This window comes from Rosenbergiella gaditana (assembly GCF_018494065.1).
Lineage (GTDB): Bacteria > Pseudomonadota > Gammaproteobacteria > Enterobacterales > Enterobacteriaceae > Rosenbergiella > Rosenbergiella gaditana.
In genome coordinates, this window is record NZ_JABBFR010000016.1 from 1 (window position 1) to 57,671 (window position 57,671).

42 protein-coding genes and 4 pseudogenes (1 of these 46 running past the window's edge) are annotated in these 57,671 nt (G+C 44.2%); 23 read left to right on the forward strand and 23 right to left on the reverse strand.

The genetic code is table 11. The annotated features are described in order from the left end of the window. Positions 1-355: 355 nt before the first annotated feature. The 7 genes and pseudogenes from HH682_RS11565 to HH682_RS11595 form a co-directional block, all read right to left on the reverse strand. Positions 356-2,374, reverse strand: a complete 2,019-nt coding sequence (locus HH682_RS11565) for a hypothetical protein (RefSeq protein WP_214237701.1) — start codon at positions 2,372-2,374, stop codon at positions 356-358. 13 nt (positions 2,375-2,387) lie between these two features. Beyond that, entirely contained in the window at positions 2,388-3,569 is a 1,182-nt protein-coding gene (locus tag HH682_RS11570; RefSeq protein WP_214237702.1) for a rhamnosyltransferase WsaF family glycosyltransferase, read from the reverse strand. A gap of 166 nt (positions 3,570-3,735) precedes the next feature. After that, on the reverse strand, positions 3,736-5,598 hold the full coding sequence (locus tag HH682_RS11575; protein ID WP_214237703.1) for a hypothetical protein: 1,863 nt from the start codon (positions 5,596-5,598) through the stop codon (positions 3,736-3,738). A 4-nt stretch (positions 5,599-5,602) separates the two neighbouring features. Further along, entirely contained in the window at positions 5,603-7,003 is a 1,401-nt protein-coding gene (locus HH682_RS11580; protein ID WP_214237704.1) for an ABC transporter ATP-binding protein, read from the reverse strand. Beyond that, positions 6,993-7,796, reverse strand: a complete 804-nt coding sequence (locus tag HH682_RS11585) for an ABC transporter permease (RefSeq protein ID WP_214237705.1) — start codon at positions 7,794-7,796, stop codon at positions 6,993-6,995. Before HH682_RS11585 ends, HH682_RS11580 begins: the two co-directional genes overlap by 11 nt. After that, positions 7,793-8,935: a glycosyltransferase family 4 protein gene (locus HH682_RS11590; RefSeq protein WP_214237706.1), complete on the reverse strand. Its 1,143-nt coding sequence runs from the start codon at positions 8,933-8,935 to the stop codon at positions 7,793-7,795. The genes HH682_RS11585 and HH682_RS11590 overlap by 4 nt, the downstream gene beginning before the upstream one ends. Positions 8,936-9,823: 888 nt before the next feature. Continuing rightward, positions 9,824-10,451, reverse strand: a pseudogene (locus HH682_RS11595) (hypothetical protein); the annotation flags it as partial. 1,079 nt (positions 10,452-11,530) lie between these two features. On the opposite strand from HH682_RS11595, the gene HH682_RS16040 reads away from it, so the two are divergent. Further along, positions 11,531-11,956: a GFA family protein gene (locus tag HH682_RS16040; RefSeq protein ID WP_214237707.1), complete on the forward strand. Its 426-nt coding sequence runs from the start codon at positions 11,531-11,533 to the stop codon at positions 11,954-11,956. Between the two features lie 8 nt (positions 11,957-11,964). Here HH682_RS16040 and HH682_RS11605 read toward each other — a convergent pair whose 3' ends face one another. Both HH682_RS11605 and HH682_RS11610 read right to left on the reverse strand, forming a co-directional pair. Beyond that, positions 11,965-12,234: a hypothetical protein gene (locus HH682_RS11605; protein ID WP_214237708.1), complete on the reverse strand. Its 270-nt coding sequence runs from the start codon at positions 12,232-12,234 to the stop codon at positions 11,965-11,967. Continuing rightward, a complete protein-coding gene (locus tag HH682_RS11610; RefSeq protein ID WP_214237709.1) occupies positions 12,176-12,409 on the reverse strand; it encodes a hypothetical protein in 234 nt (77 codons plus the stop codon). Before HH682_RS11610 ends, HH682_RS11605 begins: the two co-directional genes overlap by 59 nt. A gap of 569 nt (positions 12,410-12,978) precedes the next feature. Between HH682_RS11610 and HH682_RS11615 the strand changes: the two genes are divergently transcribed. Beyond that, positions 12,979-15,354, forward strand: coding sequence for a glucose/quinate/shikimate family membrane-bound PQQ-dependent dehydrogenase (locus HH682_RS11615; RefSeq protein ID WP_214237710.1), 2,376 nt, complete (start codon positions 12,979-12,981; stop codon positions 15,352-15,354). Positions 15,355-15,552: 198 nt separating this feature from the next. Here HH682_RS11615 and HH682_RS11620 read toward each other — a convergent pair whose 3' ends face one another. Both HH682_RS11620 and soxS read right to left on the reverse strand, forming a co-directional pair. Beyond that, positions 15,553-15,840: a YjcB family protein gene (locus HH682_RS11620; protein WP_214237711.1), complete on the reverse strand. Its 288-nt coding sequence runs from the start codon at positions 15,838-15,840 to the stop codon at positions 15,553-15,555. A gap of 199 nt (positions 15,841-16,039) precedes the next feature. After that, a complete protein-coding gene (gene soxS, locus HH682_RS11625) occupies positions 16,040-16,405 on the reverse strand; it encodes a superoxide response transcriptional regulator SoxS (RefSeq protein WP_214237712.1) in 366 nt (121 codons plus the stop codon). A gap of 95 nt (positions 16,406-16,500) precedes the next feature. Between soxS and soxR the strand changes: the two genes are divergently transcribed. The 4 genes from soxR (at position 16,501) to HH682_RS11645 (ending at position 20,065) form a co-directional block, all read left to right on the forward strand. After that, positions 16,501-17,028, forward strand: coding sequence for a redox-sensitive transcriptional activator SoxR (soxR, locus tag HH682_RS11630; protein ID WP_214237713.1), 528 nt, complete (start codon positions 16,501-16,503; stop codon positions 17,026-17,028). 147 nt (positions 17,029-17,175) lie between these two features. After that, the gene (locus tag HH682_RS11635) at positions 17,176-18,825 is read left to right on the forward strand and encodes a Na+/H+ antiporter (RefSeq protein ID WP_214237714.1); all 1,650 of its coding nucleotides are present in this window, start codon (positions 17,176-17,178) and stop codon (positions 18,823-18,825) included. A gap of 126 nt (positions 18,826-18,951) precedes the next feature. Further along, positions 18,952-19,386: a CidA/LrgA family protein gene (locus tag HH682_RS11640; RefSeq protein WP_214237715.1), complete on the forward strand. Its 435-nt coding sequence runs from the start codon at positions 18,952-18,954 to the stop codon at positions 19,384-19,386. Next, the gene (locus HH682_RS11645) at positions 19,379-20,065 is read left to right on the forward strand and encodes an LrgB family protein (RefSeq protein WP_214237752.1); all 687 of its coding nucleotides are present in this window, start codon (positions 19,379-19,381) and stop codon (positions 20,063-20,065) included. Before HH682_RS11640 ends, HH682_RS11645 begins: the two co-directional genes overlap by 8 nt. A gap of 35 nt (positions 20,066-20,100) precedes the next feature. On the opposite strand, the gene acs is transcribed toward HH682_RS11645, so the two are convergent. Next, positions 20,101-22,056 (reverse strand): acetate--CoA ligase, encoded by a 1,956-nt coding sequence (acs, locus tag HH682_RS11650; protein WP_214237716.1) that lies wholly within the window; start codon positions 22,054-22,056, stop codon positions 20,101-20,103. Between the two features lie 492 nt (positions 22,057-22,548). Between acs and gltP the strand changes: the two genes are divergently transcribed. The 3 genes from gltP (at position 22,549) to yncE (ending at position 26,010) form a co-directional block, all read left to right on the forward strand. Further along, on the forward strand, positions 22,549-23,853 hold the full coding sequence (gene gltP / locus HH682_RS11655; RefSeq protein WP_214237717.1) for a glutamate/aspartate:proton symporter GltP: 1,305 nt from the start codon (positions 22,549-22,551) through the stop codon (positions 23,851-23,853). A 92-nt stretch (positions 23,854-23,945) separates the two neighbouring features. Further along, positions 23,946-24,857 carry an N-acetylmuramic acid 6-phosphate etherase gene (gene murQ, locus HH682_RS11660; protein ID WP_214237718.1) on the forward strand — a complete coding sequence of 304 codons (912 nt, stop codon included), beginning with the start codon at positions 23,946-23,948 and terminating at the stop codon, positions 24,855-24,857. Positions 24,858-24,972: 115 nt separating this feature from the next. Next, on the forward strand, positions 24,973-26,010 hold the full coding sequence (gene yncE / locus HH682_RS11665; protein WP_420826211.1) for a 7-bladed beta-propeller protein YncE: 1,038 nt from the start codon (positions 24,973-24,975) through the stop codon (positions 26,008-26,010). A gap of 39 nt (positions 26,011-26,049) precedes the next feature. Here the strand turns inward: yncE and HH682_RS11670 are convergent, their stop codons facing one another. Beyond that, positions 26,050-26,949 (reverse strand): ParB/Srx family N-terminal domain-containing protein, encoded by a 900-nt coding sequence (locus HH682_RS11670; RefSeq protein WP_214237720.1) that lies wholly within the window; start codon positions 26,947-26,949, stop codon positions 26,050-26,052. Positions 26,950-27,008: 59 nt separating this feature from the next. Beyond that, on the reverse strand, positions 27,009-28,247 hold the full coding sequence (gene sbmA, locus HH682_RS11675; protein ID WP_214237721.1) for a peptide antibiotic transporter SbmA: 1,239 nt from the start codon (positions 28,245-28,247) through the stop codon (positions 27,009-27,011). A 276-nt stretch (positions 28,248-28,523) separates the two neighbouring features. Between sbmA and HH682_RS11680 the strand changes: the two genes are divergently transcribed. Genes HH682_RS11680 through HH682_RS11690 form a run of 3 tightly spaced genes read left to right on the forward strand, consistent with a single transcriptional unit; the run spans position 28,524 to position 32,372 of the window. After that, the gene (locus HH682_RS11680; protein ID WP_214237722.1) at positions 28,524-29,258 is read left to right on the forward strand and encodes a gluconate 2-dehydrogenase subunit 3 family protein; all 735 of its coding nucleotides are present in this window, start codon (positions 28,524-28,526) and stop codon (positions 29,256-29,258) included. A gap of 2 nt (positions 29,259-29,260) precedes the next feature. Continuing rightward, positions 29,261-31,045 carry a GMC family oxidoreductase gene (locus HH682_RS11685; protein WP_214237723.1) on the forward strand — a complete coding sequence of 595 codons (1,785 nt, stop codon included), beginning with the start codon at positions 29,261-29,263 and terminating at the stop codon, positions 31,043-31,045. A 10-nt stretch (positions 31,046-31,055) separates the two neighbouring features. Then, positions 31,056-32,372, forward strand: coding sequence for a c-type cytochrome (locus tag HH682_RS11690; protein ID WP_214237724.1), 1,317 nt, complete (start codon positions 31,056-31,058; stop codon positions 32,370-32,372). A gap of 51 nt (positions 32,373-32,423) precedes the next feature. Here HH682_RS11690 and HH682_RS15860 read toward each other — a convergent pair. Beyond that, positions 32,424-32,738 (reverse strand): annotated as a pseudogene (locus HH682_RS15860) (MFS transporter); the annotation flags it as partial. Between the two features lie 154 nt (positions 32,739-32,892). Further along, positions 32,893-33,747 (reverse strand): nucleoside-specific channel-forming protein Tsx, encoded by an 855-nt coding sequence (locus tag HH682_RS11695; protein ID WP_214237725.1) that lies wholly within the window; start codon positions 33,745-33,747, stop codon positions 32,893-32,895. Positions 33,748-34,126: 379 nt separating this feature from the next. Here HH682_RS11695 and HH682_RS11700 point away from each other — a divergent pair, with 379 nt between their 5' ends. The 5 genes from HH682_RS11700 to HH682_RS11720 all read left to right on the forward strand — a co-directional run bounded on the left by HH682_RS11700 (position 34,127) and on the right by HH682_RS11720 (position 39,902). Continuing rightward, positions 34,127-34,840, forward strand: coding sequence for a PilZ domain-containing protein (locus HH682_RS11700; protein ID WP_214237726.1), 714 nt, complete (start codon positions 34,127-34,129; stop codon positions 34,838-34,840). Between the two features lie 97 nt (positions 34,841-34,937). After that, a complete protein-coding gene (locus HH682_RS11705; protein WP_214237727.1) occupies positions 34,938-35,480 on the forward strand; it encodes a GNAT family N-acetyltransferase in 543 nt (180 codons plus the stop codon). 118 nt (positions 35,481-35,598) lie between these two features. Beyond that, a complete protein-coding gene (gene licT, locus HH682_RS11710) occupies positions 35,599-36,441 on the forward strand; it encodes a BglG family transcription antiterminator LicT (protein WP_214237728.1) in 843 nt (280 codons plus the stop codon). A gap of 122 nt (positions 36,442-36,563) precedes the next feature. Further along, positions 36,564-38,492 (forward strand): PTS beta-glucoside transporter subunit IIABC, encoded by a 1,929-nt coding sequence (bglF, locus tag HH682_RS11715; protein ID WP_214237729.1) that lies wholly within the window; start codon positions 36,564-36,566, stop codon positions 38,490-38,492. A gap of 15 nt (positions 38,493-38,507) precedes the next feature. After that, positions 38,508-39,902, forward strand: coding sequence for a glycoside hydrolase family 1 protein (locus tag HH682_RS11720; RefSeq protein ID WP_214237730.1), 1,395 nt, complete (start codon positions 38,508-38,510; stop codon positions 39,900-39,902). Positions 39,903-39,973: 71 nt separating this feature from the next. On the opposite strand, the gene HH682_RS11725 is transcribed toward HH682_RS11720, so the two are convergent. Further along, complete coding sequence (locus HH682_RS11725) at positions 39,974-41,482, reverse strand: anion permease (RefSeq protein WP_214237731.1); 1,509 nt, start codon at positions 41,480-41,482, stop codon at positions 39,974-39,976. A gap of 374 nt (positions 41,483-41,856) precedes the next feature. Between HH682_RS11725 and HH682_RS11730 the strand changes: the two genes are divergently transcribed. From HH682_RS11730 to xylB, 3 genes are read left to right on the forward strand one after another with little or no spacing between them, the layout of a single operon-like run. After that, positions 41,857-44,643: a flavocytochrome c gene (locus HH682_RS11730; RefSeq protein ID WP_214237732.1), complete on the forward strand. Its 2,787-nt coding sequence runs from the start codon at positions 41,857-41,859 to the stop codon at positions 44,641-44,643. Positions 44,644-44,664: 21 nt separating this feature from the next. After that, entirely contained in the window at positions 44,665-45,594 is a 930-nt protein-coding gene (locus HH682_RS11735; RefSeq protein ID WP_214237733.1) for an FAD:protein FMN transferase, read from the forward strand. 55 nt (positions 45,595-45,649) lie between these two features. Then, positions 45,650-47,104, forward strand: a complete 1,455-nt coding sequence (xylB, locus tag HH682_RS11740) for a xylulokinase (RefSeq protein WP_214237734.1) — start codon at positions 45,650-45,652, stop codon at positions 47,102-47,104. A gap of 8 nt (positions 47,105-47,112) precedes the next feature. Here xylB and HH682_RS11745 read toward each other — a convergent pair whose 3' ends face one another. From HH682_RS11745 to HH682_RS11765, 5 genes and pseudogenes are all read right to left on the reverse strand, one after another. Next, entirely contained in the window at positions 47,113-48,012 is a 900-nt protein-coding gene (locus HH682_RS11745; protein WP_214237735.1) for a LysR family transcriptional regulator, read from the reverse strand. A 550-nt stretch (positions 48,013-48,562) separates the two neighbouring features. Then, a pseudogene (locus HH682_RS15865) lies at positions 48,563-48,735 on the reverse strand (Bcr/CflA family drug resistance efflux transporter); the annotation flags it as partial. Positions 48,736-48,889: 154 nt separating this feature from the next. After that, entirely contained in the window at positions 48,890-49,447 is a 558-nt protein-coding gene (gene ssuE, locus HH682_RS11755; RefSeq protein ID WP_214237736.1) for an NADPH-dependent FMN reductase, read from the reverse strand. 161 nt (positions 49,448-49,608) lie between these two features. Beyond that, complete coding sequence (locus HH682_RS11760) at positions 49,609-50,511, reverse strand: glucosamine inositolphosphorylceramide transferase family protein (RefSeq protein WP_214237737.1); 903 nt, start codon at positions 50,509-50,511, stop codon at positions 49,609-49,611. 10 nt (positions 50,512-50,521) lie between these two features. Continuing rightward, positions 50,522-51,607 carry a glycosyltransferase family 4 protein gene (locus tag HH682_RS11765; RefSeq protein WP_214237738.1) on the reverse strand — a complete coding sequence of 362 codons (1,086 nt, stop codon included), beginning with the start codon at positions 51,605-51,607 and terminating at the stop codon, positions 50,522-50,524. Positions 51,608-52,152: 545 nt separating this feature from the next. Here HH682_RS11765 and HH682_RS11770 point away from each other — a divergent pair. Continuing rightward, on the forward strand, positions 52,153-55,878 hold the full coding sequence (locus HH682_RS11770; protein WP_214237739.1) for a S6 family peptidase: 3,726 nt from the start codon (positions 52,153-52,155) through the stop codon (positions 55,876-55,878). Positions 55,879-56,003: 125 nt separating this feature from the next. Here HH682_RS11770 and HH682_RS11775 read toward each other — a convergent pair. Continuing rightward, positions 56,004-56,448: pseudogene (locus tag HH682_RS11775) on the reverse strand (MFS transporter); the annotation flags it as partial. A gap of 250 nt (positions 56,449-56,698) precedes the next feature. Between HH682_RS11775 and pxpA the strand changes: the two are divergent. Together pxpA and HH682_RS11785 are read left to right on the forward strand one after the other, a co-directional pair. Next, positions 56,699-57,436 carry a 5-oxoprolinase subunit PxpA gene (gene pxpA / locus HH682_RS11780; RefSeq protein ID WP_214237740.1) on the forward strand — a complete coding sequence of 246 codons (738 nt, stop codon included), beginning with the start codon at positions 56,699-56,701 and terminating at the stop codon, positions 57,434-57,436. A gap of 32 nt (positions 57,437-57,468) precedes the next feature. Further along, on the forward strand, positions 57,469-57,671 hold the beginning of the coding sequence (locus tag HH682_RS11785; protein ID WP_214237741.1) for a DUF969 domain-containing protein. It continues 520 nt past the right edge of the window; the window shows 203 of its 723 coding nt (coding positions 1-203); its start codon is at positions 57,469-57,471; the stop codon falls past the right edge of the window.

Below are 57,671 nucleotides of genomic sequence, written 5' to 3' on the forward strand. Positions count from 1 at the left end.
CGCACAATAGAGCTACATGAAAAAGTCATCGGGGCCTTCATTGAAAAATATATGTTCTACTAATTGGAGTCATTACCGGGAAATGCATGCATGATGCAGGAGCTATTCTAATCGGATTTCTGTTGTTAAATTTTATTAGACGATCTTAGCTTTACAGATAAATATGAATCTAGCCTAGGAAAGGCTAGTGCTAAATATTTATTTTGGTGAGCAAAATATACTCATTGGTTTTTATATCAATAAGAGGTGCAACTTTTTGGGTAAAAGCTGCACCTCTACCGATAAATGCAATCAACCTAAGCTACGACAATTTAGAGGGTATTGTAAGTGCAAATTGCCTCGGCGAAAGATAGACTTAACGCCTATAAAAATTTCTCTTATAATAATGAGCAAATTTTGCCGCAACTACCAGAATTTTTTTGTTTAACCAAGTGATGTCTTTTTTAGAGTCTAGACTTGCCCCCCACTGATTTTGCTTTATGAAATCAATGAGTGTTAATCTCTTATTTCTGTTAAAAAATGAAAGAAAAATATCCATGGTACTAGGCACTGAATCTTTTTTCAGGAAGCTACCAACACCGAAAACTTCATTGTGATTTAGGTTGTTAAAAGCATTGATTAATGATGTATTACTACCATCTAGTAACACCCCCCAGATATTCAATGAATAATCTCGTAGCTTATCGCTTGTTAATCCATAATTTAATACTGATTTAGTAAAATGATTTATACAGGAGAGCAAACCCTCTTGGAATTTATTGGTAAAATTATACCAGGTCTTATTTTCTTCTAAATCAATATTCCGTTGAGCAACAATTTTCTCTCCTTCACGAACATACCCAGTGACACTGCCTGTGGGTGAGTTAGTTATCATTTCAATAGGCGCGACAGAGTCTAGATAGTGAGAATACTCCTCTTTTATGTTCAGATCAGGACCGAAGGAAAATTTAGCAGTATTTTCTGGTTGTTTGTTTAGAAATTTTTGTAGGCCTAGATAAACACCAATAAATTTTGTGTTAGGGAATAACAAAGCTATATTATCATGGATAGTCCCTCTCCAACCAACATCAACGAAACAAAAACTATCTTTAGAATTGTTAGTTATTCCTTTTTGGTTGAAATATTCAATTATTAGCTTCTTTTTCTCACTAATAATATTCCATACAATAGCTTTAAATTCGGAATCTGAAAATAAACTTACAACTCTAGCATCCAACCATGGGTATTGAATGACTTCATTATCTTTTAGATTGTATTTGTCAATAAAAGAATGTACGATCGTTATGTCGATATCTAAAGTCTTAAATAATGCAGAAATAGATTGGGTACTGTATAAAGACCAGACTCTCATCATCTCATCAATACTTATTTCACTTAATGATGGAGAAAACGTTGATATCCTACTCACTTCTAATATTTCAAATTCGGGTAATTTTAAATCATTCATTTGACTTTCGATTTCAGAAATAAATTTTTCGAAAGCTTTGATAAAAAATTCACCCTCTCTAGTAAAGAAAAATATTTTTTTGCAATTATTCCTTAATGCCTCCTCTAATATCTTTGTACAAAAACCAACGATAAATGGGGTCGTTTTCATACCCGTTAATGTAGATTCATCGATATCATTACTTTTTTGATTTTTGGTTAAGTCATTAGTTAGAGTACTAATGAGTTTAAGGTCATTACCCCATAATGATTCTCTTTCAACTCTAAGGTTATTTTCACTATCAGGGCAATACAACTTAGAGGTGATTCCTAGTTCAGTAGGTATTTTGACATCGGACCAAGCATTATCTCCGATATGTAGCCATTCATCACTCTGAATATTATGCTCATTTCTTAAGAAATCGAATAGCTTTCCACTTCTTTTGTTTAGTCTAATGTCGGCAGATGTTATACCTTTGTTAATTGGGAAATTAACATCGGAGTTTTTTATTATATCAATAATAGAGGGAGATGAAATATAAAAGTCAGATAAAAATAAAGTTTCATCCGATGAGTTTTCGTTTAAAAAATCTATTATATATGGGTCTATGTATGTTAGTGACTTTTCTTTATTTATTTCCCATGAATATAAGTCTTCAACAATATCCTCTATATTGACACTTTTAGATATGTTATTTTTAATCCATTGAAAAAAAACATCTTTTATATGATATTCATCATCAAAACCCTCATCACGTGATAATTTAGCAATCGCTAACTCACAGTCAACTCTACTTTTAAAAAGGGCGGTGACATCATAATTATTATGAAGGTGATGATATTTAAGATAAAAATAATATGCGGTTGATCTTTTGATAAAATCAGGGTGGCACTTTCGTCTAAGTATAGTGTCCCAAACATCCACAGTTTTTAGTTTAAATTTTTTCATAATTTATTTTCTTTTATGATTTGATAAATGATCTAATTTTATTTTTAATAGAGAGAGGTAGTTTCGAATAAATTCTTTTCATCAGATTATTATTTTGATTATAGAGTGTGTTCGCTATATCTGGGCGAATGTTTTTCGTCTCAAAAGGGGGTCTTTTATAGGAGCGAACTAAATCAGTAGTTACAGAATCCGTATTATTTATAGCGGAAAGGAAGGCATCATAGAACCCTTCATTTTCATTTTCCAATGTTCTGCCCACCATAAATTTTTCGCCAGACTCCCCCATATGCTTGGCTAATGAATCATCATTAAGTATTTTCATTAATCCTTCTGCTATACTTTCGGGAGTTTGCTTACATAAAAGCATTGCGTCATGATCGAAATCATAAAGATTATTTTCTCGCCAGATTTCAACGACAGGAAGCCCTGACTGCATCATCTCGAATGGGACCCTTGATGGGTTAGATGAACTTATACATAATCCAACAGCACATTTATTATATAATTCGTTACATGAATCTAAAGGAAGCAACCCTAGGTTTTCATGCTCAAACCAAAGGTTTTCTTTAATCGTTGATCCATATAGGTAAATTTTAACATCCGGCATGCTATGTTTTACAATTCCAAGGGCTTCAATACCTATTCTTGAGCATCTTCTTGGTTTATCAGGCTGATAGATAAAGCAGATTGCTTTCTGTTTAGGGATAGTATTAATTCTTTTATAAATTTTATTATTAACACCAAATTCAAAATGGAAAGCATTTATAGAAAAATCATTTTTAAGCTTATATCTTAGCCACCTGCCTATAGTTATTGGTATTAACCCATAACTATAAGAATTTTCTGCCATCAAATAGGAGTCACCAACAGGATTAAAATATGCCTCATAATCCTGAACAAAATACAAGCGCTTACAGTCGAATGGTAATGACGCTACAAAAGGTGCAGAATACCAAATAGTTGCCACAGCCACATCACAAGGCTGAAATTTATCCCAACCGTAAAAAACATTTTTCAAACGTATACGAAAAAGATTGAAAATTAAATCACATCCCTCGGTCTTACCCGATTTATCTTCTAAATAGATTATACAATTATGACCTTTCGATTCTAGAAACTCTGCATGTTGGAGCATAGTCCTGTGCCCACCGGAACCTTCGATCAGCTGAGGAATAAACCATGAAATATTTGCCATTTAATTACCATAATTGATTGCTGTAGATGTGATTAGTTGAAGCTTGAAAATAATAACTTACTCAATACTTAGAGGGATTATCTTAGCGTATAGTTTATATATAATATTATAGTCTTAATATGATGTACTTTTAGTGCCGGTGTGTATTTTAAGCAAAGGTTTAAAACTAGTTTTTATTAGAATCAGTATATTCTCTAACTATATTCTCCAGATTCTGGATAAGTTTTTCTTGATTAGCTATTGTATTATCTTTTTCATCGATCAACTGGGTTTGATCTCTGATAGTTAAATCTCTCTCGTCAATCATAAGAGTTTGAGCTTTAATAGCGATATCTCTTTCATCAATGATTTTAGCCTGATCTTTAATTGTAATATCTCGTTCGTCAATCAGTATAGTTTGCGAATTGATTGCTTGCATTCTTTCGGCTAAAAGTGCTGACCATGTGTTGTTATTAACCAAACTAAATAACTCTAACCTACCAATAGATAAAGATCTTTTTATATTAATTAGTTTTATAACCCAATCTATAATGTCATGATAAATATACATCACAAAATTCAGCGGAAACGATTTTTGTCCCAATAACTCGTTTTCATGTACATTGAAGAAAGTATTTATTCTGTTTATTGATGTATTTAGAAGAATAGTTGCACAAGATATTTTTCCCAAGGAAAGTAACATAGTTACATTCATATAGTAGCTTTGTAAAATCTTTGTGCTAATTGTTGGGCTAAATTCTTTAGTAGAACTTCTATAGGCCTTACTGAACCAATACATTGATTTTATAAAATCACTTTTTTTTCTATAAATTTGTCCTAACAAAGTGCACAAAGATATGTACCATCTAATTTGATGGGGGCTAAGATGGCTGTCTTTATAAATATCACAACAGTAGTCAGTAATTTTATAGATAATAAATTCATCTGGATTATAATTGTTTAAATATTGATAGCCTAAGACCGCTAATGCAGATCCATAATCTGGACTTAGAGGCGGATAAGTTTCCAATATTTGTAAACAATAATTTTTCAAATTGAATCTAGATTTATTTCTGAATGGAAATTCCACTAACGATCTAACAATCCACGGATTAATATAATCTCTAGGAAATGCCAAAAGATTATCAGGGGGGGAGCTATAACCGTATATTGATTCATTGTATTCGAAACCCTTAAATATCAAAGGGTTTTTCATTAAAATTAATATATCAGAATAAGAGTTTATTATTGACCCTGTATAATCGACTATTGAAAGCGTTTCATTGTCATTAGTAGAATAACTTTCAATATCTAAGTTTATTGATTTTAAAATTTTTAATACGCTGGTTTCTTGCTTAAGTAAAACACATCTTCCTGAGGGTACAAGTGACTTAGATATAAAATCGAGGGTTATTGAGTTTAATTCAATATCATTATCAATAAATAGAATAAAATTATAGTTATTATTTTTAATGTTCGTTGATATATCAGCTGAATGTAGGAAGTTTAAATTATTAGAATTTATTTTATATGATAAGTAATTTCTAATATTTTCATTTCCGTCATCTAATATTAATATTTCATCACCAGGGCAGATATAGCTAGTTACTTTATCTAGTGTTTCACTAAAGTAGTGTACTTTCTCATCTAGAGTAACATTATATTCAAATAAATAATTATTAATTAATTCAATATTTACTCGATTTTCTCCCTCTTTGATTATCTCCTTATTAATATTTCGATAGTTATTTTTTTCTAAAAAATTAATAAATTCCAAGTGATTATTATCAACACAGTCTATTGAAATTTTAAAAAGTTTTATGTTTAAATTGCAAATAATTTTATAAAGATTAGTGAAGTCTGAATTTTCAATAGAAAATCTAACATAAAAATAATCAATACTATCTATACTTTCATTGTAATCGATCTCCTCTAATGAATTAAATCGATACACAATATAGCCAGTGTTTAACAAGTCATTATAAATTTCATCTTCGCAATTTATTAATAAATATTGGCCAGGATACTTATAATCGAATAAACTAGACATTTCTTCACCATGAAGCATTCATTTTTAGATCAATAACACCACCAAAGAAATACTCATCCCTGACAACATTAACATGAAAAAAAGCGGCCTCATCTTGCCAATGTAAAATTCTTTGAGATAAATAATTTGGTGTCTCTTCTAATGATACAGCAGCTTGAACTTCATATAAGTTTGTACCTAAATTACATATGAAATCAAGGTCTACAAAAAAACGCTCACCTGCGCTAAATTTTCTTTTCCAAAATTGGGTGCAATCTGAATTGTTATATCGTATTGCCATATCTTGGTTAAGAGTTCCCCAAGAATATATTTTAACACCCTCTTTATTACGTATCCTAATACCTACATTTAGTTTAGATATATTTCTCTTAATATGGCAGTGTATTCTAATTTTTATCTTATCGCCTGGGTTGAATGCATTACTAAATTCACCATTGCTATTTAATATTTTGACACTCTCAATCTCAGCATCCCCTTCACCGAAGGATAATTTATCCGTTCTTGACTGATTTTTATTATCATTTTTTTCATTATTTGAAATGTCTGGAATAACTGATGGCTCTTCTTTATTTGTGGCTATATTGTCGATTTCTTTTTTTGAAGCTAAATCTTGGGCTAATTTTGAAAAATACTCGCTTTCTTCTTTATGTAGCAGTCGTCGGTACTCTAATAATATTTCTGACGACAATCCAACGTTAAGTTGTTTTCCCCGATCAAGCAGGATTGATTTATTGGTAAGCGTTCGGACTGACTCTTGATCATGAGAAACAAATAAGAGTGTTACACCATCACTTGTCAGTTTTTCGATTTGCTGGAAACAGCGTTTCTGAAATAAAGCATCTCCGACCGCTAATGCTTCGTCTACAATTAAAATTTCTGGTTCTAATTGTACTTGCACAGCAAACGCTAGTCTTACCATCATTCCACTAGAATACGTTTTTACGGGTTGCTTGAGGTGTGACCCTATATCAGCAAAGCCAGCTATTGCATCAAATTTATTATCTATTTCTTGTCTCGAAAGACCTAAAACAGCACCATTCAAGTAAATATTTTCTATACCCGTAAATTCTGGATTGAAACCTGATCCAAGCTCTAATAGAGCCGCTATACGGCCATGTGTGTATATCTCACCACTTGTTGGTGTAAGCGTTCCTGTAATCAACTGTAAAAGTGTGCTTTTACCTGAACCATTACGTCCGATAATTCCCGCTGATTCTCCCTTTTTAACCGAAAAACTAATGTCATCAAGGGCCCAGAATTCATCGTAATAATTTTTAGATTCTTTTCCGACTAAGTATTGAAATTTAGGAAGTACGAATTGTTTTAGTCTATCTCTAGGTGAGTGGTAAATGTTATAGCATTTTTTTACATTTTTTACATTTATTGCTATATCGTTAGATGACATCTGCAAAACCTTTTTTAGTCTTTTGAAAAAAAGAAAAACCTATTAAAAATATTAATAAACTGATTACTGAGTCAATAGTTAACATTTGCCAATTAGGACTCATACCAAAGCAAATAATTTTTCTAGTCTCCTCTATAAGAAAAGCTATTGGATTCAGTAAAACAACTTTTTGGAAAGATAGAGGTAATGCAGAGATCGGATAAAAAACTGGAGATAGAAACATAAGAATCGTCACGGCAATGCTTATTGTCTGAGGAATATCTCTTATGTATACCCCGAGCGAAGCCAAAATCCAACTTATACCAGTAATAGATAACACTAGTGGTATTAATATAATTGGAAGAAATATCGTGGTCACGTGAATCTGATGTTTAAAAAATAAGATGGTTAGTAGTAGCACGATTAGGCTTATACCAGCATGAAATAAAGAAGATAGAAGACTAACTATCGGCAATATTTCAATAGGGAACACTACTTTTTTAACGAAATTAGCATTAGAAGTTATTAAGGTTGTTGATTTATTTATCGCTTCAGAAAATATATTGAATATTATTAAACCAGTAAATAATATGATAGCAAAATCGGCATGACCAGTATTCTGTTCTCCTGCCCATCTGGATTTGAAAATAACTGAAAAAACAAAAGTATAAACTGTAAGCATCAATATAGGATTAAATAACGACCATGTTAAACCTAAAAAAGATCCCTTATATCTTCCCATTATATCTCTTACAGTCATTTGCCAGATTAAATCTTTTTTATCATTGAGAAGTCTAAGTATATTTAAAATCATTTTAATTCCTGATTCGAAAATTGATTGTATACAGATAAAGTTTTCTTAATCACGATATCTCTATTAAATCTATCTTTAACTATTTTAGATGAAGTTGAGCCAAATCTTTCTCTTATGTCGGGATTATCTTTTAGGAAAATTATTTTATCTGCAATTTCCTCTGGGGTGGCATTATTTATTAGATAACCATTGTACCCATCATTAATTATACTTTTACAACCCCCTGAGTCGCTTACAATGCATGCTCTCCCAACCGAGCAAGCTTCTATTATAATTCTTGGAACACCTTCAGCATATTTAGTAGGTAACGCAACTAAGTTTGAATGTTTTAATAGAGAATACATATCTTCGACTTTTCCTAACCAAACTATATTTCCTTGTTTTTCCCATTCATGTATTTGGTTTAAACTTATTGCATCTGGATCTTCTAGATCTGATATTCCTGCTACTTTTAAAACTATATTAATATTTTTTTTATGTAGTATATCAACAGCCTTTACTAAGTCACCAAGTCCTTTCGACCATAATAGCCGACCTGCAAACAATACTGAGAAAGTGTTTTCTAAACATTCTTTTGTGTATACATATTCATCAATATTAACCCCAGCACCCTCTATTATGTAGATGTTTTCTTTTTTCAATTTTACATAGCTATCGAGTAAATGAAAATCGTTTTCATGCTCAAAAATTATTTTGTGATTTCGACCTGAAAAAATTATTTTATATATGTTTGTGACTATTTTAAATTTTAATCTATTTAAAATGCTTTCATGTTTTTGGAAAATCCGTCCTAACCCAACGAAGCTCACTACAAAAGGTGTTTTTAATAGCCTTGCGTAGATCCCACCTAGAATTATTGGTTTTATGGTTATAAGATGAAATAAGTCTGATTTTATTTTTCTATTTATTTTGACTAACTGATATAGAGTCGTTAAGTTCTTTATTGGGTTGCTACTAAATCTTTCTAATTTGATGTCTAAGCAACAAATACCCTTTGACTCTATATTTTTTCTTATGTTTTTGTTTGGAAAGGTACTAATAAGGTAGACTTTATGTCCATTATTTATTGCAGCTTCAGCCCTTTCTAGCCAATGTAATTCAAAGTACCATGAGGCATTGACAAAATATGATATCTTCATGAAATCTCAGTGTTATTTTAATTTGGTGAGTCTCTTGTCATAGGTTTTGTAATGAATTTTAACCTTTTTCATTAATTCATTGTTTTATAACTGCATGGCATCTAATGTTAATAAAGGCTTTATTTTAACCTTTTTAAATTTAAAAATCTAAAATATTTATGTCTTTATTTAGTTATTAATTTTAATGTACCAATAGTCTGAAAATAGTGCCCTTTTGTCTACAAATGGGATAATGAATAATTGTAAATAGAAATAAATTGTATCCCCTGAACCATAAAAAGAACGGACTGATTTTTAATGTAGCCAATTCATAAGTTAAATAGGTGAATTCTTAATATAGATATTTCAGTATGCTCTTATATTATTAGGTTGTTTTTTGAGCTGAGTTCTTAAGTAAAATATATTTATTTTTAATAATTTTGCAGTAGCATTAATGCTACCGCCCTTGACTATCGCTATCAAATTGCGTAATTACTCAGATTATCTTACTTGGCTAAACCATTGTATTTTATGTGTTTTTTATATTGACTTAGCGTATTGCGTTGGATTATATAGCTTTAGAAATTTTTTTTGTACGTTTTTCTTAAAGTTTATGTATGTTAATAGTTAAATATAAAAGTACCGGTAAGCTTTGCCCCTTAACGCTTCTGAGGACAATTTTCGTCATTGAACATCGTTTTTTGACTAAATTTCTTTCAAAACAGTCAATTAAAATCTAATTTATAACCACTGGATGTTGAATATGATCATTTTCTACTAAATGAAGCGTTGGGATAATTTGTCTCATTATTGATAAAAAACTTTAACCTAACACGGGTGGTCAATAAAATCTATCCCGGTGTGGTGGATGTAATTGCACATGACTAAATAGCTGCGCTCAACACCGCTACATTTTGCCAGACCATGTTTTCCTACAGGGAATGTGCTGATAGGTTCCATAAAATGATGAACTTTTCTCAGTAACTGCTGCATTGAGCGGCACTGGTGCTCACCGGTTATCATGTTGTGCAGCGCCTGCCTCAATCGCTCAATGTGGTTTACCCACGGCGAGTAAACCAACTGATAAATTACGTTGAGCTTCGGGTTTACTTCCAGCCAGCACTGAGCTTCACGGCTTCTGTGGATAATGTCGTTGTACATAGTGAGCGTGATCGTCTTTACTGTCTGCGTAGTTGCCAGTCTGTACCGATTTTGGGATTAAGGTGGATATCCAGTTCCCCCTCATAAAAGACCGAATGCTTTGTATTCGTCTAGTGTTTTGCGGATTACTGCCATCTTTTTATCTCTGTGCGGGTCACTAATGCACTATGCAGAGATGCTTATACGGCCAGCGGGCCAGGATTTTAGACCTTTACTACTCGATAAGGTAAACTTGTTAATCCAGTCACCCACAGGTGAACGGGGACAGTAGAGGATCTTGGCAACGTCACTGACATGGTCATCCCGGGCAGCATTAACATGGCACTCACTCCACGTGCAGGACTTTGTCTCGTGTTTTACGAATAGTTTTCTGCATCTGGCGCCGTTTGTCACGGGATATTGGTGCTATTATCGCCTTCGCTAAGTGCGGTTGTTGATAGGATTGGTTTACGATTGGCCAGATCACTCAATTTGGACTGATTTCCTCCAAAGTGATCGACTATTTAGCGTACAGAGTTACTGACTCTATAAATTAATAAATTAACAAATTAACAAATTAACAAATTAATGAAATAACTGAGTGTCAATTCATGCAGGAACGCTCATCCCTAGTTGCTATTAGCAGATTTAGTCTTGCTAAGAGCTGTACCTACCCCTGCGTATTCGTGATCTACCTAGAGAACAAAACGGCTACTAATTATAACTATCTGGCTCACCCAGTCTTTTATGAGGGTAAAGTGGATATCAATCTCACCTCTGATATCGGTGCAGACTGGTCACTGCGAGGCTAGTTAAAGGTAAGTTGTGACGCTCGGTCATAATGAAAAATAATTTCTCGCAGGTGTGTTAGACAGCTGAAACAAATTTCAGCGACGTGGGGGTAACAGCAAAAGTTCAATGTTGTTCATTAACTTGTCAATGTGTCTCACAATCATTTATTGGCGAGAAATGTTGCCTACTTGATGATGTGGTATAGGGTAATAGTTTATCGATTGGCTCTTGGCATTAAAAAAACTCGTGTCATGCATAATTTCGTTTTATGGAATTATCTGTAAGTAAAACAGCTTATTATTACTATCAATGCTCTATCTCTAAGCACCATCATAAAACTTAGTAAAGGTAATCCGGTAGTGAGTACTAACAAATATGCTTGTGCCAGGTAGAACTGCATTGGTCCACATACAGGGCCAAAGTAAAACGTAGCTTGTCGTATAAGTCCTACGATGGTGCTCCACAATAAAATTACAGAGATACCCATAATGAGGTACGTGGAGAAGCCGTGTTCATTCCTTAGCATTTATACTTTTAGTCGTAATGTCGCTAAACCCGATAGAATATGTATGTTAGTACTCGCTACCGATAAATTCACAGTTGGTAGGAGTAATCGTTGAATAATTTCACATAGTGTATGTATATTGGTTGTGCATCCCACCTACACTTCACGACGAGGCCCCCGTGCAAGGCTCCTGTTTATGCACATCCATTAAATTTACCTTATCCTATAGCCCAACTACTTTCTATCGTTGCCATTGCTCTTTATGTCGCCGTCAAACAGGTATCGAATCGAATTATGCCACTTTAGTGCATAGTCAGCATTTTACCTGGTCTTCAGGCGAAGCGAGTATTCACTCCTGGAGAAAGGATTCGGGTTATCGCAATGATTTTTGTCAGCATTGTGGCAGTACGGTGCCTAATCCATTAGCATCGGTTCCCTACTTTTGGGTGCCCCTGGGGTTACTGGAAGGGTTAGAGCATTACCAGTGTGTTGCTGATTTCTGTCTGCAATCCTCGGCTTCATCATCTCGTTGCTCTGAAATTCAAACTTATCGCGAGCCAGCCCAATCACTGGAGCAACTTCTCAGTATGCTCCAGTTAACATAGTAAGTTAGTTAGTATTCACTATTTTCCTGAGTGGCGGCTAATAAGTAGACCGAGTTATCGAACACCTGCTGGCTCGCGCGGCACTGCATAGTGAACTCAAAATCATGGGTGAGTGGCTCAAGCCATTGCTTAGGATAGATATGCGCTTCAACCGGAATATTGAGTGTTCCTAAGGGTTCAATAAAGGGGCGTGATTGTCCCTGGGTCAGCAAATCATTATCACTTGCGCTGCTCCAAACAGGAAGATAGTGGGTGGTCAACCAAGGTGTCGCCGACATAGCATAAAGCCTTCGCAGGCTGGGTGGGGACAGTGCTGTATTCGACATTCACCACACCGACTCCGCGTTCGGCGAGGAGCTTGGCGTATGCCAACATGCTCTCTTTATTTCCCGTTACCAGCCACCGCTGTGCACTAACATAGTAACCGGATAGTGCTGCCGAGTTTGCGTGCATGGCGTGACAATATCAATGCTTGACCTTAGCAAGTTGCCACGGCAACGATCGTGGGTAATCCTCAAGTAGCGCTTAACTTTTTTGTCTGCGTAATCGGTCAACGCTTGAACGTTTTTTTTCGTCCTGGCATGGTCATTGCGCCGTGCATCAACGAGATCGTATGAGACTAACAGCCGGACAGCAACAAGCTTGTGATAATCAATGTTAGCCTTTTAGAACCTAGCGCTATAAAAAGTATTTTTTTCACATTATTTCTCCTCATTTGTATAATAAATGTTAAAATTATAGTGATAGCTTCATAAAAATTGTCAATGAACTGTGCTATTAGTCATATTTTGTATAGAAATTTTTTATTAATAAGCCATACTAACCATCGTTATGGAATACTCGTAAAAACTAGTTACATATTGGCGAATTTTTCATCACAGGCGAATGTGGAAAATCGGAGATTGGTGCGGCAAGCTTCATCCGACGTGAGTAATTAAAAATATAAATTTCCTGCTTTAGGGCGGTCTTATTGCTCCGATTTTTACATTTTAAAATAGCTGTTTTATTTAAGGTAGATTTCGATGTCTAGGGAACGCAGAGGCTTACGTCTCATTACGTTATTATTCTCTCTCTTCTGCTGCTTATGGTTAGTCATTGGTGGTGGATATTTGTTAGCAATCGGTGGAAGTAGCTACTACTTAATCTCCGGTCTCGTCATGGCGCTTTTTACCGTGTTTCTTGCCAAACGCAAAGGCGGTGCATTTTTCGTTTATGCGTTGATCTTGATCGCGACGGCAATCTGGTCCTATGTTGAATGTGGCATAGACTTCTGGGCATTAGCACCACGTCTTGGTATCTGGACATTGTTCGGTATCTGGATGCTGTTACCGCCTGTCTACCGTCAAATCTCACGCCCTAACGCCGGTAATACACCACGTACTGCGGTGGCAGTAGGGGTCATCCTAAACCTGCTGATGGTCGGTTCAAGCTTCTTGGTGAAAGACCCGCAAGAAATTGACGGTACCCTAAACATCAATAACGAAGCGCCTGCAGCGCCAAGTGTTGCTGCTCAGGACTGGCCAGCGTACGCACGGACGCAAGATGGCGTTCGTTACTCGCCATTAACGCAAATTAATGAGCATAACGTCAAAGACTTACAAGTTGCTTGGACATTCCGTACAGGTGACCTTAAGCGTGCTGATGATCCAGGTGAGATCACCAACGAATCTACCCCGATTAAAGTCGGTAATATGCTTTATACCTGTACTGCGCACCAGATTCTTATCGCACTGGATGCCGCAACCGGTAAAGAAAAGTGGCGTTTTGATCCAAAAATCAAATACGACTCTACTTTCCAGCACATGACTTGTCGTGGTGTTTCCTACCACGAAGTGTCCGCTACGCCTACCAACGGTAGCCAACCTGCTGCATGTTCACGCCGTATTTTATTACCTGTAAACGATGGTCGTTTGTTTGCGGTTGACGCAGAAAACGGTCAAGTCTGTAAAGACTTCGCGAATAACGGCGAAATCGATTTACAACACAAACAGCCTCATGCCTTCCCGGGTGGCTATGAGCCAACTTCTCCGCCAATCATCACCGATAAAGTGATTATTATTGCCGGTGCGGTAACCGATAACTTATCGACGAAAGAACCTTCAGGGGTTATTCGTGGATTTGATGTGAATACTGGGCAACTGCTTTGGGCCTTCGATCCAGGCGCTAAAGATCCTAATGCTATTCCTGCAGACGGTGAAAGCTACACGCCTAACTCACCGAATTCATGGGCACCTTCAGCTTATGACGCGAAATTAGATATCGTTTATATCCCGATGGGGGTCAGTACGCCAGATATTTGGGGCGGTAACCGTACTCCGGATCAAGAGAAGTTTGCGACCGGTATTCTCGCGCTGCATGCTTCAACCGGTAAACTGGCTTGGTTCTACCAAACGGTACACCACGACCTGTGGGATATGGATGTTCCGGCACAACCAACCTTAGCTGATATCAAAGATCAGCAAGGTAATACTGTACCGGTGATCTACGCGCCAGCGAAAACAGGTGATATTTTTGTTCTAAACCGCGTCACAGGTAAACCTGTTGTTCCTGCAAATGAACATCCAGTACCACAAGGTGCAGCAGAAGGTGATCACCTGTCGCCGACCCAACCTTATTCTGAATTCAGCTATCGCCCAACCGCGCACCTGACAGATAAGAAAATGTGGGGCGCGACCATGTTCGACCAGATGATCTGTCGTATCATGTTCCATCGCCTGCGTTACGAAGGTCCATTTACACCTCCTTCAGTTCAAGGCACCTTGGTTTTCCCAGGTAACTTAGGCATGTTTGAGTGGGGTGGTATTTCTGTTAATACGGATAAACAGTTTGCTATCACTAACCCAATGCAACTACCGTTTGTCTCTAAACTAATTCCTCGTGGTCCTAACAACCCAATGGAACCTGATGAGAAAGGCGCTAAAGGGTCAGGTAGCGAAGCAGGTCTTCAACACCAATACGGCGCGAAGTTTGGTGTAGAGCTGAATCCATTCCTGTCACCGTTTGGTCTTCCATGTATGGAACCTTCATGGGGCTTCGTTTCTGCGGTTAATCTGCAAAACCATGAAATTATTTGGAAGAAACGTATCGGCACCATTCGTGATAGCTCGCCGATTCCTCTGCCGCTGAAAGTCGGTACTCCAATGTTAGGTGCTCCTATCACGACAGCAGGGAACGTATTCTTCATCGCGGCGACGCTAGACAACTACCTCCGTGCTTATAGCGTGCATGACGGTAAATTGTTATGGCAAGCACGTCTACCGGCTGGTGGACAAGCAACACCGATGACTTATGAAGTGGATGGTCAGCAATATGTGGTGATTAATGCTGGTGGTCACGGTTCATTCGGATCGACCATGGGTGATTACATCATTGCGTATAAACTTCCTGACGCGAAGTAATCGGCCGGCATCACCCTACAGGTGGTGATGTCTGCAATTCATAATAAACCCCCGATAAAGCAATTTATTCGGGGTTTTTTTATGGGGTTGATCAAGAGAAGAGCGTTATAGATTTATTCGTACGAAGGGTAGGGAAAGTGGGGGGAAGCGTTACCTAAACAAGAATGAGGTGTTGCTTCCCGTACTCATCAGCAGAGATTAAAAATTATTTGGGATAAAGATATCGGGAGATTGTTGCAACGCATAGTTGAACGCATCGGTTGCGATATTCGCCATAGATTGCCAATTTTGCAAAGTGAAATCGATTCCAAGAAGCCCAGTAACAAACCAGCATGAGGTGCAAAGGCCCAGACCTGTGAATACGGCACTTGCCGCTTTAAGGCTATTTTGTTGGCATTTAATCTTCATTATGCTTGCCATGTACATCAGTCCTGCACTTAGCAAACCCCAACGCATAACGATCAAACTTGTTGCAAGAGCGCTCATCTTCAATCCTCATTTTTGACCAAAGGGTTAACCCATTGTTGATAAAACGAACAATGAGAAGGTATCATAAAGTGTGATTTAGTTCACATTATAGACAAGAGGGGGCAGAATTTGAAGAGTAAGTTAAATAATTAGCATTTTTGGCTCGCTATTGTTAACGAGCCTTAGCACAAGAGGGAATAAATAAGCGGCACGGACACTACGATAACGACCCAACATGGCTAAATGTCGGCATAGTACGACAGCGTTGAGAATGGCGATATGCTGTCGGGGTGAGGTCGAACTTACGGCGAAAAACACGTGAGAAGGTCTGCTGTGATTCGTACCCATATTGTAACGCGATATCAAAGACTGGGCGTTGGCTGGCGCATAACGCTTCTGCTGCTTTCGCTAAGCGTCGGTCACGAATGTAATCGCCGAGTGTTTGACGCGTCATTGCACGGAACATTCTCTGTAAGTGCCATTTGGAGTATCCAGACTTAGCGGCAACTTCATCAATAGAAAGGTTATTCCCGAGATTCTGATCGATCCACTCAGTGAGTGAAATGATGATTTCTTTTTGCATCTGACGTCATTCCTCTGTTTAGTCATCACATAATGTGATCTCGAACAAGTTTTTAAAGTATAATTCCTCAAGTTAACTTGAGGTAAAGCTTAAAAATGAAAAAAGAACGATCTCAATTAAAATCAAGACTTTCCCCTGGAGAGGTGGCGAAGCGAAGTGGTGTCGCTGTTTCTGCGCTACATTTCTATGAGACAAAAGGGCTGATCGCAAGCAGTCGTAATGCCGCAAACCAACGGCGTTACAGTCGTGATGTGCTCCGACGCGTGGCGATTATAAAAATTGCACAGCGCATTGGGTTACCGCTCGCGACATTAAGCGAGCATTTGGCGAATTATCCGCCGGATAAGCGTATTTCAGCGAAAGAGTGGGAGCAACTTACCGCGCAGTGGCGTGATGAGTTGGATAAACGGATAGAAACATTGATTCGATTACGGGACGATCTCAACGGTTGTATCGGCTGCGGATGCCTATCCATGCGTGATTGCCCGCTACGTAACGCTGACGACCACTTGGCTGAGCAAGGCAAAGGAGCGGTCTTATTGGAAAAAGAGACGAATGATAATGATTCGGAACTTTTAACAGGGGATTTTTCCGATGACCTGCTAGGCTCAAGGAAGTTGTGACCGATTATGATAATAAATCGATGAGATCCATCTTATTAAGCACGTTTTTTACGCCACGTTGAGGGTGTAAAGTGTACTTTATGTAAATGAGTGAGCCTGTTGCAGTCAATAGGTTTTGTTGTCTTCTGGAAAGGTTACAAGGAAAGCATGGAAATTTTCTTCACCATACTGATTATGACGCTGGTGGTATCACTCTCCGGCGTTGCAGCTCGTATCATTCCCTTTCAAATCCCCTTACCGCTTGTGCAAATTATTGCCGGTGCGTTATTGGGGTGGCCAAGTTTTGGATTACACGTCAATTTTGATCCTGAACTGTTCTTAGTCCTCTTTATCCCGCCGTTACTTTTTTCAGATGGTTGGAAAACACCGATTAGTGAATTCCTGCATCATGGGCGAGAAATTATTGGCTTAGCGCTGGTATTAGTTCTGATTACGGTCGTAGGGATTGGTTATCTTATTCACTGGACAGTACCGGGCGTACCGTTGATCCCAGCCTTTGCCTTGGCAGCGGTGCTCTCACCAACGGATGCCGTTGCGCTTTCAGGAATAGTCGGTGAGGGACGTATTCCGAAAAAAATCATGTCGATAGTTCAAGGTGAAGCCTTGATGAACGATGCGTCGGGTCTGGTATCACTGAAATTTGCTATTGCCGTGGCGATGGGCTCGATGGTATTCACTTGGTCGGGGGCCTCACTCGAATTCTTAAAAGTATCGTTAGGGGGCTTGTTGGCAGGTGTGGTGATTTGTTGGCTATACGGTAAATCACTTCGCTTATTTAGTCGCTGGAGTGGTGATGATCCCGCCACGCAAACCGTACTGCTGATGTTACTTCCGTTTGCCTCATACCTGATTGCAGAACACTTAGGCATGTCTGGAATTTTGGCCGCGGTGGCTGCGGGGATGACCATAAGCCGTTCTGGTATTATTCGACAAGCCCCGCTTGCGATGCGTCTACGGGCAAATAGCGTATGGCAAATGCTAGAGTTCGTGTTTAACGGCATGGTTTTTTTAATGCTCGGTTTACAGCTGCCAGGTATTTTGCAAACCACCCTGACCGAAGCGGAAGTCGATAATAACGTTAATATTTGGATTCTATTATTAGCGGTAGCGATGATCTATATAGCGCTAATTGTGGTGCGTTTCGGCTGGTTGCTGCTGATGCAACGTATTAGTAAACGCTTACTTAAGAAACGTCCAATGGAGTTTAGCAACTATTCGTTACGCGAACTGTTGGTGGCAACTTTTGCTGGCGTTCGTGGGGCGGTGACACTGGCTGGTGTCCTGTCCATTCCTCTATTTCTACCGAATGGGGAAAATTTTCCAGCGCGCTACGAATTAGTCTTTTTGGCAACCGGGGTGATCCTATTTTCGTTATTGGCGGGAGTAGTGACCTTACCTGTGCTGCTGAAAGGCGTATCGGGTATTGATAAAGGTGAGACGGGAAAAGAACTACGAAATGCCCGTTCTATTATGGCTAAATCGGGTATTGATAGCTTATATAAGATGGAAGAGCGTCTCGCGAAAGATACCAATGAAAATATTGACCCTGAATTATTAAAAGAGGTCAATTCCCGTGTCATTGGGCAGTTACGTCGGCGGCTGGACGATAAAGATGATGTAGAACAAGCAATGTTTATGGAAAATCTGGAAAGGCGCTTGCGGCTTAATGCACTTCGTGCAGAACGGGCAGAGGTTTATCACTTACGAGCGACTAAACAGATTTCTGATGAATCAATGCGCAAGCTCCTTCGTGACTTAGACCTTCTTGAAGCGCTGCTTATCGAAAAAGAAGAGTAACTTGACTCCCTATCCTTCAGGGATGGGGAGTTAGACACAGCCTTCATCGATAATTTTTATTCATTTCACTGCCGACTCGCCTCGCTATATACTTAATCTTTATTGAGATAATAACGAGGCATTCGTATGTCCACTTTATGGCGCACCTTACGCCAGAAGTTGGTAACCGATTCCCTGTGGCAAATTCCGCTGCAGCTCTGCATCTATATCGGGTTATACCTATTAGCTGGCTTATTGGTTAATATTTTCACTCTCCCCCTTCCAGCAAATGTTATCGGCTTAGGTATTTTGCTGCTGCTCATTATAGTACGTATCGTACCGGTGAAGTGGATTCGTGCGGGCGGCAACTGGCTATTAGCAGAGATGTTACTTTTCTTTATTCCAGCCGTGGTGGCGGTGGTCAATTATGGCCCACTATTGCGCAGTGAAGGGTGGAAAATTGTGGTGGTGATTGGGTTGAGTACCCTATTGGTATTGGCCGCTACTGGTTCTGTGGTCGAACGGGTATTTCGTTATGAGATGGCACGGGCACAGCGTAAGTTAGGAGCGAATGATGAGTAGTATGATGGTTAACCTCTGCTGCTTGGTGTTGACCGTAGTCGTCTATTATCTCAATAAACGGATTTATCGACGTTGGCGCTCACTACTGTTGATGCCCTTAGTCTTCACGCCATTGGTATTGATTGTTCTACTGCTGACAACACATATCTCTTGGGAAAGTTATATTGGCGATAACCATTGGTTAATCTGGTTACTTGGCCCCGCGACATTGGCTTTTGCGATTCCGGTATATGAAAACCTTGGCTTGATTCGGCGTCATTGGATGTCACTTGGGGCTGGAGTGTTAACGGCGGTGGTTGTCGCAGTATTCAGTTCCGTCTGGCTGGCTCGCCTTTTCTCATTACCCGAAATGGTTGAGCGCAGTTTAGCTGTACGATCTATTACCACCCCTTTTGCACTCGCTGCAGCAAAACAAGTGGGAGGGCAACCTGATTTAGTCGCTCTGTTTGTGGTAATTACTGGGGTCTTTGGTATGGCGATGGGTGACTTTCTTTTTCTTCATTTAATGATTAAACAGAGTGTTGCCAAAGGCGCCAGTTTAGGCGCTGCTTCCCATGGTGCTGGGACCGCAAAAGCCTATCAATTAGGGCCAGAAGAAGGGGTAGTCTCAAGTTTAGTCATGATGCTGGCAGGTATTATTACCGTGCTTTTAGCACCTTTTATTCGTTTGCTCTTTTAAAGAGCGGGTCACTGCAGGGCAGTGACCCTTGAGTGTTAAGGCTGCTTAATGCTCTGCTTTTCTTCTAACAATTTCTCGACAACACCCGGATCGGCCAATGTCGACGTATCGCCGAAGTTGGTGGTATCGCCTGCCGCAATTTTTCTTAAAATACGACGCATAATTTTACCCGAGCGGGTTTTGGGTAGCATCTCCGCCCAGTGCAGCACGTCAGGGGTGGCGATAGGACCAATTTCTTTACGCACCCACTGGCGAACCTCTTTGTACAACTCACTACTTGGCTCTTCACCACTATTGAGCGTGACATAAGCGTAAATAGCCTGACCTTTGATTGAATGCGGAATACCGACCACTGCCGCTTCGGCGATTTTAGGATGTGAGACTAAAGCGGATTCGATCTCTGCCGTACCTAAACGGTGGCCTGAGACGTTTAGGACATCATCAACCCGACCTGTGATCCAATAGTAGCCGTCTTCATCACGACGTGCGCCATCACCACTGAAATAGTAATGTTGGAAGGTGGAAAAGTAGGTCTGTTCAAAGCGTTGATGATCGCCAAACAGGGTACGCGCTTGCCCAGGCCATGAGTCAATGATAACCAAATTGCCTTCGCAAACGCCTTCTTGAATGACCCCTTCATTATCCACCAAGGCTGGTTTAATCCCAAAGAAAGGGCGGGTGGCGGAACCTGGTTTCAATGGTGTGGCACCCGGTAGTGGTGCGATCATAAAGCCACCGGTCTCGGTTTGCCACCACGTATCGACAATTGGACAACGGCTATTGCCCATTTCAGTGAAAAACCACTCCCAGGCTTCAGGATTGATCGGCTCACCGACCGAGCCAAGTACCCGTAATGAGCTGCGATCGGTGCCTTGAATTGCTTTATCGCCTTCTGCCATTAAGGCACGGATAGCCGTTGGCGCGGTATAAAGGATAGTCACCTGATATTTGTCGACTACTTCGGCCATACGCGAGGCGGTCGGCCAGTTTGGAACGCCCTCAAACATTAAGGTGGTCGCGCCGCACGCCAATGGGCCATAGAGTAAGTAGCTGTGCCCAGTGATCCAGCCAACATCTGCAGTACACCAATAGATATCGTCTGGCTGATAATCGAAGACATATTTAAAGGTCGTTGCAGCATAAACTAAATAGCCGCCAGTGGTATGCAATACACCTTTAGGCTGTCCAGTGGAGCCGGAGGTATAGAGAATGAATAAGGGATCTTCTGCATTCATCGCAACGGGCTGGTGTTCAACGGATGCATCGGCCATGAGTTCATGCCACCAACAATCACGCGGTGCATGCCAATTCGGTGCCTGGCCGGTACGGGAATATACCACGACATTTTTTACACTGGTGACGGCAGGATTCGCCAAGGCATCATCGACATTTTTCTTTAACGGAATGGGTCGACCTGCACGTAAGCCCTGATCGGCGGTAATCACCAATTTCGCTTGGCTATCGATAATCCGACCCGCTACAGCATCCGGTGAGAATCCGCCAAAAATCACAGAATGGATAGCACCAATTCGTGCGCAGGCCAGCATCGCCACTGCCGCTTCAGGAACCATCGGCATATAGAGCGCGACGACATCCTGCGACTTAATTCCCAATGAAGTCAGTACATTCGCGAACTGACAGACTTGTTGGTGTAATTCGCGGTAAGTGAGGGTTCGGCTTTCGGTGCCGTCATCACTTTCCCAGATAATAGCCTTTTTATCAGCATGTTCGGCCAGATGCCGGTCCAAACAGTTAGCGGCTATGTTAAGTTTGCCATCTTCGAACCAACGGATATCAATATTACCCGGATCAAAATGGGTATTCTTAACAGTGGTAAAAGGGGTTATCCAATCAATGATCTGTGCTTGTTCCCGCCAGAATGTGTTGGGATCTTCCACCGATTGTTGATAGAGCGAGGCATACTGCTCTTCGTTAATCAGCGTGTTGGCAGCGATGGCATCCATAATGGGGTGGGTAATGGGTTGGCTCATGACAGGTCTCCTTTTTTGTTAATTTTATGTGAAAAGATGCATGATAAAAGACCAAACCAGTGATTTGTTTGGGTTATGTGCCAGAGATCACGGGATTGCATCGTTATTTACCGAGTCGTCTGTTTTATCGGTATCCTCGACCATTCTGGCAAAATCAACCAAGATTGCCTAGTTGTCGGCAAGGTCTATGAAAATTTTTTTCACAAACGTGCGCATTTTTTCGAGCGAAATTTATTCTTTTAGAAGATAGGGTTATAAAAAACTACTGTTTATATACGATAATGGATTATCAAAAGAGAATTATCCGATGTTTATGAAAGCTTGCGCTCGGCAGAGAGAAAATGGTAATACATAGCACACAAAATCGCAGGAAGCGGTTTTAGCACACAAACATCAAAGACTTGGCCGTTTTATATTTGGCATTTTTATTTCTGCGTACTTCTCTTGTCACTGAAGAGTGAAAGGCAGTTTGACTGAGGAAACCACTATTCTATGAAAGGCTTCAAAATCACTCTTGCTTGGCAAATCCTAATTGCACTGATATTAGGAATTGTTGCCGGAAGCATCCTCCATAATGCACCAGACAGTCGTGATTGGCTGGTGGTTAATATCTTAAAACCTGCGGGTGACATCTTTATTCATTTGATAAAAATGATTGTCATTCCGATTGTTGTCTCTTCATTGATTGTCGGAATTGCCGGTGTCGGTGACGCGAAGAAATTAGGGCGTATTGGCCTTAAAACAATCATTTATTTTGAGGTAATCACCACTATTGCGATTGTGGTCGGACTGACATTAGCCAATGTGTTCCATCCAGGAACTGGTATTGATATGTCTGCGTTAACCACTACCGATATTTCAAAATACGAAGCCACAACGCAACAGGTACAGAGCGGGTCACACAGCTTAGTGACCACTATCCTGTCGATCATTCCGCAAAACATCTTTGTTTCATTTGCGAATGGCGACATGTTGGCGATTATTTTCTTCTCTGTATTATTTGGTTTAGGCTTATCATCGCTACCTGCCGAGCACCGCGATCCTCTGGTTTCTGTTTTCCGCTCGATCTCAGAAACCATGTTTAAAGTGACCAACATGATCATGCGTTATGCGCCAGTCGGTGTTTTCGCGTTGTTAACCGTGACCGTGGCTAACTTTGGCTTTGCTTCACTTTACCCACTAGCGAAGTTAGTCGGCTTAGTGTATGCCGCTATCTTGCTGTTCGCGTTCGTTATTTTGGGTGGTGTCGCGAAGCTATGCAGTTTAAATATCTGGACATTGATGCGCATCCTAAAAGATGAGCTAATCCTGTCCTATTCCACGTCGAGTTCAGAGACCGTTCTTCCACGTATCATGGAAAAGATGGAAGCTTATGGTGCACCAAAGTCTATCACTAGCTTTGTCGTACCAACCGGTTATTCTTTTAACTTAGATGGTTCTACGCTCTATCAAAGTATTGCGGCGATCTTTATTGCTCAGCTGTACGGTATAGAGCTCTCCCTGACGCATCAGATCATTTTAGTCCTCACCTTGATGGTCACGTCGAAAGGTATTGCTGGGGTACCGGGTGTTTCCTTTGTTGTCCTGCTCGCAACGCTGGGTAGCGTAGGGATTCCGCTAGAGGGACTCGCCTTTATTGCTGGGGTTGACCGTATTATGGACATGGCACGTACTGCATTAAATGTGGTCGGTAATGCCTTAGCCGTATTGGTGATCTCTTGCTGGGAAAAACAGTTTGACGTGAATAAAGCACGGGCTTATGAACAACAAATGTTGGGAATATCACGCGCCAAATAACTGACTATTGATCAATGATCAGTCGGGAGTGCATGATACGGGTCAGTACCGTTCATCACTCCCGTTTTTTTTGTCCAAAATAAGGCCTTATCATGTCTATTAACCTCCACCGTCTCGTGACCGAAGGTCGCAATATCGCCAGTGAAAATATCGACCAGTTATCGACGGCAGAGATGCTGAAGGTCATCAATGATGAAGATAAAAAAGTCGCTCTAGCGGTTGAAGCGATTTTACCGGAAATCACACAGGCCGTAGAGGCGATTACGGCGACCTTGACACAAGGTGGACGATTAATTTACAGCGGCGCGGGTACGTCAGGGCGCTTAGGTATTTTAGATGCCAGTGAATGCCCGCCAACTTTTGGTACCTCTCCTGAGCAAGTGATTGGGCTGATTGCCGGAGGGCATAGGGCGATTCTGCAAGCGGTTGAAAATGCGGAAGACAACGAAGAGCAAGGTGCTAAAGACCTACAAGATATTCACTTCACTGCGCAAGATATTTTGGTCGGTATCGCAGCTAGTGGCCGCACTCCTTATGTATTGGGGGCATTGGCATGGGCCAAACAGTGCGGAGCGGTCACCATAGCAATCAGTTGTAATGCACAGAGTCCGATGGCGGACTGTGCCGACATCGCGCTTAGTGCTGTAGTGGGGCCAGAGGTGGTGACAGGCTCTTCTCGCCTGAAGGCTGGGACAGCGCAAAAGATGATCCTCAATATGTTGACGACGGGAGCAATGATCCGCAGCGGCAAAGTGTTCGGGAATTTGATGGTGGATGTTGAAGCGACCAATCAGAAGCTGATTCAACGGCAGAAAAATATCGTTATGGATGCCACAGGTTGCCAAGCGGAGGATGCCGAAGCGGCACTCTCGGCCTGTAATGGACAGTGTAAAACCGCAATACTCATGATCTTGGCTAATTTAACGGCTGAGGAAGCAAAGCGGCGGTTAACACAGCACAAAGGTTTTATTCGTTCAGCCTTAGCTTCGTCTGAGAATAAATAACGAAATGATTATATTTATCATTTGAAAAATCTATTACACTCTTAGCGTTTCTCAACATGATAAGCGCTAAGGGCTCTGTTTTACTGTCCAATGCGCAATGACAGAGGTAATGACTATGCAACGCAATTCTCTTTTCCGTCCCTTATTACTGGTGACAGCGCTATTTTCAGCGGGGGTATTTGCCGAGGAAGGGCAAACCCTAACTCAACCTGTCTCGAAAGGGCTTTACGAACTGGCTTATGGCCAATCTTCACAGCAATTATATGTGGCGAGTGCTGGGAGCCGACAAGAAAGCGGTGGTGCGGTATATATCCTTAACCCGCAAAGCCTGAAGACTGAGCAGGTGATTAAAGAGCCACTCAAGCCATTTGGCGTGGCTATCGATAATACTCAACATATTCTTTACACCGGTAATACTCGCGATGGTTCGATTACAGCGATCGATCTACAAACCAAAAAGATCATTGCCCAACAGGTGGTTGAAACTCGTCAACGCACTGAGTCGTTTAGACCGCCACAAATTCGTGAGATCACGGTCGATCCGGTAACTCATCAGGTTTATGCCACTGGCGTAGGGGCTGAGAGCGTCGTTTGGGTACTGGAGGGTAAATCTCTTAAAGTGATCAAAACCATTACCGGCGTTGGTAAAATGGCGACTGGCCTTGCCTTGGATCCAACACAGCATGCGCTCTACTTGTCCAACGCCGATGCAGAGTGGATCAACATTGACACGCAAAATAACAGCATCCTAAAACGGACAAAACTGGATCTGCCCGGTGACCATATGCTGTTAAATGTGAGCCTGGATACCGCGGGCCATCGCGCATTCATCGCAGATTTTAAACAGCCGCAAGTCTTGGTAATTGATACACAAACTGATAAAGTTTTGACCAGCATTAAGGTACCCGAATCGTTAGGAGTACTGTTCAACGCGCAGCGTCAAGAGCTGTATGTGACACACCGTAAGGCGGGTACCGTAAGCATTATTGATGCGAAAACCTATCAAGTGAAACGTACGGTTACAACAGATGGGATGCCTAACAGCTTAGCGTTGTCCGACAAGGGTGATGTGCTTTATGTCAGCGTCAAACAACCTTCTTCTCGTGAGAAAGAAGCGACACAGCCAGATACTGTCTTACGTATTACTCTGTAACGCGCAACAAGGCCTCATGATGAGGCCTTGTTTTCCTTATCACTCTTTAAACAAAATTGATAATTTCCCACCTGGCTCGGCTAATTTCGCTAATTTCTTCTCATTGACGGTTTTACGTTGCCCCAATTGCGATAAGGTCGGGGAGTCGGCTTTATCAGTAGAATGTTGGCTACCTTGCGCGGCGACTAAGGATGCAGCGGCCTGTTGTAGATAAGCCATATAGCCCGCTTTGGTTGATAGTTGCTGAGTGTTCACGGGTTGCTGGGTGCGTAGCCAGCTGCCGAGGTAGAACTCAAGGAAAGGCGGTGCTTGGTCTGGCTTATCGTAGGCAATGCCCCGTAAGAAATAGACGATAGAGCGATAGGGGTCGTTCTGCATGGTCTGCAGACCTACCTGCTGGGGTAACTGAGCGGGTGTAACTGGTTTACCTTGTGGATCTTCCAGCCAGGTTAAATGTTGTTGTTGCATCGTACTCCAGAACAGATCCATTGACGCGAGCTGGCTGAAATCATTGGTAATACGTACCGCGAATGGAAAATCCTGATTATTGGCTAGCGCCCGGTAGGTCGAGACAGTGTGGTGGCCATCGGTGAGGTAAATATGATGGTCCGGGGCAATCACTGCACTTTTCACGTCGTCTGGCTCCGTCCCAGGGGCAGCAAGACAGGTGAAACTGGTGGGCTGTGCGAGAGATGATTGGCTATCAAAGGTTTTGACCCCTTTAGCGCCAATATCTTCACAGAAACCTTCAAACAGCTCTTGTCGATCACCCTGTAATTTAGCCACTTTATAATTGACTTCATCGACACCAATCGCCGGTTGAGTGGGACGGATCTGGCTGACGTTCAGTGTTTTAATGGTCTGTGCATAAGAGAATGGACCGCACGATAAGCCCGCTGTGATTAACGAAGCAAGTAGAACCGAGGTAACGCGTTTCATTATCTTTTTCCTCATAAGGGGGATAAAAAAGGTGAGTGACCTCACCTTTTCTTTATCATTCACGAGTCTGAGGCATCGTTGATTAAGTCACTGTGGGACTTATCCTTGAGGATCATCTCAAAACTATGAAGACGCTTATAGATTGACATCAATTCGACTAACGTGGACCATGAATTGATCAAATATTGAAACGATGAGCGAACCTGATCGAATACGTTGGAGATTTGATTCATTAATCCTAAGGTAATGGTTCCTGCAACGATAGCGGGGAAGAGAACAAATAAGCCAAAGATATTATCGACTTGCAGATACAAAATGCGTGTAATATTGAAGTAGAGATAATGGAAGTAGAGCCGGAAATAGTTATAGCGTACTTGATTATATAGCGCTTTCACCGTCGGCGGCGTAGCTCGGTTGGCATCATCCTCACCATAGACTAACTCTTTACGATAGGCTGCTTCGACCCGCTGGTTTTTAAAAGATAGACCCGGCAGTTTGATCCCCACTACCGCTAATAAAGCCGTCCCAAACAGTGACCAGACAATAGCAATGATTACCAGTGCATAAGGGATATCGCCGATAATCGGCACCGATTTTACGTGTACGGAAAGCTGTGCCAAGATCGGCAAAAAAGCAATCAATGTCATAATCGCTTGCAGTAAGCTAACGCCCCAACTTTCCAAGGTGTCAGCGAAGCGCATCGTATCTTCTTGCACCCGTTGAGAGGCCCCTTCGACATGACGTAGTTGTCCCCAATTCGCCATAAAGAAGTTATTCATCGCCGTGCGCCAACGAAACACCCAGTGGCTGACGAAAAAATTATTCAACACGCCCACGACGACGGCGACTAAAGCAATGCCGAGAAACGCGTAGACTTGTTGATAAAAATCCTCGATTCGTACTGAACCGGCTTTGCCGAGCGCTTTTTGGATAAGGTTGCCAAAGGGCGCATACCAAGCATTAATCGCAACCCCGACCTGAACGCTAAACCAGGTCGAAAAAATGATCAGGGCCAATCCCCAAACAGACCAGCGTTGCCATGGGTGGTTATCAAGCAAATGCCATACCACAGCAAAGAGGGTAACGGCGACCCAGAAATAGAGATAGAACCAGAGATAACTCAGCTGCCAAAACCGTGCGACGGTTGTCGGTAGCGGTGACAGAAAAGCCTTAGCGAGTGCCGGAAAATGAGCCGGTAACTGTGCGGCGACACCGAACCAAAAAAGGACCACGACCAAACTCCAAGCGGCTGCGCTGGTGAAAAAGAGCAGTGGGCGTGGGAAATAGCATTTAAACATGATAACTCCCTGAAAAATTAACTCCTACGACGACTATACTAACTTAACCGACTGGAGAAGGATCTTACTGGCGATTAAAAAACATATTCTGATGACAATATGTTAAATCTAGTCACAAAAAATAAGTAGATATGATTTTTGATGTTACTCAACTGTGTTACAATTAGACTGTTACCGGTAACCACCTTATAAAAATACAACAGCGGTACCGAACAACACTGTCACGCTATCTTTCAATTTTTCATGCTGCATTATTTGCAGTATTAAGGCAATGTCATGTCAGAACAAAAAAACGGCCAGTCACGCCGTGATTTTCTGCTGAAAACTATCGCTATCGCGCCAGCCATGGCTGTCGGGACGGCAGGGATAGGGGCTCTAGAGAGTCGAAGTGTCTTGGCCGCAGACAACACCAGTTCTGCCCCTTCTCAGGCGAGAGATTACCAACCCTCTTGGTTTACTGCTGAAGAATTTGCATTCATTACGGCTGCGGTAACGCAACTGATCCCGAAAGATGAGCGTGGCCCAGGTGCACTCGAAGCGGGTGTCCCTGAGTATATAGACCGTCAAATGAATACTCCTTATGCCACCGGTGCAAACTGGTATATGCAAGGTCCTTTTACGCCGGATGTTGATAAAGAGTTTGGCTACCAGTTGCCTTTAGTACCGCAGCAAATTTATCGACTGGGGATTGCCGAGGCGAATCAGCAAAGCCAACAGCAATACGGTAAAGTCTTTGCTGAGTTAACAGCAGCGCAACAAATTGAATTTCTTAAGGACTTAGAAAGCGGTAAGCTGAACTTTCAACAACTTCCGTCAAAAACTTTCTTCTCATTCCTACTGCAGAACACCCGCGAAGGCTTCTTTAGTGACCCGATCCACGGTGGTAACCAAGGATTAGTGGGCTGGAAATTGATTAATTTCCCAGGCGCGCGTGCAGACTTTATGGATTGGGTGGAGCGTGGTGAACGCTACCCATTACCACCAGTATCGATTCGGGGTGAGAGAAGTTAATTATGGCTAATGAACAAAAAAAAGTAGATGCGGTAATCGTCGGCTTCGGTTGGGCGGGCGCGATTATGGCAAAAGAGCTAACCGAAGCTGGTCTGACAGTGGTTGCGCTGGAGCGTGGTCCGCACCGTGACACTTATCCCGATGGTGCCTACCCGCAATCGATCGACGAACTGACGTATAACGTTCGCAAAAAGCTCTTCCAAGATCTTTCTAAAAGCACAGTGACTATCCGTCATAACCCTTCGCAAACTGCGGTCCCTTACCGCCAACTTGCCGCGTTCTTACCCGGCACCGGTACCGGTGGCGCAGGATTACACTGGTCAGGCGTACATTTTCGCGTCGACCCAGCAGAATTGCGTCTACGCAGCCATTATGAAGAGCGCTATGGGAAAAACTTTATCCCAGAAGGGATGACGATCCAAGATTTCGGCGTGACCTACGACGAGTTGGAACCTTTTTTTGACCAATCTGAAAAAGTGTTCGGGACTTCGGGTTCCGCATGGTCGATCAAAGGGAATGTGGTGGGTAAAGATAAAGGGGGTAACCCTTTTGCAGGCGATCGTTCGCAAGACTTCCCGCTTCCTGCACAGAAAAGAACCTTTTCTGCGCAACTGTTCTATAAAGCTGCAGAAGCGGTCGGCTATCATCCTTACGATATGCCTTCGGCTAACACCTCTGGGCCTTATACCAATACTTATGGTGCACAGATGGGGCCGTGTAACTTCTGCGGTTATTGCAGTGGTTACGCCTGCTACATGTACTCTAAGGCCTCGCCGAACGTCAATATTTTACCGGCGCTTCGCCAAGAGCCTAAGTTTGAACTACGTAACGACTCCTATGTGCTGAAAGTTAACCTGACGGACGATAAAAAGCGTGCAACAGGTGTCACCTATGTGGATGCACAAGGTCGGGAACAGATCCAACCGGCAGATTTAGTGATCCTCTCTGCGTTCCAATTCCATAACGTACACTTAATGTTGTTATCGGGTATTGGTAAGCCGTACAACCCTATCACTAATGAAGGGGTGGTTGGCCGTAACTTTGCCTACCAGAATATGTCGACTCTTAAAGCACTGTTCGATAAAAACACCACCACCAACCCCTTTATTGGAGCGGGCGGCGCAGGGGTTGCAGTGGACGACTTTAATGCAGATAACTTTGATCATGGACCGCATGGTTTTGTCGGCGGATCGCCATTCTGGGTAAACCAAGCCGGCGTAAAACCGATCTCCGGGCTTCCAGTGCCAGCAGGCACTCCAGCTTGGGGAAGCGAGTGGAAAGCCGCTGTCGCGGATACTTACACCCACCATGTCTCAATGGATGCCCACGGTGCTCATCAGTCTTATCGCAATAATTACTTAGATCTCGATCCTAACTACAAAGATATTCATGGACAGCCGCTGCTGCGAATGACATTCGATTGGCAAGAGAATGACATCAAAATGGCACAGTTCATGGTGTCTAAGATGCACAAAATTGCGGAAGCCATGAACCCGAAAGCGATTTTAGGTGCCGCGAAGAAAGAGGGGGCGCATTTCGATACCACTTCTTATCAGACTACCCATATGAATGGTGGCGCAATCATGGGTGAACACCCATCGACCAGCGCAATCAACCGTTACCTGCAAAGTTGGGATGTGCATAACGTCTTTGTGCCGGGGGCTTCAGCGTTCCCTCAAGGACTTGGTTACAACCCAACCGGGCTAGTGGCGGCACTGACTTATTGGTCAGCCAAAACCATCCGTGAGGTGTACCTCAAGAATCCAGGCCCACTGGTTCAGGCATAAGGAGAGGCTAATGAAAAAGACTTTTTTGACCCTAGTGTTAGCGTTTGTCTCTTTTAGTACGTTAGCCGAAACGTCTGGTGAACTGGTTAAACGTGGTGAGTATCTGGCGCGAGCGGGAGACTGTGTCGCCTGCCATACCGCGAAAGGCGGTAAACCTTTTGCCGGTGGTTTAGCGATGGCAACGCCGATCGGTACGATTTACAGTACCAATATCACCCCTGATAAGCAGACAGGGATTGGTGATTACAGCTACGACGATTTCCAAAAGGCGGTGCGTCAGGGGATTGCCAAAACCGGTGATACGCTTTATCCGGCGATGCCTTATCCTTCCTATGCTGTGGTCAGCGATGAAGATATGCGTGCGCTTTATGCCTATTTTATGCAGGGCGTGCCTGCCGTTAACCAAGAGAATAAAGCGACCGATATTCCATGGCCGCTCTCAATGCGTTGGCCGCTTGCCATCTGGCGTAAAATGTTTGCTCCAGAGGTCAAACCTTTTGAATCCACGACTCAGGATGACGAGAGTGTCAACCGTGGCCGTTACTTGGTAGAAGGTTTAGCACACTGTGGGGCGTGCCACACGCCACGTAGTATCACCATGCAAGAAAAAGCGCTGAATGGACAAGATAATACAACTTATCTTGCAGGCAGCAGCTCACCGATTGATGGATGGACCGCCAGTAACTTGCGTGGCGATAATCGCGATGGCCTAGGCCGTTGGAGCCAGCAAGAACTTGAGCAGTTCTTGCGTTATGGCCGCAATGACCAGACAGCCGTCTTTGGTGGTATGACTGATGTGGTCGAGCACAGTCTGCAATATCTGACCGATGCTGACATCACGGCAATCGCACGGTATTTGAAAACCTTGGCACCACAAGACCCTGATCAAACACCTTTCACCGCTGACGATAGTGTGGCGAAAGCACTGTGGAAAGGCGATGACCATCAAGCAGGTGCGAGTGAATATGTTGACAGTTGTGCAGCCTGCCACAAAACGGATGGAACCGGCTACAAGCGCTTCTTCCCGCAATTGAAAGGTAATCCAGTTGTCTTAGCTGAAGATCCGACTTCGCTTATTCATATTATCTTAACCGGCGCACGTTTACCGGCGGTTGCTGGCGCACCGACCGCGATCACCATGCCTGCCTTTGGCTGGCGAATGAATGATCAGCAAGTCGCAGACCTTGTTAACTTTGTGCGCAGCAGCTGGGGCAACACCCAGTCTTCGACGGTGAAGGCCAGTGATGTGGCGAAGATACGCGAGCAGGACGAGGTTAAAGGCCAGCAAGGTAGTCACAGCATCGAAGTCTTAGAGAAGCGGCAATAATTTTTTTCTAGTGATAACAACGCGGTAATCGTTATGATTACCGCGTTTTTTTTAGAGGTTTTCGACGTATTTACCGCGAGGTGTTGGGCCAAAAATCGCGACCGAAAGTATTACCATCAATATACTTAAGACGATAAATCAGACGACGCCGCTGCTTCCTGCTGACGTCAGAATTACGCCAACAAATACGCTACTCAGTGCTGTAGAAAGCCGGCTGAAGGCGTAGCAGAAACCGACTGCTCGGGCGCGTATCGTGGTAGGAAAAATATCTGTTTGATATGCGTGGTAGCTATAGGTTAATCAAGCGTTGGCGTAAGTGATAAGAAAACCGCAGATGATTATTATCGATGGTTGATGCGCCAGGGCCGTTGCTTTAGCTCCGTCATCACTGTTGAGGTAATGAGCAACAACCTTCTGCTTAAATTCTGGTGTAAACATATAACAGAAAACCCCTAATCGTTGGGTGTCCAACTTTCGGGGTTCACTTCACAAAGGATAGCTTTCAAACAGGTTTCTAGAATTAGAAACTGTAACCAGCTACCAGGTAGTATCCCCAACCGGTATTATTAGTGCGTGAGCCGCCTAGATCGGCACTGCCTTCCCATTGACCGCCGTTATGGAAATAACGGGCGACGAAAGAGTAGTGCCAGTGCGCGTAGCTCAATGCCAATATATGGCTGGAAGCGATAGAGTTTTTAGTCCGAACGGTGCTGTTATTGCCGAGATCAGAGCCCCAATCAAAGTTGGTGAAACCAATATAAGCTAAGTTTCCGCCCCATAAAGTGGTTATAGGGTACATGTATTTCACTTTAAAGCGGTAACCGTCCCAGCTATCTTCATTGGCCGCACCGTAGTTTTCCCACTGGTACTTCGCATAAACGTTTAACGAGAGAGAGAGTTTCGTGCCGGTGTCAATATCAGTCCCTAAGCCCGTATACCAGGTATTTTGACGATTTTTATCGTTAGGTCCCATATCGTAGATATAGTTGTTAGCAAAATACCACTGCTTAATTGGACCGATGCTTAAATCAGTGTCAGTCAGCTTATCAATCGAGAAGCGGGGCTCAATCTCCATAAATAATGGCGAGCCTTTTCCCTTATCCCATATACCGACATCGTTTGCGTTGCCAACCCCAAAAAATTTAGGCACGTCGATATAGCCATAAAAATCGAACCAATCCTTGTGAGCAAATGCTTCATATTCCAGATAGATGTCGTTATTTGGATGCGGGCCAAAACGTGTGTGGTAACTGCCGACCACATTGACACTTTGGTGCCACCAATCAGAGAGATATTCGGGTGAGTTGTCTGCCCAAGCGGAAGTTGCGACTGTCGTGGCTAACGCAGTGGCGGCTATCAGTGATTTATATTTCATTATTATTTGCTCATCGAGGATGTAAAACGCGAAAAAATGAGTCCCACAAGATCGTGACAGTCAGTAAATAGGCGCGTGCCCTGTTTGTCGACGGGAATTTTACTCTTAAAAGAATACTTTTGCGGCACTATAAAAAATTATAATGTGATAGAGATCACATATTATATATATAGTGTTGAACTATTTATCAATTTTTTACTACGCGGTGAATAAATAGACAGTCGCCGCGTGACGATTATGTATACTCGTCGATTGAAAGATAAAGCCATGCTAATATTTGAAAAATGAACCATTAATCGGTTGATCGCTAACCCTTTTCTTAGATAGGTGCTTGGTAACGTGATATTAGGCCGCATGTTTGCTTTAAAGGATGCCATTTATGATGAATTCTGAATCAGAATCGTCTTCACTACGCGAAGACAGATTTGAGCTTGCGTCAATATTGCGAACATTTCAAAAACAGCAACAAACCTTAGTGTTAGCCTCTCTTGATGACGATACGCAAAACTTTACGTTGGTTAGAATGGAAGGTAGTCGTATTCGATTAGTTCCTCAGCATGGCGATATACCCTTTGCCTCATCCTTGACCCTAGTCGCTGAGGGGAGCGAGGCGAAAATAATTTTTAGCATTACTAATGCGGTGAGCGTTGAGCAACAGGGGCATCAGCAGTGGCTAGGGGAACTCGTTCCGACTTTCTCTTATATCCAGCGCCGCATAAACTTACGTGTACCCGTACCGTTAAGAAAAGCCTTTTCGATTGCTATCCACCTACCAGGCCATATTGAGTTGCACCGCTTCTTTGTCGATAATTTCTCCACTGGCGGGATAGGGCTTTTTAGTCGTGGGCTACCTAACCCAGCTTTCAAAAAAGGGGCAATCTTCAAAAAGGTTGATCTGAATTTAGGCGAATACGGGGAATATAAAGTCAATGTCGAGGTGATCTCTCTTGGCCCTCTTGATGAGCCCTTAGCGGATCATCCTGAATTTACTCACCGTATTTCGATGAGATTTTTAAATCTGTCATTAATTACGCAACGTAATTTTAATAAGATTACCTATACATTTGAGGTAAACTTCAACCGTAAACGCTAAGCCAGTAGTATGAATTTTCTGAATTTTACGGTATTAATTATCCTTAACTCATTCATCTTCTAAGCTTAGAAGACGATCGACTTTAAGGGGGATATTAATGGAGCTTGAAACGGAACGTTTGCGGTTGCGGCAGTGGCAGACCTCTGATCTGATTCCTTTTCGCGAAATAAATCAAGATCCGGACGTGATGCGTTTTTTTATGAACCCTCTCAGCGCCGCGCAGAGTGATGAGTTAGCAAAAACCTTTCGTCTGATCATGCAGCGCAAGGGGTGGGGGTTTTGGGCGGTTGAGCTAAAATCTACTGCACAATTCATCGGTTTTTGCGGCTTGCATGAGCAGCCCAATAAATTCTCCTTTTCGCCCTGCGTTGAAATCGGCTGGCGATTTTCCTCGCCGTTTTGGTCACAAGGTTTGGCAACAGAGGCTGCAGAGAGAGTATTACACTTTGCTTTCGAAAACATTAGCTTACAGCAAGTGGTAGCGTTCACATCTGTTCATAATTACCGTTCTGAACGCTTGATGCAGCGATTGAACATGACCCGGCAGCGCACCTTCAACCACCCTCATATCCCCGCGGAACATCCCTTAGCAGAACATCTTCTTTACGCCTTACAGCGGTCAGATTTTTTATTAGCCTAAAACAAAGTATTTGAAAAAAAGAGGGGTTTCTGGCGATCTATCTCACGTTTTACTGATAAGCGCCTTGAGGCATACTGGCGAGTCTGACAAATTGCCTAAATTAGGGTGAAGGAGTGAGATGAAGATCGTCAAAATCTTGAACAACAATGTTGTGGTTGTTCAACAAGGCTCAAAGGATGAGCAGATTATTATGGGTCGAGGTATCGCCTTTCAGAAGCGTTGTGGCGATAGTATCGATCACAGTAAAATTGAGAAGATTTTTGCACGGCAGAATAACCCACTATTTGATCACTTTGTCGAACTCATCCAACAGATCCCACTCAATGTTTTGCTGACGTGTGATCGCATTGTCACCCATGCTCGACAGCAGCTTGGTCCTTTACAAGAAAGCTTATTTATCTCATTGGCAGACCACTGCTTCGGTGCATTAGAGCGAAAACGTAATGGCATCGTACTGCACAATCGCCTGTTATGGGAGACTCAACACCTCTATCCGAATGAGTACCAAGTGGCGGTTGTCGCGTTACAAATTATTGAACAAAGGCTAGGTATTACACTCCAGCTTGATGAGGCGGGATTTATCGCTCTGCATTTTGTGACGGCACAATTGCAAGGGGATATACAAGAAGTCACCCAAGTGACCCGCCTGATGCAAGAAATGTTAAATCTGGTTAAATATCACTTACGTATTGATTATGCAGATAAAAGTCTTAGCTACCACCGGTTTGTTACGCACCTAAAATTTTTTGCCCAGCGTTGTTTGACGCATGCACAAGTCAGTAGTGAAGAGAGCGAATTGACCGAAGCTATCCATCACCAATATCAGCTAGCGTGGTCGGCGGCTGAGTTGGTGGGCGAACATCTCTCGCAGCATTATCAACATCAGATTCAGCCAGAAGAGTTGTTATTTCTCACTTTACATATAGAGAAGTTACGTAAAGAAGCACAGTTAACAGAGTAAATTGACAGGATTGTTACTACTTCGGTAGGCAAAACCTGGGTCTCGTCTAATGATGGCGGGTCCCGGGTTTTTTTGTTTTTACAGGGGTTTAACTTTATAGATAGCGCATCACTGGAGGGTAAATGGATTATCAATCACTCGCGAAAAAGATCATTGAAGGCGTGGGGGGTAAAGAGAACGTTAGTGGTCTCGTTCACTGTGCGACTCGTTTACGCTTTAAATTAAGGCAGCCAACACTTGCTGATACTGAACGCCTAAAAAATTTGGAAGAGGTGATCGCTGTGGTGAACAGTGGTGGACAATTCCAGGTCGTTATAGGTAATCAAGTGGGAGAGGTATATCAGGCGATCATGGCTATCTCAGGAGATGGTCTTGGTGCGAGTGGTACGAATAAGGGAAAAACAGAGACTCCTGCAGCACAGTCGACGCTATTGGCACGGTTAATCGATATTGTATCAGGGATCTTTACTCCCTTTATCGGCGTGATGGCTGCATCAGGGATCATGAAAGGGCTGCTCGCCTTAGCGGTGGCTTGTGGGGGATTAAGCACTGAAGGCGGAACCTACCAAATCTGGTTCGCGACCAGTGATGCACTATTCTTCTTCTTCCCATTGTTTATAGGCTATACCGCGGGACAAAAATTTGGCGGTAGCCCATTTATTACGATGGTAATTGGTGGGGCACTCACTCATCCTTTGATGATCAAGGCATTTGAAGCGAGCCAAGCTGGACAAGCAACAGAACATTTTCTCGGTATCCCGATCGTTTTTATTAATTATAGCTCCTCGGTCATTCCCATCATTTTAGCATCGTGGGTAAGTTGTACGCTTGAAAAGCGTATCAGACCGCTACTGCCTCTGGCTGTTCGCAGTTTTTTCACCCCCGTTATTTGTTTGGCAACCGTCGTCCCTTTAACGTTCTTGGGGATTGGCCCCTTGGCGACCTGGCTGAGTCATTTACTAGCGGAAGGTTATGAAGTGATCTATCGTTTCGCACCCTGGTTAGCAGGGGCAGCATTAGGAGCAGTATGGCAGATCTGTGTGATCTTCGGCCTACATTGGGGATTAGTCCCGTTGATCTTTAATAATCTTGTGGTCTTCGGACAAGATTCAATGATGCCAATGATCCTGCCTGCGGTAATGGGACAAATTGGTGCAGTTCTCGGAATCTTTTTCTACAGCAACGATCCTCGTCAAAAAGCGCTAGCAGGATCGTCCTTTTCTGCAGGGATCTTCGGGGTAACTGAACCTGCGATTTATGGGTTAACCCTCCCACTCCGTCGCCCCTTTATCATCGGATGTATAGCCGGATCGATTGGCGGTGCCATCGTAGGTTTTGTGGGCACTCATACTTATTCTTTTGGGTTGGCGAATATTTTTACGCTTATCCAAATTATTCCCCCTACCGGCATTGATAGCACGGTATGGGGAGTATTTATCGGTAATGCGGTCGCCGTTATTATCGGTTGCCTTGGCACTTATTTTTGGGGCCGCCGCACTCAACGTCCTGACGCTACTTCTGTCGCTGAGGCACCGGTACAAGAAGCGGTCGCTTATGCCGTGCAGCCACCGGTTTCCAGCAAGCCGTCTACGGCGAAAACCTTGACACTTCTCACTCCTATTACAGGGCAGGTAGTGGCGCTGGCAGATATCCCCGATCCCACCTTTGCCGGCGGACTTCTTGGCCAAGGTGTAGCCATTTTGCCTCATAAGGGTGAAGTACGCGCGCCATTTTCTGGGACGGTTGAATCACTTTTTCTGACTAAACATGCTCTAGGGTTACGCAGTGAACAAGGTGTCGACGTCTTGATTCATATCGGTATTGATACCGTCAAATTAGCAGGAGAGCCCTTCACCGCCCACGTGGCTGAGGGCGATCACATTACAGAGGGAGAGTTGCTTCTGACATTTGACTGTCAAGCCATTACCGATGCCGGACTCTCTCTAATCAGCCCGGTCTTGGTGACTAACAGTGATGATTTTAGTGCCGTGGAGTGCATAGCAGCCAGCGAAGTGACTGAGCAACAGCCTTTATTAATTATTACAGCCTAAGTTAAGGAGAGGACAATGAAACAGTTTCCAACCGATTTTCTGTGGGGCGGAGCAGTGGCGGCCAATCAAGTAGAAGGTGCTTGGCAAGAAGGAGGGAAAGGCGTCTCGACTTCAGATGTACAGCCCAATGGTATTTTTGGCGAAGTGAATCAGCGTAAAGGTAATGTTTTTAACCTCAAAGATGTTGCTATCGATTTTTATCATCGTTATCCCGACGATATTGCGCTATTAAGCGAAATGGGGTTTGGCATACTTCGTGTCTCCATCGCTTGGACTCGAATTTTCCCCAAAGGCGATGAGTTGACCCCCTGTGAAGCAGGCCTGGCTTATTACGATAAATTGTTTGATGAGCTGGCTAAACAGGGTATTAAGGCGATGGTAACGCTATCACATTATGAAATGCCTTGGCATTTGGTCACGCAGTATGGAGGTTGGTCTAATCGAGAAGTGATCACTTTTTTTGAGCGTTATGCCAAGGTGGTATTTAAGCGTTATGCTGAAAAAGTGAAGTGGTGGCTTACCTTCAACGAGATCAATATGTCATTACATGCGCCGTTAACAGGCGTTGGCTTACAAAGTGGTTGCAGTGAAAGTGATGTCTACCAAGCGATCCATCACCAGTTAGTCGCGAGTGCATTAGTGGTCCGTGCCTGTCATCTGCTGATTCCCGATGCAAAAATAGGTAATATGCTGCTCGGTGGATTGGTTTATCCACTCACTTGCCAGCCTGACGATGTATTTGAAACCTTGCAAGAAAATCGTAAATGGCTCTTCTTCGGTGATGTACAGTGTCGCGGGGCATATCCTGGCTATATGCTCCGTTATTTCCGTGACAAAGGTATCGATGTGGTAATTACTGAAGAGGATAAAAATATCCTCAAACAAACGGTCGACTTTATCTCATTTAGCTATTACATGACCGGTTGTGTCACAGCCGACAAAGGGTTAAACAAGAAAATCCGCGGTAATATTCTCAATATGGTGCCGAATCCCCACTTAAAAGCCTCTGAATGGGGTTGGCAGATCGATCCGGTTGGACTGCGTACACTGCTCAATGAACTGTGGGATCGGTATCAAAAGCCACTTTTTATTGTGGAAAACGGATTGGGTGCCAAAGACCAGCCAGATGAGCAGGGAGAGATTCAGGATGATTATCGTATTAACTATATGAACGACCATCTTGTGCAAGTACGAGAAGCGATAGAGGACGGTGTGGAGGTTCTTGGCTATACTTCATGGGGGCCGATTGATCTGATCAGTGCCTCAAAAGCTGAGATCAGTAAACGCTATGGATTTATTTACGTTGATCGTCATGATAATGGGTCAGGAACCTTGGCAAGAACGCGGAAAAAAAGCTTTTATTGGTACCAAGAGGTGATCCGAACCCACGGAGCGAGTTTAAAAGCGTAACCAGCGTATAAACAAGAGAGGCATCCAAGGATGCCTCTCTTAGTATTGGTAGGTCAGGCTCGGTTCAGCGTCTAGAAGATCATCTTCATCCAGGGATAACCAATGAACAGCAGAGCAAGCAAGAAAATCACTCCGAAAATAGAGCCAAGTCGCCAGTAGTCTTTGGTCGGTAAATAGCCGCTACCATAATAAATGGGACTTGGGCCTGTGCCGTAAGGGGTAATGATCCCCATAATTCCCAGCGACGTGACGAGTAATAAGCAGAAAATAGGCATATCGATACCAGGGATAGCCGCCCCAATGGTTAAGATAGCGGGAAGCAGCGCGGTAGTGTGTGCTGTCGAACTGGCAAAGAGATAGTGAAGTAAGTAAAACGCTAAAAAGAGCATAATTGTGGCAACCGTTGGGCTAATCCCGGTTAACAGTAGTCCAGCCTCTTGACCCAACCAGCGAATAAAGCCGACACGGGCTAAGCCATCGGCCAAGGCGACCAGTGTGGCGAACCAAGCAAAGGTATTCCAGGCTGGTTTATTACTGGTGATATCTGTCCAAGAGAGTACACCTGTCCACAGCATCAGCACCACCACCAACAATGCAGCCATCGCCGGCTCGATCCATGCGGCAGCAAAAATCCACATCAGCAGAGCACAGCAGACAAAGCAGAGCAGTAAGATCTCATTACGCGACATCCTACCGAGTTTCTTTAACTCACTTGCCGCCCACTTCGGGACTTGCTCATTAATTTTCACTGTAGGGGGATAGAGCCAATAAGCAAGCAGCGGCATAGTGACAATCAGTAAAATACCAACGGGAAGGAAAGCTAAAAACCATTTACCCCAAGTAATATCAATCCCTACCACGCTCTTAACCAGCGCTAGGGCGAGTAGATTGGGCGCCAGTGCAGATAAAAACATTGAGCTGGTAATACAGGCCGCCGTAATCGCTACCCACATCAAATAAGAACCGATTTTACGTGCGCTCGGGTCATTGGGTTTCGAACCATAAAGAGGAGGAAGGTTAGCGATAATGGGATAAATTGTGCCGCCACTACGTGCCGTATTTGATGGCGTAAAAGGGGCTAACAGCAGATCCGCGAAGGTAATCGCATAACCAAGAGTTAAACTACGACGACCTAAAAACTTAACCAGAATCAACGCTAAACGTCGACCTAAGTTGGTTTTATCATAGCCTGCTGCAAACATAAATGCGCCAAAAATCAGCCAGACTGTCGAGTTACTGAAGCCACTGACAGCCCATTTAAAGGCTTGATTCGCTGTCTTAAATTGAGGATCTGCCAATTGTTCAGGACTGAACAATAGCCACTGGTTGAAGATAGCTACCACCACAATTCCCGTCAGGCCGATCACTGCGCCCGGCAATGGCTCAAAGATTAAGCCAACAATGACCGCCGCGAAGATAGCAAAAAAGTGCCAAGCATGGGGGGACAATCCCTCTGGAACAGGAGTGACTAATAATAGTAATGCTACCAAGGCGGGAAGAAGAAAAATAATGGCTTTCTTCGCTCGCCCCGTAGTGGGGGGCGGTGGTGGAGAAACGTTTTTTTTACTGTCCTTATTCATTAATCATCACTCAGTAATCTATCGATGGAGGAGAGAATGCAGTCGAATTTATCTTCACCATCATCGATTTTTTACTCAGTGAGGTGTTGATTTCTATCAAAAGATAAAAGGGTGCGCTTCAAGCTCGTAGAAAGTTTCGTAATTTTTTGATCCTAAACAAATTCAGCGTCACTTTATATAAATGATTTAAAAATCATAAGGTTAAATAATTGTTAAGGCATTTTTGAAATTGTATTCAACTTATTTCCAAGAAGTATTTATTTATCAATTTATTATTGTTCTTTGATCTAGACGAAGGGGAAGGAAAATGACATCGGCTTATAGTGGGAAAAATAACTATTTTTAGCCATGCAATGACAGCTTCTGGAGCGCCAATGGATCTTAACAACCCCTTTAATACCGCATTATGTTTTCCAAAAGGAAAAACTGTAAAAAATAGGCTTTTTATGGCGCCTATGACGACCTGTAGTGGTTTTTACGATGGGAGCGTCCCGCAGGATTTGGTCGAGTATTACGGTAAACGCGCGCAAGGGCTTGGCGCAGTCATTGTAGAGTGCTGTTTTATCGAGCCTCTGGGGCCGGCTTTTCCGGGGGCATTGGGAATTGATAGTGATAAAAAGATCCCCGGTCTGGCACGTATTGCGACCGCGATCAAGCAACAAGGTGCGCTAGCGATCTTACAGATCTACCATGGTGGCCGGATGGTAGAACCTGAGCTCATCGGCGGTAAAACACCGGTTGCGCCTAGCGCCGTTGCGGCGGATCGCGAAGGTGCAACGACGCCTCGTGAATTGAGCTGCCAAGAGATCGACGTGCTGATCACTAAATTTGGTGATGCGGTAAATCGGGCGATTAAAGCCGGTTTTGATGGTGTGGAAATTCACGGAGCAAACACTTATTTGATCCAGCAATTTTTTTCCCCCCACTCTAATCGACGTGATGATCAATGGGGGGGAAATAGAGAAAAGCGTAGCCGTTTTCCGCTAGCAGTCCTTGACATAGCTCATCATATGGCTGAGCGCGCAGAAGCCAACGATTTTATTATTGGTTACCGTTTCTCACCAGAAGAAATGGAAAAACCCGGTATTACTTTCCAAGATAGCCTTTATCTGCTCGAAAAATTGGCCGAACGTGGCTTAGATTATGTTCATTTCTCTGTGGGGCATTGGTTGCGGTCATCCATTATTGATCTGGCTGACCAAACGCCACTCATCACCCGTTATCGACAAGCGATCTCACCGTCCTCCAGCTTGGCAAAGGTTCCGGTGATTGGTGTGGGTGGCATTGTGAATAAGTTTGATGTCGAGCAAGCGTTTGAGGCGGGCTATGATGTATTAGCAGTAGGTAAGGCCTGTATCGTTTATCCTGATTGGTGGCAGCGTCTCCATTCTGGTGAGACCTTAACGCTTGAGATGGACAGCACCCAACGTGAAGCGCTCTCTATTCCGGAACCGCTGTGGTACTTCTCCTTAGTCGACGCGATGATTCGCGATGTCCAAAATGCCGGTAAGAAGTTTAAAGCGGGGGTCTACCATGAAAAAGTGGAAGCTGAGGCACTAAAACTCAATATCGATGTTCAGCTTGATACCGATCGGATCACGGATATTCGATTGCAGCCAGACAGTAGCCTTGATGTCGATTTTACCCAGACTTTTGAACAATTACGTACCCGGATGTTAGTGGCCAATAGCCCTTATGTAGACGCGATTGCTGGGGCAACCACCCAGAGTGAGGCACTGAAAAAAGCGGTATCACGTGCCCTTTCTACCTCCACCAAACATTGGGCTGAAGACTGCGGTGTTGACCCTGCCAGTTTGGAAAACTATGACGTAATTGTGATTGGCAGTGGCGGCGCGGGGTTAGCGGCAGCCATCAATGCTCATGATTTAGGGGCAAAAGTGGTGGTTGTCGAGCGTATGTCGACGATAGGGGGAAATACCATTAAAGCGTCAGTCGGCATGAATGCTGCGCAAACCTCTTATCAACAAGAGAAAGGGATTCGAGACACTAAAGCCTGCTTCTATGAAGAAACCTTAAAAGGGGGCAAATTCAAAAATAATCCTGAGCTGTTGCAGCAATTTGTAGAAAGAGCCCCTGATGCAATTGATTGGCTCGCCAAGCAGGAAATAGTACTGAGTGACATCACTATTACCGGTGGGATGAGCATTGACCGAACTCATCGTCCTGCTGACCGTTCCGCTGTTGGGGGGTTCTTGATCAGCGGCTTAGTGAGAAACCTCAATCAGCGTCATATTGAAGTGTTAGTAGACACTAAGGCCGATAGCATCGAGTACCAGCAAGGTAAAGTCTCGGGGCTGAAGGTTATCGACGAATATGGTGAAAGCCGGATCTTGCATACCAAAGCAATAATTGTTGCTACCGGTGGATTTAGCGCCAACGCAAAAATGGTTGAGCATTATCGTCCGGAGTTAACCGGATTCGTCACCACTAATCATAAAGGGGCCACTGGCAGTGGTATTACTTTATTACAAAACTTGGGTGCGGCGACGGTCGATATGGCTGAAATCCAAATCCATCCGACCGTTGAACAACAGAGTGCCTACCTTATCTCTGAGTCGATTCGTGGCGGTGGTGCAATATTAGTTTCACAAGCTGGTGAACGTTTCTGTAATGAAATGGAAACCCGTGACAAAGTCTCTGCGCAGATCATTGGCTTAGCGGAGAAAAGTGCGTGGATCCTCTTCGACGAGCAAGTCAGATCCCAAAATAAAGCGGCAGATGAATACTTAGCGAAAGGCTTTGCGATCCAAGGTGAGAGCGTTGAGGATCTCGCTACGCAGATCGGTATGGATCCGAAAGCGTTAGCACAAACCCTCGCAACCTTTAACCAAGCGGTTCGCCAGCAGCAGGATCTTCAGTTTGGGAGAACGACGGCGTTGCGACATCCGTTAGACAAGGGCCCATTCTACGCGATTAAGATTGCTCCCGGTGTTCACCATACCATGGGAGGCGTCGCCATCTCGACTCAGGCGCAAGTGTTGGATACTCACCATCAACCCTTAAAGGGGATCTGGGCAGCTGGGGAAGTCGTGGGTGGTATACATGGCGCCAATCGTATCGGGGGCAATGCGGTGGCGGATATCATTATCTTCGGTCTATTAGCTGGTGAACAAGCGGCTAACTGGGTTAAAACGGCTTAACGTAGTGTCACGGGAGGCGGTATGATTGATTATCAGGCAGTAATGATGGGCTCGCCGATTCGCTTATCGCTCTCCCAAGAAAATCCGCAACGTGCGCGCGCAGTATTTCAACTTATCAAGCAACAAGAGGCCCTGCTAACGGTTAACCGAGATGATTCGCTGTTGATGGCGGTGAATCGTGCTGCGGGTCAGCATCCAGTCGTGGTGCCGAGTACAATTTTCCATCTTGTTTCACTCGCTCTACAAGTGAGTCTTTTACCAGGAAGTCTGTTTAACTTGGCAATCGGCCCTTTGGTTAAAGCCTGGCGTATTGGCTTTGCTGGACGGTCTCCCCCTCCCATAAGTCGGATCAATGACGCTATGGCGTTGATTGATCCGCACGATATTGTGCTGGATGCCGAAGCTCAGTCCATTTTTCTACGTAAATGCGGAATGGAAATTGATTTAGGGGCCATAGCAAAAGGTTATATCGCCGACAAAGTCTGCCAATATTTGCATGAACAGCAAGAACCCTATGCGTTGATCAATTTGGGAGGTAATGTTCACACCCTCGCGCGACCAGAGCATCACCTTTGGCAGATTGGCTTACGCAAGCCCTTTGCTAGCCCGCAGACGCTGAGCGCTCGCTTAGCAGTGAGTGGACGATCGGTCGTAACATCAGGGATTTATGAACGATTTTTTCTCCATCAACAACGCTGTTATCACCATATTCTGGATAGTCGGACTGGGTATCCTCTGGATAATGACTTACTGAGCGTGACAGTTATCAGTGAGTCCTCCTTAATCGGCGATATCTACAGTACGCTTCTTTATGGCATGGGTGTCGACGAGAGCTTAGCTTGGCTTTCCCACCATCCTGAAATTGAAGCGGTGATGATTACCCGCGATAACGACATTATTTGCTCCTCTCAGCATCACTTCCAATGTCACGTTCTCAATCTAAAGCAGTAGTATTATTTATTAATAATGCTTAGGGTGAGTTCTTCCTTACCCAGGAGAATGACCCATGTATATTGGTATCGATTTAGGAACCTCTGGCGTTAAAGTTGTATTGATGGATGAACAGTTTCAGGTCAGAGCGAGTCAATCAGTCTCTTTAACTTGCGAACATCCTCATCCTCTCTGGTCAGAACAAACGCCATCGCAGTGGTGGCAAGCTACCGAGCAAGCGCTCGACCAACTTGCCGACACGCAGCCTCTGCAGGCGGTAAAAGCCATAGGGGTGACGGGACAAATGCATGGGGCGGTGTTGGTCGATAGTGATGGGGAGCCTTTGCGTCCGGCGATCTTATGGAACGACGGGCGCTGTGCCCCTCAGTGTGCGTTACTCAATCAACGCGCACCAAACATCGAACGTATCACCGGTAATCAGGTGATGACTGGGATGACTGCCCCAAAACTCCTCTGGGTGGCTGAACATGAACCGGAAATTTTCAGTCAAATTGCTCAGGTGTTGTTGCCAAAAGACTATCTACGCTGGAAGCTCTCTGGCCGTTATGCCACAGATATGTCTGACGCGTCAGGAACCCTGTGGTTGAATGTTGCAACGCGTCAGTGGGATAAGACGCTACTCGACGCTTGCGGGTTAATGCCTCAACAGGTTCCACCATTACTGGAAGGTCCCCAAGTCAGCGGCTGCTTACGTGAAGAATACCAACAACGTTGGGGCTTCTCTACAACGATTCCAATCGTTGCTGGCGGTGGCGATAACGCTGCGGGTGCTCTGGGGGTAGGGGTGTGGCAGTCTGGCCAAGCGATGCTCTCGTTGGGGACTTCAGGCGTCTATTTTGCGGTGAGCGATGGCTTCTATGCTAATAGCCGTCAAGCGGTACACAGCTTTTGTCATGCTTTACCTGAGACATGGCATTTGATGTCGGTCATGCTCAGTGCTGCCTCCTGCTTGGATTGGGCCGCCAAAGTTACTGGGCAAGCTTCGGTGAATGATTTTTTATACCTGGCTGAACAGGCGAAGGTTGAAGCGCATTCACCGCTTTTTTTACCCTATTTGGCAGGTGAACGCACGCCGCACAATAATCCTTACGCAACCGGTAGTTTTACAGGCTTAACGCATCAGCATGGTCCTGCTGATCTGGCCTTTGCTGTGGTCGAAGGGGTCAGTCTAGGGCTTGCTGAGGGGATATCCGCTTTACATCAGAGTGGGGTCGTGCCCACCTCCGTTACACTGATTGGCGGTGGGGCAAAAAGTGAGTTTTGGCGTCAATTATTGGCCGATGTTACGGGTCAATGCCTTGAGTATCGACAGGATGGTGATGTCGGCCCGGCCCTTGGTGCTGCTCGATTGGCGAAAATGGCCTGCTGCCCAGCATTGACGTTAGCGGGACATTTTCCTGCCTCGCCGATCGTTACCACTTATCGCCCGCATCCGGCCCGTCATCAATTTTTTCAACAGCGTTTACACTTATTTCAGCAAGGGTATCGCCAGCTGAGTAACGCTCCCTGAGGCGACTATTACGAGGATGCTTGATAGCGTACGGCGTCGATAAATTTCGAAAAGGCCGCCGTATGCTGTTTACGACTGGGGTAATAGAGATGATAGCCCGTAAAGTACTCACACCACTCCTCTAACACTGGCTCTAGCGTACCTTGTGCCACCAGCTCCGCCACGCTGTCTTCGGGAGCGTAGATCACCCCCAATCCGGCGACGGCAGCATCAATCCGCGATAAAAGGTTGTTGAAGGTTAATTGCCCCGCGACTCGTACTCGTATCTCTTTGCCTTGGTCGATAAACTCCCATTGATAGAGCCCACCCAAAGTGGGTAATCGCATATTGATACAGTTATGCTGCGGTAAGGCATAAGGCGTATCGGGTTTACCCCATGTAGCGAAATACTCCGGCGCCGCGACAACGGTCATCCGCCAATCAGGCCCGATTCGAAGGGCGATCATATCCTTCTCAATCTGGTCGCCGAGTCTTACGCCAGCATCAAAGCGTTCACTGACGATATTGGTCAGACTGTTGTCACTCACAAATTCAATATTAACTTCGGGATACTGAGCGATAAATGCAGAAGCCTTAGGTAGGAGTGCGGATCGTAAGGCATGTTCGCCGACTGTAATTCGCAGATTACCGACGATACGACCTTGTTCATCGTTAAGGGATTGTAGCACCGACTCTAAATCATCAATCAAGGGAGTAATATTTTTTACCAGTTGCTCGCCGGCTTCTGTCGTTGACACGCTGCGTGTGGTGCGGGTCAGCAATCGCATATTCAGGCGTTGTTCAAGACTGCGTATGGCATGACTCAATGCAGATTGTGACACACCCAGTCGCGCCGCTGCACGGGTAAAACTCTGTTCGCGCGCGACAACGATAAAATAGGTCAGATCATTAAAATTTTCTCTCAGCATCATTTTTCCTTATTAAAGGCGCTCGCGACTCAATTGATGAGGTTATTTCATAAACTCTATCAATATTTACCAACTCATCAATAACAAAGGAAAGTTTTACGCTATGTGTTCCTCGTTGGTTTTACCTTAAGGAAGATATTTAGCAATTAATCCAGTTATTTATCATTAGGTTGATTATTTTTGTGATTAAGGGTACCCATGACTAGGCGACAAGTTATTATTCATGAACTTATCACATGGATCGAACAAAATATTACTTACCCCATGAAAATAGAGGATGTTGCCCAACGGGTAGGATATTCTCGCTGGCCTCAATGTTGAGGTCAGTTCTGCACCGAATAATCAATTAATCGTCAAACAGGGGATTGTTTCTGGCGATCACGTGGTGATAGCTGGGGGCAACGCGTTAATTCAGGAAGGGCGGTTATCCCGGTTGAAAACTCCGATACGGCGCAGCAGGAGAGTCATGACTCATATCTAAATTCTTTATTAACCGCCCGACATTCGCTTGGGCACTGGCAATAATCGCCGTGCTAGTGGGTATTATTGCGATCAAAAAACCGGTGATCGTTAATTCAATATTACCGTACAGACTTACACTCATCATTGGCATCGCGGGGAGATAAATATCTACGGATAGCGAAGTAAAAGCCATTAATGCATGAGGATAAGGACAAAAGGAAGTCCCTGGGTCGAGACTGGACGGTGATAGGGTGTGCTCATGAGTCGCTGTTTATCAATAAAGTGTAGAACACTACTTTACCTGATAATTCAGTAATAATATTCACTAATCCATGCTAAGCCTTATGAATCAGACTCATTAATATTACTGAATGTGTCCCTTCCTAGTGCATTGATCTAGGAAGGGTAATCATGCTTAGGCAACGGCCTGCTGTAGTGAAGGACGGCGCTGTAAGGCTTGATAAAAAGCTTCAAGATTATCCTGCAAACGACGTTTGACCTCTTCCTCAATGCTTGCTGGATGGTCGGCATTCGGATAGTGAATCTGTTGATCACTGGCGTAGACGCCACTGATAATCTCTTCCGCTTTTAAGGCGGCAACGAGAGGCTTCAAGCTAAAATCGAGCGCTAACAAGTGATTAGCACTGCCTGCCGTCATCAATGGTAGAACAACTTTATGTTCGAACCCGCGTTCCGGTAAGAGGTCGATCATCGCCTTCAGTACCCCGGTATAGGCGGCCTTATAGACGGGAGAGGCGATGATAATCCCATCGGCTTGCGCGACATCCTCTCGTAATTGAGCGATAGAGGGATGTGAGAACTGGGCATGGAGTAAGACTTCTGCAGGGATATCGGTCGCGCGCCAAGTTAAGGTGCGTGCGCCGCGATGGCTTAACCAATCTGCCGAATGGTCTAATAGAATTTGAGTCCGTGACCGTTGGGCTGGGCTCCCCCCTATTAATAAAATTTGCATCAGTTAGCCTTATTTATGTGAGATAGATCACCAGTGTGGCGATCTTTGGGCTAAGTGTGAAGTAAAAAAATTAGCAAAAGTTATCAATAAATAGCGTTATGCCATGGGCCGCTTGCCTCGACTCGTGGAGATAAGATCGCGATACGGCTAGGTGTTGTCAGTTATTTTTTACTTTTCTGCCCTAAGCGAGCGAGCTCGATGGCCAAGCGATGAGGGGACCCCGTTATCGTGCGTTTAGTATCAATTAACGTCACAGGCCCTGCCTGCGCTAGGGTATGTAAGCCATCGATAAAGGGTGCATGGCTGCGTGGCGCTTCGATACGCCTACCTTGAGAAAGAGTTGGTTGGGCTAAAGTGGATTCCGGCAAACTGAGTAACTGCAAGGCCCCTCCATAAGTACGGCTACAGTCTTGCGTGGGGAGGAGAATATTTCCGTTTAGCTCAAAGGGAGTGCCTCCCATTCTTGCGCCATGGATATCTTCGCGAAGAGTTTGCACTGGCACGTTATCCCACGGCCCAAAGAGTTGATCGGCTGTCGCCAGTTTTAAGGTGTTCGTTCGCGCCGCTTTGGGTGCAGGGGGCGTATAAAACATCCACCAACGCCCGGCGTGAAAGTAGGGGGTGGCATCAATCGCTGCCTCTGGGAAGGAAAAACAAGTTTCAGGTTGCCAGCGCCATGGAAACTCAACCGCTTTGTAAAGGGTTAAGCGTCCCGATTTATAGCCTTCAGGTAGCATCCATATTTCACCGTCTGCCTCGAAAATACAGGGGTAGGAAAGATGCCACTCCTCTTCAAGGACTTTCCTCTCTTCCAAGACAGTAAAGTCTTTATCCAGCATATAGGCCACGATATGGCCACGTCGTGTACGGTAGTCATAGGCTTCCGCAAAAAGATAAAGTGTTCCATCCCGCCAAATCCCAAAAGGATCGGCTAAGAAGCAGAGGGATTTTTTTGCTGCTATCCATGTCACAGCAAAGTGCTCCAATGAAGCTGCCTGAGCGACTTCTTGAATCGGCGCGTTAATCACGCCTATCCGCCAAATTTCGGTATGTAATAGGCTCATAATATCGTATCTAGGCTAATGGGTTGTGTGCGCGAAGTTTGGCAACAATACGTTCAGCGGCATGAATAAATTGCTGATGGCTAAATTTATTCGCGACATAGCCACGTGCTTGCGTTCCATACTCTTGCAGCAGGCTGGGCGTAGCAAATATCTGTTGCAGTGCCGAGGCAAATGTCACGTCGAGTTCGCCAGAAAGTACAAAGCCGGTTTTACCTTCTTGTACCGCATCGCGCATCTCACCGACGGGTGTGGCCATTACGGGGAGGCCGACATTCATTGCTTCGTGCAGTGCCAAGCACATCCCTTCATAGCGGGAGGGCTGTACATAAAGATGAAGTCCAGCCATAAACGGATGTACCTGGTTAGAGAAGCCAGGCAGCAACACAATATCCTGTAGGTTCCGCTCGATAATCTTATCTTCTAATCGCTCGCGTTCGGGTCCATCGCCCAAAATTGTCAGCTGTAAGCGGTTTCGTAAATGGGGATAGCGTACTAAAAAAGCGCCTAGTGCATCGATTAGCGCCGCATATTGCTTTACTTCATGCAGGCGTCCCACACTACCGATCTGCAATCGAGACTCCCCATCCCAATAGCGGGCTTGAGGAGCTTGTTCATTATATTGAAATAAAGGCCAAGCCATCACTTTATCTGCTGAAATCCCCATCTGTTGTTGAAGATAATCGACGACGGTCTGTGAATCGCCAATCCAGAGGGCTGAGCTGTGACGTAAACGATAGGTATAGCCACGCACGCTAGCGCTATGTTTAAAACTGACGACAGGGATGTTTAATAGTTTACCTGCACACTGACCGACTAAATTACCAAAGCTTAATGATGTCCAGATGATGTCAGGTCGATCATGACGGATGATTGAGAGGTAACTCGCAAGGATAATTGGCAGAAAGCGACGGCGGGAAGCCAGTAACCTATAACTTAATCCAGCCTCAACAAGGCGAGGTACTGCCCCGCTATCACGTGGTTCGCAGGCAATAATGGAGACATCGTGTCCCAGATTTTTTAAGGTAGTAACGATATCTGGGATGGCGAATTCAGCGCCGCCAGTCTCTAAACTTGTGACGAGATAATGAATTTTCATTAGCTTACACCCATCTAAGAGGTTTATGCGGTAGGTCAGTGAGAGTGATTATTTCATCAATCAGTTTTTTTTACTGATAATCCGCAATTTTCTCTATTTTGCTGGGGATAAGTTCAACCGTATGTATACATAGTGCATTCATAGGGTCAGGAAACTTTCGGATTAATTAATCTTAAGTGGTAAGCTGCCTGACACAAATAATACAAAAAAGTAGTCATAGCGGCCCATATATCCGTTGAAGTAAACATTCATTTATTTATTTCAGAGCAGGATTTCTTCCTTTTCAAAAATTTTAATTCACTGATGAGCAGGGATTTTTGTTTTTTTATGTCACTCGTCAAAAAAAAATGTATCAATTTCTATCAGAATAGTGATGTCATTCACTGTGAGTCTCTACTGAATTTATCTGATAAATATAACATTATTTAAATCATTACTATTTTTATGATTATTAATAAATGTGACGCTTATAATTTATAAGTCTGAGAGATAAATGTAGCGTACTGACGTTAATAATGCTTATTTTACCATTGGGGTTCATTATCTTGATAATAAAAAAACAATTAGCTGTTCTTATTTGTTCAGCACTTTCCACGGCCTATTCCTCTGCATCAGTCATGCGTCACGATATTACGGTGCAAGACTACCGAGACTTTGGTGAAAACTTGGGTAAATATAAAGTTGGCGCAACCCATGTTCCGGTCTATAGAAAAAATGGGCAATTAGATGACTACCTAGCCTTTCCTATTCCTGATTTTGGTGCGGTGGCGGATAAGGGCAATATCACCTTAGTGGGGGACTCTTACATGGCCAGTGTCCGCCACAATACTTACTCTATTAATGGGGCAATAAAATTTGGCAATAAAGCGAAGTTTGCCCCTTCCTATTATCTTATTAATCGTAATGCCAGCACCGTATCAAGCGTTGATTTTAATTTACCTCGCCTTAATAAGGTAGTGACCGATGCAGCACCCGTTGCGACTATCGATAAAAGCACAATACGAACGGGAAATCGCGACCGTTATACCTGGTATGCACGGGTGGGGGCTGGTTCCCAACTACAGGTCAGTGATGATCAAAAATCAGAAACGTCGATTACCGATGCTTATCGTTGGAAAACCGGGGGAACCATGGCGAATGCTACCGTCTCGCTACCGGGCGGCACGCTACGTTGGAAAAATGTTGGTCCGGACGATCCCAATTCTTCACCTTTCAGTAATGCGACCCGTCCCGGAGACAGTGGCAGTCCTACTTTTGTCTACGATACGGTGGACAAAATATGGCGATTGGCAGGGGTTCACCATGCTGCTATCAGTAATGGCGGTATCTATAATCGAGTCAGCGGTGAAGAGTATATTCCGGATGGTTATCTGGACAGGGTGCTAGCCATGAATAGCTCCGCCCCAGTAGACGATCATTCCAGTGAGGGGATCCTGTATTGGCGGCCAGAAGCGATCATCCAAACAGATCACCGTTGGAGTTGGCAGGGCCTGGATCAAAAATACCGTGATCTTGCTCCGTCGTCGGCTTCATTTACCGAATTAGATGCCACCAAGGATCTTACTTTTAGCGGTGAGGGAAATACCGTAATGCTAACGGATTCTGTCAATATGGGCGCGGGAAAACTTAGATTCTCCGGTAACTATACCGTCGAGGCAGAGAAGGGGAAGCAAGCTACTTGGGTAGGAGGAGGTGTCGAGGTTGATGATGGTAAAACGGTAGTATGGAAAGTGAATGGGATCAACCAAGACGCTTTACATAAAATCGGTGCGGGTACACTTGAGGTACAAGGTATCGGCGTTAATCAAGGTGCTTTGAACGTCGGTGATGGACTGGTTGTGCTCAACCAACAGCCTGACAGTACCGGAGCGGTTCAAGCGTTTTCTACGGTGACCTTGCTCAGTGGCAGGCCAACGGTTCAACTCAATAGTGTGAACCAGGTTTCTACGGATAATATTCGGTTTGGTTATCGGGGAGGAACCTTAGATGTGCATGGGAATGATCTCTCTTTTACGAATATCAATCATAACGATAATGGCGCGCGCATTGTTAACCGTGATATGGCTCGTGCCGCAGTCGTCACCGTGACGGGCAGTAACACACAATTTCTTGGCTCTTTTGGTGAAAAGGCCTCTCAATCACAACTCTCTTTGGCCTATGCGCCTGATAAATCGCAAGCGGAGTGGACTTTGCGGGGCGGGGCGATTGCACAACAACTCGACGTCGAGAAAGGCCGTGTAAATTTAGGCGGTGAACAGGTCTTACACGCCGGCGGCGTCTATTTTGCTAATGATTGGGATGAAAAAAACTACGACTTTACGCAGATCAATGTCGCACCGCAGGCACAACTGAGAATTAGCGAACATTCCCGCGTTAACGCCTCCACCCACGTTGCAGGTGATGCGATATTAACGTTATGGGATCGCGCATCCTTGGCGGGTAATGTCACGCTTGCTGAATCGAGTAGTCAATTAATTGCCGATATTTCGCCTCATACTAGTCAATTAGGAGAACTAGAATCGTCGATTTTGGCAGATATTTCTGGGAAGGGTGTGGTTGAGAAACGGGGTGCCGGACGATTAACGCTTTCTGGAAATCTCACCAATGCCCAGGGAATTATTGTTCAAGAGGGGGAAGTAAAACTAGACGGTCAGCGCTCGACAAAAATGGTGATGGAGGGTGGCACTGTATTATCAGGGAATGGCACAGTCAATTCGCTGACCTTGAATGATGTGGCGACGTTATCTCCCGATCAACAGAATCAGCAAGCATCTCTACTACGAATTGGACAACTCCAGTTGATGAAAGGCGCTAACGCAATTCTCAACTCGGGGTTTACCCAAGCGACCACTGATCGTTTATTGATTGATGGGGATCTTATTACAGCACAAGATAAACCGCTGGAAGTGACGGTCAATCCACAGGGTATATGGCAAGATAGCGATACCAATAAGAACGGCGCGGCTGATAATCAAGAGGGGCTATCACTTGTGCAAGTCGGCGGGAAGAGTAGGGCTGATAGCGTTAAACTAGCGGGGTCTTATGTGGCTCGCGGGGCGTTTGCCTATGGCCTCTACGCTTTTGCTCCAGGACATGCGTCGAGTAATGAGCGAAAAGTGCAGGGCAGTGGTGATCAGTATTGGGATTATCGATTACAAAATATCATGTTAGATGCTAACGGCATCAGTAACCCCGTCGGACCCACACCGGAGCCGACGCCAACGCCAGAACCAATACCAACGCCGCAACCTGAGCCTAGCCCAGATCCAATGCCTGCGCCGGAATCTGAACCTAGCCCAGATCCGATGCCTGCGTCGGAATCTGAACCTGTTCGTCGCGCGGTTACCCCGCAGGTGCCCGCTTACCTCTCTTTACCTGCGATGATGCTCAATTTTAACCGAACATTAACTGGGCTAATCGCGGATACCGTCAACGACAGTCACAGCCACTTCTTCATCACTGGTTATGAGGGGGGGGATCACTTTCATGCGAAGGGGGGGTTTAGCGACTATGGCTATAATTTCACGTCGAAATATCAAGGTTGGTTAATGGGGGGACGTTGGCACTCAGATCCTGACAGTCGTCAGCGTGTTTCCGCCAGTATTGTTGCACATCGAGGTAATTTATCGATGAAACCTCAAGCAGTCGATGGCTTGAGTCGGAGCTACTTCTCTACGCAAGGGATTACAGGTTTAGCCAGCTGGCAGGATGAACAGGGCTGGCAGCTTACTACACAACTTGGTTACACCCGTATTAAAGGAGCAGTGACTACTGATCTGCGTGGTAATGTTGCTTCGCCACACGCAACCCTTATTCATGCAGGTGTTGAGCTGGGGAAAGCCTGGGAATGGGAAAATCAGCGCTTAATACCGCTGCTTGCGGTGGAGTATCAGCACTTGGCGATTAAGGCATTTACGGACAGTGATGGGGCAAAAGTAAGCTATGCCCCGCATAATGCGCCTGACGTTCGACCGACTCTGCGTTACCAATGGCAATTGAACACACACTCCTACCCAAAAGTGGCTTTCACCCACGAATTAGGCTGGCGGCTAACGACTCGTAAAAATGCCCAAACCACCATTCGTGGTGGAGGGGATGAAAGCACCTTTACCAGTGGAAGAGGTGGGGATCATCTTTTGATGAAAAGTGGTGCCGATCTGCAACTTACCAAACATATAACCTTGACGACTCAAGCCCAATATCAACAACGTTTACAACGTGAAGGCGTCAATGATTGGGCGGTAACGGGAGGGATGAAAATAACCTTCTAATCCATTTTGCTGGCCCCCAGGAGGCATAATTGCCAGCGGGGGCCAAGTATTATAAGGCTTTGCGGGTAAAAATTTTGGTTGAGGCCGAAGGTGTACTTGTAGTGGTTTTTACTTTATCAATACAGACTACCGGGTACTAAGAAAGTATTTGCCCGTGAGCGTTCCTCTTTGGTAAACCACGTGCTGATGTAGATGAGCATTGAGGGCATGACCGCCGCCTCAACAATTCCCAATGTAAAGCGAATCACCATTAAAGTAGGGATATTACTGACTCACCCGCTGGCGGTAGCACACACCCCCCATCGTAATAAACAGATAAAAATTAACGTCCTTACGCTGCGCTATCGCACAAATCGAGCTCGGAACCTGAAAGAAAAAGTAGGCCAAGAAGAACAAGGCACCAATTAGCGAAGAAGTGCTTTTAGACATACCTTAGTCCTGTTCGATGCCCGACGCTGCAGCGAAGCCATAGTTAGCACAGTCTAGGTAAGCAAGACTGTAAGTGATAAAAATGATTGGCATTACATACCACCCTCGGCGTGAGCTGAGTTTTTGTAGAGTATTCGACATGGTGACCCCGAAGCGCGTAATTGTAGAAGAATAAGTGATAACCTAGCCGTCGCGAGTTGGCTAAAACTTCTTTTTGATCACTGTGTTAGGTGTTAATACATTGTGTTACCAGATAGGTGAGAGCCATTGAATATGAGTAGGGTCTGTCATGGTGGCGAGAGTATTTTCCTACGTAATGCGTCGATATTGTTTGCAGCGCGATGCCATCCTTTGTGATAAATCATTAATAATAGAAAAATGGAGAGATGACATGCGACAAATCGATTTAAACGCAGATTTAGGTGAGGGAAGTCCTCACGACGCAGAATTATTAACGTTGGTTTCCTCCGCGAATATCGCGTGTGGATATCATGCTGGGGATGCGATCACCATGCTAGCCAGCGTGCGTGAGGCGATACGTAACAAGGTTGCAATCGGTGCACATCCCAGTTTTCCAGACCGCGAGAACTGTGGTCGAACCGCAATGACTTTACCCCCTGAAACAATCTATGTACAAACGCTCTATCAGGTCGGTGCTTTGGCGGCGATAACTCAGGCACAAGGTACCCAGCTGCGCCATGTTAAACCCCATGGCATGTTATACAACCAAGCTGCCCGCGATCCACAATTAGCCGATGCCATCGCGAAAGCGGTTTTTACGTTAGATCCGGCGTTGATCTTAGTTGGATTAGCTGGGAGTGACCTGATCCGCGCAGCGGAACATTATGGATTATCGACGCGTGAAGAAGTCTTCGCTGATCGCGGCTACCAAGCGGATGGTTCGCTGGTTCCCCGTACCCAAGTGGGCGCTATGATTGATGATGAAGAACATGCTTTGGCACAGAGTTTGCTTATGATTGAATCCGGCGAGGTTCAAGCCATCACTGGTGAATACGTTGCCGTTACGGCACAAACTTTGTGTCTGCATGGTGATGGGGCTCATGCCCTCGCTTTTGCCCATCGATTACGGCAGGCGTTTGAGGCGCGAAATATTAAGGTTGTGGCTTAACGTTAACAGAATAACAGTGAGGATCGTCCAGTATGACAGAGAGTATCAGCTTGTGGCCATTATTAGGGGTAGCTGTGATTATGATAGGGTTTATCCTTCGCTTTAATCCTGTACTGATAGTGGTATGTGCAGGTATTGTCACGGGCTTAGCAGCACAGATGCCGCTTCTCACTATCTTCGAGAAGATGGGTGCCGGATTTCTCAATACAAGAAATTTACCTTTTATTTTATTATT

Bases quoted from the DNA above. Each gene is read 5' to 3' on its own strand.
- HH682_RS11565 (WP_214237701.1), bottom strand. From the start codon at position 2,374: ATGAAAAAATTTAAACTAAAAACTGTGGATGTTTGGGACACTATACTT.
- HH682_RS11570 (WP_214237702.1), bottom strand. From the start codon at position 3,569: ATGGCAAATATTTCATGGTTTATTCCTCAGCTGATCGAAGGTTCCGGT.
- HH682_RS11575 (WP_214237703.1), bottom strand. From the start codon at position 5,598: ATGTCTAGTTTATTCGATTATAAGTATCCTGGCCAATATTTATTAATA.
- HH682_RS11580 (WP_214237704.1), bottom strand. From the start codon at position 7,003: ATGTCATCTAACGATATAGCAATAAATGTAAAAAATGTAAAAAAATGC.
- HH682_RS11585 (WP_214237705.1), bottom strand. From the start codon at position 7,796: ATGATTTTAAATATACTTAGACTTCTCAATGATAAAAAAGATTTAATC.
- HH682_RS11590 (WP_214237706.1), bottom strand. From the start codon at position 8,935: ATGAAGATATCATATTTTGTCAATGCCTCATGGTACTTTGAATTACAT.
- HH682_RS11605 (WP_214237708.1), bottom strand. From the start codon at position 12,234: ATGTCGGCGACACCTTGGTTGACCACCCACTATCTTCCTGTTTGGAGC.
- HH682_RS11610 (WP_214237709.1), bottom strand. From the start codon at position 12,409: ATGCACGCAAACTCGGCAGCACTATCCGGTTACTATGTTAGTGCACAG.
- HH682_RS11615 (WP_214237710.1), top strand. From the start codon at position 12,979: ATGTCTAGGGAACGCAGAGGCTTACGTCTCATTACGTTATTATTCTCT.
- HH682_RS11620 (WP_214237711.1), bottom strand. From the start codon at position 15,840: ATGAGCGCTCTTGCAACAAGTTTGATCGTTATGCGTTGGGGTTTGCTA.
- soxS (WP_214237712.1), bottom strand. From the start codon at position 16,405: ATGCAAAAAGAAATCATCATTTCACTCACTGAGTGGATCGATCAGAAT.
- soxR (WP_214237713.1), top strand. From the start codon at position 16,501: ATGAAAAAAGAACGATCTCAATTAAAATCAAGACTTTCCCCTGGAGAG.
- HH682_RS11635 (WP_214237714.1), top strand. From the start codon at position 17,176: ATGGAAATTTTCTTCACCATACTGATTATGACGCTGGTGGTATCACTC.
- HH682_RS11640 (WP_214237715.1), top strand. From the start codon at position 18,952: ATGTCCACTTTATGGCGCACCTTACGCCAGAAGTTGGTAACCGATTCC.
- HH682_RS11645 (WP_214237752.1), top strand. From the start codon at position 19,379: ATGAGTAGTATGATGGTTAACCTCTGCTGCTTGGTGTTGACCGTAGTC.
- acs (WP_214237716.1), bottom strand. From the start codon at position 22,056: ATGAGCCAACCCATTACCCACCCCATTATGGATGCCATCGCTGCCAAC.
- gltP (WP_214237717.1), top strand. From the start codon at position 22,549: ATGAAAGGCTTCAAAATCACTCTTGCTTGGCAAATCCTAATTGCACTG.
- murQ (WP_214237718.1), top strand. From the start codon at position 23,946: ATGTCTATTAACCTCCACCGTCTCGTGACCGAAGGTCGCAATATCGCC.
- yncE (WP_420826211.1), top strand. From the start codon at position 24,973: ATGCAACGCAATTCTCTTTTCCGTCCCTTATTACTGGTGACAGCGCTA.
- HH682_RS11670 (WP_214237720.1), bottom strand. From the start codon at position 26,949: ATGAAACGCGTTACCTCGGTTCTACTTGCTTCGTTAATCACAGCGGGC.
- sbmA (WP_214237721.1), bottom strand. From the start codon at position 28,247: ATGTTTAAATGCTATTTCCCACGCCCACTGCTCTTTTTCACCAGCGCA.
- HH682_RS11680 (WP_214237722.1), top strand. From the start codon at position 28,524: ATGTCAGAACAAAAAAACGGCCAGTCACGCCGTGATTTTCTGCTGAAA.
- HH682_RS11685 (WP_214237723.1), top strand. From the start codon at position 29,261: ATGGCTAATGAACAAAAAAAAGTAGATGCGGTAATCGTCGGCTTCGGT.
- HH682_RS11690 (WP_214237724.1), top strand. From the start codon at position 31,056: ATGAAAAAGACTTTTTTGACCCTAGTGTTAGCGTTTGTCTCTTTTAGT.
- HH682_RS11695 (WP_214237725.1), bottom strand. From the start codon at position 33,747: ATGAAATATAAATCACTGATAGCCGCCACTGCGTTAGCCACGACAGTC.
- HH682_RS11700 (WP_214237726.1), top strand. From the start codon at position 34,127: ATGATGAATTCTGAATCAGAATCGTCTTCACTACGCGAAGACAGATTT.
- HH682_RS11705 (WP_214237727.1), top strand. From the start codon at position 34,938: ATGGAGCTTGAAACGGAACGTTTGCGGTTGCGGCAGTGGCAGACCTCT.
- licT (WP_214237728.1), top strand. From the start codon at position 35,599: ATGAAGATCGTCAAAATCTTGAACAACAATGTTGTGGTTGTTCAACAA.
- bglF (WP_214237729.1), top strand. From the start codon at position 36,564: ATGGATTATCAATCACTCGCGAAAAAGATCATTGAAGGCGTGGGGGGT.
- HH682_RS11720 (WP_214237730.1), top strand. From the start codon at position 38,508: ATGAAACAGTTTCCAACCGATTTTCTGTGGGGCGGAGCAGTGGCGGCC.
- HH682_RS11725 (WP_214237731.1), bottom strand. From the start codon at position 41,482: ATGAATAAGGACAGTAAAAAAAACGTTTCTCCACCACCGCCCCCCACT.
- HH682_RS11730 (WP_214237732.1), top strand. From the start codon at position 41,857: ATGGATCTTAACAACCCCTTTAATACCGCATTATGTTTTCCAAAAGGA.
- HH682_RS11735 (WP_214237733.1), top strand. From the start codon at position 44,665: ATGATTGATTATCAGGCAGTAATGATGGGCTCGCCGATTCGCTTATCG.
- xylB (WP_214237734.1), top strand. From the start codon at position 45,650: ATGTATATTGGTATCGATTTAGGAACCTCTGGCGTTAAAGTTGTATTG.
- HH682_RS11745 (WP_214237735.1), bottom strand. From the start codon at position 48,012: ATGCTGAGAGAAAATTTTAATGATCTGACCTATTTTATCGTTGTCGCG.
- ssuE (WP_214237736.1), bottom strand. From the start codon at position 49,447: ATGCAAATTTTATTAATAGGGGGGAGCCCAGCCCAACGGTCACGGACT.
- HH682_RS11760 (WP_214237737.1), bottom strand. From the start codon at position 50,511: ATGAGCCTATTACATACCGAAATTTGGCGGATAGGCGTGATTAACGCG.
- HH682_RS11765 (WP_214237738.1), bottom strand. From the start codon at position 51,607: ATGAAAATTCATTATCTCGTCACAAGTTTAGAGACTGGCGGCGCTGAA.
- pxpA (WP_214237740.1), top strand. From the start codon at position 56,699: ATGCGACAAATCGATTTAAACGCAGATTTAGGTGAGGGAAGTCCTCAC.